The 57,671-nt window shown below is 40.4% G+C and carries 32 protein-coding genes (2 of these 32 only partly in view); all 32 read right to left on the bottom strand.

Features of this window, described 5'->3' with window-relative positions:
• Nucleotides 1–318, bottom strand: partial view of a hypothetical protein gene (locus ACZ449_RS00920; RefSeq protein ID WP_464256628.1) — the 5' portion only. It extends 48 nt beyond the left edge of the window; the window shows 318 of its 366 coding nt (coding positions 1–318); it begins with the start codon at nt 316–318; its stop codon lies beyond the left edge, outside the window.
• A gap of 41 nt (nt 319–359) precedes the next feature.
• Entirely contained in the window at nt 360–1,337 is a 978-nt protein-coding gene (locus ACZ449_RS00915; RefSeq protein ID WP_464256627.1) for a hypothetical protein, read from the bottom strand.
• The gene (locus ACZ449_RS00910) at nt 1,337–1,561 is read right to left on the bottom strand and encodes a hypothetical protein (protein ID WP_464256626.1); all 225 of its coding nucleotides are present in this window, start codon (nt 1,559–1,561) and stop codon (nt 1,337–1,339) included. Before ACZ449_RS00910 ends, ACZ449_RS00915 begins: the two co-directional genes overlap by 1 nt.
• A 139-nt stretch (nt 1,562–1,700) precedes the next feature.
• Nucleotides 1,701–3,302 (bottom strand): CBM96 family carbohydrate-binding protein, encoded by a 1,602-nt coding sequence (locus ACZ449_RS00905; RefSeq protein ID WP_464256625.1) that lies wholly within the window; start codon nt 3,300–3,302, stop codon nt 1,701–1,703.
• Nucleotides 3,303–3,430: 128 nt separating this feature from the next.
• Complete coding sequence (locus ACZ449_RS00900; protein ID WP_464256624.1) at nt 3,431–4,900, bottom strand: hypothetical protein; 1,470 nt, start codon at nt 4,898–4,900, stop codon at nt 3,431–3,433.
• A gap of 378 nt (nt 4,901–5,278) precedes the next feature.
• The gene (locus ACZ449_RS00895; RefSeq protein WP_464256623.1) at nt 5,279–6,454 is read right to left on the bottom strand and encodes a hypothetical protein; all 1,176 of its coding nucleotides are present in this window, start codon (nt 6,452–6,454) and stop codon (nt 5,279–5,281) included.
• Between the two features lie 129 nt (nt 6,455–6,583).
• Entirely contained in the window at nt 6,584–8,512 is a 1,929-nt protein-coding gene (locus ACZ449_RS00890; RefSeq protein WP_464256622.1) for a hypothetical protein, read from the bottom strand.
• 1 nt (nt 8,513) lies between these two features.
• Entirely contained in the window at nt 8,514–10,019 is a 1,506-nt protein-coding gene (locus tag ACZ449_RS00885; protein WP_464256621.1) for a hypothetical protein, read from the bottom strand.
• 18 nt (nt 10,020–10,037) lie between these two features.
• Nucleotides 10,038–11,039 carry a hypothetical protein gene (locus ACZ449_RS00880; RefSeq protein ID WP_464256620.1) on the bottom strand — a complete coding sequence of 334 codons (1,002 nt, stop codon included), beginning with the start codon at nt 11,037–11,039 and terminating at the stop codon, nt 10,038–10,040.
• A 12-nt stretch (nt 11,040–11,051) separates the two neighbouring features.
• On the bottom strand, nt 11,052–11,648 hold the full coding sequence (locus tag ACZ449_RS00875; protein WP_464256619.1) for a hypothetical protein: 597 nt from the start codon (nt 11,646–11,648) through the stop codon (nt 11,052–11,054).
• Nucleotides 11,649–11,845: 197 nt separating this feature from the next.
• Nucleotides 11,846–15,100 (bottom strand): discoidin domain-containing protein, encoded by a 3,255-nt coding sequence (locus tag ACZ449_RS00870; protein WP_464256618.1) that lies wholly within the window; start codon nt 15,098–15,100, stop codon nt 11,846–11,848.
• 35 nt (nt 15,101–15,135) lie between these two features.
• Nucleotides 15,136–16,002 (bottom strand): hypothetical protein, encoded by an 867-nt coding sequence (locus ACZ449_RS00865; protein WP_464256617.1) that lies wholly within the window; start codon nt 16,000–16,002, stop codon nt 15,136–15,138.
• Nucleotides 16,003–16,085: 83 nt separating this feature from the next.
• Nucleotides 16,086–16,577, bottom strand: coding sequence for a hypothetical protein (locus ACZ449_RS00860; protein WP_464256616.1), 492 nt, complete (start codon nt 16,575–16,577; stop codon nt 16,086–16,088).
• 88 nt (nt 16,578–16,665) lie between these two features.
• A complete protein-coding gene (locus ACZ449_RS00855) occupies nt 16,666–17,085 on the bottom strand; it encodes a hypothetical protein (RefSeq protein WP_464256615.1) in 420 nt (139 codons plus the stop codon).
• 288 nt (nt 17,086–17,373) lie between these two features.
• Nucleotides 17,374–18,000 (bottom strand): hypothetical protein, encoded by a 627-nt coding sequence (locus tag ACZ449_RS00850; protein WP_464256614.1) that lies wholly within the window; start codon nt 17,998–18,000, stop codon nt 17,374–17,376.
• A gap of 20 nt (nt 18,001–18,020) precedes the next feature.
• The gene (locus ACZ449_RS00845; protein WP_464256613.1) at nt 18,021–20,240 is read right to left on the bottom strand and encodes an Ig-like domain-containing protein; all 2,220 of its coding nucleotides are present in this window, start codon (nt 20,238–20,240) and stop codon (nt 18,021–18,023) included.
• 59 nt (nt 20,241–20,299) lie between these two features.
• Entirely contained in the window at nt 20,300–20,950 is a 651-nt protein-coding gene (locus ACZ449_RS00840; protein WP_464256612.1) for a hypothetical protein, read from the bottom strand.
• A 55-nt stretch (nt 20,951–21,005) separates the two neighbouring features.
• Nucleotides 21,006–21,425 (bottom strand): hypothetical protein, encoded by a 420-nt coding sequence (locus tag ACZ449_RS00835; protein ID WP_464256611.1) that lies wholly within the window; start codon nt 21,423–21,425, stop codon nt 21,006–21,008.
• 14 nt (nt 21,426–21,439) lie between these two features.
• Nucleotides 21,440–21,988, bottom strand: coding sequence for a hypothetical protein (locus ACZ449_RS00830; RefSeq protein WP_464256610.1), 549 nt, complete (start codon nt 21,986–21,988; stop codon nt 21,440–21,442).
• An 18-nt stretch (nt 21,989–22,006) separates the two neighbouring features.
• A complete protein-coding gene (locus ACZ449_RS00825) occupies nt 22,007–22,456 on the bottom strand; it encodes a hypothetical protein (RefSeq protein WP_464256609.1) in 450 nt (149 codons plus the stop codon).
• A 12-nt stretch (nt 22,457–22,468) separates the two neighbouring features.
• Nucleotides 22,469–24,436, bottom strand: a complete 1,968-nt coding sequence (locus tag ACZ449_RS00820) for a hypothetical protein (protein ID WP_464256608.1) — start codon at nt 24,434–24,436, stop codon at nt 22,469–22,471.
• Nucleotides 24,437–24,447: 11 nt separating this feature from the next.
• A complete protein-coding gene (locus ACZ449_RS00815; RefSeq protein ID WP_464256607.1) occupies nt 24,448–26,364 on the bottom strand; it encodes a hypothetical protein in 1,917 nt (638 codons plus the stop codon).
• Nucleotides 26,361–28,496 (bottom strand): hypothetical protein, encoded by a 2,136-nt coding sequence (locus ACZ449_RS00810; protein ID WP_464256606.1) that lies wholly within the window; start codon nt 28,494–28,496, stop codon nt 26,361–26,363. Before ACZ449_RS00810 ends, ACZ449_RS00815 begins: the two co-directional genes overlap by 4 nt.
• On the bottom strand, nt 28,496–33,541 hold the full coding sequence (locus ACZ449_RS00805) for a hypothetical protein (protein WP_464256605.1): 5,046 nt from the start codon (nt 33,539–33,541) through the stop codon (nt 28,496–28,498). Before ACZ449_RS00805 ends, ACZ449_RS00810 begins: the two co-directional genes overlap by 1 nt.
• Nucleotides 33,541–34,338, bottom strand: coding sequence for a hypothetical protein (locus ACZ449_RS00800; RefSeq protein WP_464256604.1), 798 nt, complete (start codon nt 34,336–34,338; stop codon nt 33,541–33,543). Before ACZ449_RS00800 ends, ACZ449_RS00805 begins: the two co-directional genes overlap by 1 nt.
• A gap of 13 nt (nt 34,339–34,351) precedes the next feature.
• On the bottom strand, nt 34,352–34,864 hold the full coding sequence (locus ACZ449_RS00795; RefSeq protein WP_464256603.1) for a hypothetical protein: 513 nt from the start codon (nt 34,862–34,864) through the stop codon (nt 34,352–34,354).
• Nucleotides 34,865–34,879: 15 nt separating this feature from the next.
• Nucleotides 34,880–35,803: a hypothetical protein gene (locus ACZ449_RS00790; RefSeq protein WP_464256602.1), complete on the bottom strand. Its 924-nt coding sequence runs from the start codon at nt 35,801–35,803 to the stop codon at nt 34,880–34,882.
• A 1-nt stretch (nt 35,804) separates the two neighbouring features.
• The gene (locus ACZ449_RS00785) at nt 35,805–36,899 is read right to left on the bottom strand and encodes a hypothetical protein (RefSeq protein ID WP_464256601.1); all 1,095 of its coding nucleotides are present in this window, start codon (nt 36,897–36,899) and stop codon (nt 35,805–35,807) included.
• Between the two features lie 18 nt (nt 36,900–36,917).
• Nucleotides 36,918–37,286: a hypothetical protein gene (locus tag ACZ449_RS00780; protein ID WP_464256600.1), complete on the bottom strand. Its 369-nt coding sequence runs from the start codon at nt 37,284–37,286 to the stop codon at nt 36,918–36,920.
• Nucleotides 37,283–45,376: a hypothetical protein gene (locus ACZ449_RS00775; protein ID WP_464256891.1), complete on the bottom strand. Its 8,094-nt coding sequence runs from the start codon at nt 45,374–45,376 to the stop codon at nt 37,283–37,285. Before ACZ449_RS00775 ends, ACZ449_RS00780 begins: the two co-directional genes overlap by 4 nt.
• A 165-nt stretch (nt 45,377–45,541) precedes the next feature.
• Nucleotides 45,542–53,749 carry a hypothetical protein gene (locus ACZ449_RS00770; protein WP_464256890.1) on the bottom strand — a complete coding sequence of 2,736 codons (8,208 nt, stop codon included), beginning with the start codon at nt 53,747–53,749 and terminating at the stop codon, nt 45,542–45,544.
• 85 nt (nt 53,750–53,834) lie between these two features.
• Nucleotides 53,835–57,671: the 3' portion of a hypothetical protein gene (locus ACZ449_RS00765; RefSeq protein ID WP_464256889.1), read on the bottom strand. The gene runs 2,352 nt beyond the window's last position; 3,837 of the gene's 6,189 nt are visible here — the last part of the coding sequence; the start codon falls outside the window, past its right edge; its stop codon occupies nt 53,835–53,837.

Genomic DNA, 57,671 nt, shown 5'->3' with positions numbered 1-57,671 from the left:
GAACGCTTTTATAGTTTTAAGTAGTTTAAACAGCCCTTCAAACGAGTTAATTTGCGTGATGATACTGTAGCTCATGAGCCCTAAAAGGAAGTTTATCCCCATATATACCTTACTGCTTACATGGGTTAGAGCGATATCTGAAGCAGCCCAAGTGAGTATCGCCATGCCGAGAGCGGACACCAGTACTTTGCAATACCGGATCTTGCTGTTTTTTTTGTTAAGTATCGTCAAGAAATCTTGCGTATAACTCCCGAAGAAGGAGAATACAAATAAGACTAAGAATTCAATTATAGCTTGGGTTGTCAGCATTAGCTCCAATCCTTTCACCTCCCATTGGTTCCGCCCTCCGATTTATCTTGTCACTTATCATTTTGAAGGTGTTGGATTCTAGCGATGGACAAGAAAGCACTAAGCATAAGTATGATAGAAATGATTATCTTTTGCTGTTTATCTTGAATACTTCTGTTGTATTCTTTAACCAGATCTTCTTTCATAGCTTGGAACTGCGTCGGCCGTTTAGAATGTTTCGCATTGATAATATCAACGACGTTAAAACCTTGTACTATAATTAGTTTGTAGGTTTCTTGCTTAACGCCAATATTGGAAATATCTTTAGTACCAAGGATGTCTCCTTTGTCTGTAATATACACCGGCTGCAAGAATTCATATCCTTCGATTCCTCGATATCCTTCATGTAAAAATACTTTTTTAATTTCATTTAATTCCATGGTAGTAACAACTTTATGGCTTTGCGATGCCGGCTCTAAAAATTCCCAGAATGCATATTTGCCATTTTGACTCACTATACTTTTAATAGCTTTGCTGCCTAGCTCTTTGTTCCAGTGCAATTCGATCTCTTGTTCCCAACTGCGCTGAGCGGTTTCGTAGGAACAGTTGTGAGAAAAGTCGCCAAGTACGCCTGTCTTCGAAGCTACGAATGGATCGTTGTTATCGTTCTCGATTCCGTTTAGATACTTCTTGTTAACTTCATTGGCAACAATTTTAGAAAAATCACTTTCAGGATTTAAGTAGCTAATGTCGTAGGCCAACTTATCATACTTGTTGTTGTAAGCAGTTGATAGATTATGTGTGATATTACTGACGATACCGCCTCCTACGAGTTTGGCTTTGTCGTAGTTTTCGTAAATCAAATCCTCTACGAAAAACCATTCAGCTTCTTTTAATTTAGAGAGCTGATCTTCGTAGTTCTCTTTTGTGTTTTTGATGTCGTAGTAATCCATAGCTATGTTTCCTGTTAGTGTCAACATCACTAGTAGGGCAATTATGCAGGTGGCTATATTTTGATTGTGCTCGATGTTTTTGATAAGATCACGCATTACTCATCCGTCCTTTCTGGTTGTTTTGAGGCACCTGGAACATCGAGAGCGGTACTCCGACCGAAGTAGAAGCCTATAACCATCGAGAAGATAGATGTGAATTCAGTTGATGATAGCAGTCCACTGATTGCTAAGTAGCAAAAAGTAAATGTTATAAGCATCGCAATCGATTTGCGTACGCTCAAAAAGTTTTCTAAGATTTTGACCAATTCTTTTTTAGACATCAACAAAACCTCCTTTTCTTATGTCACTGGATATATTACTTGTATATTTTATTGTATAAACAACTGAATAACGGTCTACAATTGGAAAAGCGGCGTCAACCCTAAGGTTCAGGGCAGTGCCGCTTTTAAAAACTTTTTGTTACATGATGAAGGCATATGGTGCGCTAGGCGCAACAATAATTGAGCCTTCAATATCTTCGCCCCACTTAGGCCTGGAGCTCAGTGTACCAATAATATCTTTGCTTGAGTGCTGCTTAACAGTTAAACTACCGTCGATATTTTCAACGACATTTTGTTTTACGGTGAGACCACCTACAATATCGAGAACGCTTTCCATAGTTTTGATTGCTATTGAGCCATTGATAACAGCTTCGTTTGTTTGCTTAACCGTGAGGCCGCCAGTAATATCTTTTGTAGCATCGACAGCTTTCAGTGTTAATGAACCGCTAATAACAGCTACGCTTACTGATCTTACCGAGATCGATCCCGCTAATTCATCTTGTTTTTCGATACCTACCAGTGTTAATGAGCCATTGATAACAGCCTTATCTTTCTGTTTCACTGTGATAGTACCAGGCAGGTTTGTTTCTTTGACGATAGACACGATTGTCATAGAGCCATCAAGAACAGGTTCGTTTTTCTGTTTTACTGTCATCGAACCATTAAGATCAACACCAGCATTGACCGCTACATAGTTAAAAGAACCTTGCAAATCCGTTTCGAATTTCTGTTTGACAGTAACAGAGCCAGGTAGACTTGCTTCTTTGACGATAGGTACAATTGTCATGGAACCATCAAGAACAGCTTCGTCTTCCTGTTTTACGATTAACGAACCAAAAATTTCTTGATTAGCCGATTTGTTTGATATTGTCACAGAACCATTTAGGATAGCTTCATCTTTCTGCTTTACTACGATAGAGCCATCGGTATATGCATTTTTTTCTTTTGTAACGATGTCTAATGAACCAGGTATCTCAAGCAAATTCTTTCTACGGACTGTAAGGCCGCCAATGATGTCTTTAGTTATCGCCTTTTTGGGAATTGTCATAGAGCCTTCGATATCGTTTTGGTACAATCCGTTGACTATCGTTAAACTACCAGCGAGTTCAGCTTCTTTCTTAACTCGTACTGTGAGGCCGCCATAAATATCTAATAGTCCCGCGCTAGGAGGATAGTAGTTCCAGGCATATTCTAAAACGGGTGAACTACTGGTCTCTCTAGAACCAAATGTAGTGGGCACTGTTAGCAAAGTGCCGGACGTATCGCGTACAACAAAGCTGTAAGTCTGGCTTATAGTAGCGTTTTGTTTGAAGAAGTTAGCAAGATTAAATTCGACGTATTTAGCGCCGACTACGACACTGGCGGTTGCCACCATCTTGGATAGAGCAGGTTGATTTGCCCAGTTGACACCGGTTTCCGACCAATCCGTTTTATTTGAAGTATAAAGAACTAAATTAGCAACCGCGTTTACTGGCCGAATCGTAGTGAGTCTTAACTTAGCATACTTCAAATTTGCAAGATCGGTCACGCCCATTGCATCAACATTAAAAGCAATAATTGAACGATAATCTTCTGTATCAGATACTTTACCTACAACCAATTCACTGCCTTGACCAAATTGAAGATACGGAGCATTCGATGCTAACGTAGCATCTTTGATTGGCGCGAGCTGAACCTTCTTACAAGGAGCTTCAATTACGTTAACTGTGCCAACCATTTTATTTGTTACTATTTCTGACATTTTTCTACACCTCAGTTCTCATTGTATTGAGAAGTTTTGTATTTAATTGTCGAGACGGATGGCATCACCTCAAATAAAATAAGGATATAGCATTGCTGCATATATCCTTATTACCTACAGGAGTAGTCTTATTTAACTTCTATCTTGTCGGAGAATTTATCTAGCTGAGCAACAAAGTTGTTTTCGATGTTAACGATCGCAACTTGTTTTTTAGAACGAACTTTTACTTCCCCGTCAAAATCAGTATTATTCTTCAAGAAACCGCCATCGTAATTTTTAAAAGTCCTCATTGATTCTACTCTATGCGGTACTTCTCCAAATACAATAATGGATTTAGAAATTCGTGTCGTGGCTTCTTTAAGTATTATAGTGTTATTTCCGTGTGAGAATTTGTCTATAGGGATAGCTCTGGCAGGGTTTATGCTTGCTTCAAATACTTCTATACCATTAACAAGAATGCTATAAGGTAATGGAGTTGCTGCATCTTCATTGCTATAAATTACTCCTGATACAGTAACGGAACTGATCGCATCTTCGTAAAAATGGGTTGGTGCTATGTTAACAGAGAATATTAATATTATGGGTGTTATTTGCATTGCAGTAATTGATCCCTTACCTCCATTGCCGCCCCTGTAGCTACTTGCCCAATGAGTAGTACCGCTTATTCCTCCGTTGGCAGTTATTGACCCAGTGTTAGTATAGGTCCTTATATAGAACAGATTGATCGAACCGCCGCCGGAGCCACCACCACTAGCAGCACATGTTGTCGACTCCTGATAAGCATTACCGCCATTGCTTCCGTTAGAAGCTATAACTCCATTATTAACAATGTCATTTGCAAAGATTACTAATAAGCCGCCTGTGCCATTATCACCTGCATGTCCATTGTTTCCTGCCTTAGCTCCGCCGTTATTGCCAGCTCCACCGCCAGACGCAAAAGCAGAATTAGTGGACATCGCATTACCTCCTGGGCCACCATTTTCACCGCCTGGATTGCCTAATAGACTATCTCCTGACGATGCACGACCGCCGCCAGCTGAACCGCCAGAATAAGATGTTCCTGCCGCTCCCAAGCCACCATATGAATAACAACCGCCGCCGGTGGCTCCGCCACCTGTTTGCCGATTAGCACCATTACTTCCGCTGGGGGAAAAAGAAGGCTTTGTAACTGTGTCTTTTATGCCACCAGCAGCACCAGCTGCTGGGATACATTCGAATGTATTGTCGTCATTTTGATATAGATAGACATTTTGACCAGCAGCTTTTGCGCCTCTTGCTGTCATGACTATTGTGCCATTATTTATTAAACTACCTGTAACGTAAATAACCACACCTTTTTTCCGAACTTTTGGAGTTATAATAACGCCCGCATTGATCGTAAGATTACCATTATAAATTAATATAAGCATTTTTGTGTCTGCAATAGCGTCTCCTAGTGTAGGCGTTGCTGTATATGTTACATCTTCTAAAAAGTTATAAACTTCGACATCGATATTTACATTTTCATTATTTGCAGCCAAGACGAGCGTGCTGTCTCCATCAGGAAGCCCGCCCGCCACATAATCATAAATTGTATTTTTGCCACTAAGTATTTCCATTATCAATCACCCCCAAGAATCTGACGTTATTTAACCTCTAACAGGTTAGTATATCTGTCTAATACGATAGTAGCTATATTACCGCTCTTTTTTATTGATCCGAAGTATTTACCTTTGGCTTTAGCCAGTCCGTATATTATCGTACCAATCATATATGCCATTACTAGAAGTGAGAACGGGCGAGACAGCGAGTACTTGTAAAGTAAAGGAGTTAATAATTACTATTTTGCCTAGACCTGTACTTCCATTAGTTTTAATTCTGACTCGTGTTACATATTGGCAAAGTTGCTTTAGTAAATACAGTATAGGTTGGTCCCGCTATGGGCGCTACTACAGTATTTATATCCCAATAATTATTATACATATTTAGAAGTCATGTTAGTTCACCACCAATTTGTTAGTATATTTATCGATAGATATACTGTATTCATTGGTATTTGAGTTAGTCGTTTTGCCTGTAAAGCTATTCCTGAATTTAGCTACGTTAGTACTTAAATCAATATTGTTTTTTATAAAACCGCCATCAATAGATGTAAGCGTACGTTGAGCTGTTAACCTATGCGGACTTTCTTTTGTGATATTAAAACTAATAGACGCGCTTCCTATAGATGATATTACTGTTAAAGAGTTAACTCCATAATCTAAACTATCAACAGGAATTAATTTAGGGCTTACTGAATCAAAGTCTGTTATACAACCTTTACTAGTGTGCTCTATTTTAAAAGCAAGATCGTTACCGCCGTAATCTTTGCACTCTATATAGACTAATGCTCCTTTGTGTTGCCCTTCATAGACATGACTCGCATCGAGCATTTTGATTATCGTCTGTGGGTTTTCCGATGTGATGTTTATAGTCTTTTCATAAATCGTATTTGTCGAATCTTTTACGAGTAATTTAATGGTATGTACTCCAAGCAAGTTCGCGAATGCCTTTCCGGGGATAATTACATCGACGTTTCCAACTATCTCGGCATAATCTTTATATACTGCAGAGTCTATTTGAATTTGATAACTATATGGAGAATTACTTACATAGATTATATCGGCATGCAAATCGATTGTATCATAAATTGAGTTAACAACATTTTTTGATATTTGTAACGAATCGATGCTAAGACCAGCAGATAGCTCCAAATACCATTCGGAGTCAAGTCTTGTTCCTTTACTAACAAAGTAATATTCACCAGGAGGTAAATTTGATAAAGTCTTTTCCCATTGGTTAGAAGCCAAGTACGTAACAACTTGAGAAAGTGAATTAGTTATATCTACCCAAAACTCATTATCTTTTCTATATACTACAAGAGCCGCATAATAATTTTCGTAACCCTGGCCTGGCGATCTCCATATATTTACAGGCTTATCAATTGTTAAAAATAATGGATAGCTTGCTCCTATCCATTCATACATATAACTATAGCCGCTATTTACAGCCTTTATAGTACTACTATTAAATAGAGCTGCTGCAAGTGTACCGTATGGCCCTATACCGCTATATGAGACAGGTATCACTTCTGGTCCAAGATTAGCTATATTAGGTTTACAAGTTCCCGCCATCTATGCCACCTCGATTTTATCAGTAAATCTGTTTAGAGCAACGATTGATTCGTTCTCCTACATATAAAGAAGTTGTACTTAACAAAACCTTGTACGACTTCTTCATTACCTATTCTGGTATATTATTTACTACGCGGGGTTTGCCGTTGCGTTAATATTAAAATCGCCGCCGCCAAAACTATCCTTTACTGAGATAATTCTTACAAAGAATGATTTTTTAGCATTTTGAGCTAACGCTCCCAGTCGTAATTCGGTTACCGGAACAAATGGAGCATCGGTTTCGCACATCTCTACAAATACTTTTGTAGGCAATTCAGGAGTAGTGTTGATAACTAAGTTGTTAACGTCAAAACCGAACTTGTTAATCGTTTGTACTTCTTTAGCAAGAGAACATTGACTTGCTATCAAAGTGCCAAAGTCGAGCTTCTTAATGAGGGTCCCAAGATCAGTAGAGAAGTAATTTCCGGTTGGATCAACAAACATGATGCCATAGTATGAGCCAACAAACTCTTCTTCACAGAAACTTTCCGCACCAAACTCGTCTTTGATTTCAAGCCGTATTGTATTAGCTTTATTGAAGATGATTTCGCCACGATCGACTTCGTAAAGAAGAGTAACTGGAGAAGCGCTTAATTCGTTCCACGTCGACTTTTCAACACCGTTAATTAGAATCCGATATTGCACTTTATCATTGTCATCATCACCGATTGTAGCATGATATTGATTGCCTGAAAGTACACTTGTGATTTTAGGTGCGGTATTGACCCTGGTGATGTAGATCGCGCTCTCTGTCATAACATCTCGCGCATCGGTAGCTTCGATTTTAATAGCTGTCGTACCCACCGGGAATAAAGTATCAGGAAATACTACATTAACTTTGCCGTCCGTCGGAACTGCCGCTGGCTTCGTATACTCTTCGCCATTGAATAAAGCGCGATAGGTTATACTGTCTTTTTCTAAATCATAGATATTACAAGATACAGTAATAGTCTCTCTGTGCATTGTATCAGGAGTAGCTGTTAAGTTAGCAATAATAGGGCCTGCATTCGGCGGCAGGGCCACAACGAATGATGTCATACTGTCGGTGCCTTCAAGATAAGCTAAAATGTCGAGCTGGGTGCTTTGAAAGATCGGAGCAAAATCTCCGGATTGTAGAGTCTCTAACGTTGTTTGGGTCATTCCTTTTGTTGGCAGTTCTGAAGGTTGAATGGTTTGCCACGCGTAGTCTATAGTAGCTGGTTTAAAGAGTTTTATCTCGTCTATATTGGCGGCGAGCATAGCTCCTACAGCTGTTATTTTTATTTTGTATTGTTCGTAGGCTTTGGTTGGTACTATATCAAATGTTGCAGTTTCAGCAGTGTCACCTATTATAGTGTTGTCGGTAAGCAGTAGTTCCCAACTACCATTGTTACCGCCATAAAATTCAAACCCTTTAAGTTCATAGTAAAGTGAACTGCCGGTTATTGCTAAGCCATTTACTAACTCAGCAGTTGGACACGTAATAACTATCTCAGGGTTTGAACTTAATGAGTACATTGTGGCGGCAACGCCTTCGTTAAACATCTCAACTACACTGTTTTGCATAGGTGTCGTTCCACCTATTGTATAACCATTTGCAGTGGTTGAAGCCATACGAGGCAACAACGAAGTCTTTCCACTATACCCAGACATAACCCTACTCTTCCAGCTACTCCCGCCATCAAAACTGACAGCGTACTTTCCGCCAGTACCTTCCACCGTGATGCTATTTATTCCTGAATAACCATGAAGATCAATAGAGGTAATTGGCGTAGTCTGGACAGTGCCGTGATTAACCGGCGTGATATCAACTGTCGGAGTCGTACCTGCGTCAGCCTGGATTAAGAGCTGCACAGTGTTTTGATCGAGAACTCCAAATAAAGGAGCATAATCACCATTGTCTAAGAGAGCTAGTTGTGTGTTATCAAAGCCTTTTGTAAAATCTTGTGCCGAGCCGATTGATGTTAAGACACCGGCCGCCGCCGTATAATAAGTCGTTACTCCAGAAGCTACCTGAGAAATCAAATATGTATTCGCCATATTACTCAACTCCTATTTTGTTAATAAATTTATCAAGAACCAGTTTAAATACATTGTTGCTTTCTGAAGTTATATCACCAGTTTGCTTCACACTATTGGGTTTAGCGGCGCTATTAAAATCGATATTGGTTTTAGCAAAACCGCCGTCAATTGCTTTAAAAGTGCGTTCCGCCAAAACTCTGTGTGAAATTTCTTTTGTTATTTGGGCCGAAACAGACGATGTTTCATTGTTTACTGTTTGGATCTCTAGAGCTACTATATTAACACCATCAATAAAATCAGAAGAGTTTACAACAGTATTGATTGATGTTAAGTTAGATGCTATGCCGTAAGGGATTTTCTCTTTATTGTTAATAAGCAGTTTCCATGAGGTGTTAGAAGGTATCATACCTTGTGGAAATACTACGTCGGCCTTAATTTCTACTTGAGAATGATTGATGTATATATGAGTAGGATTAATTTCTACTATTTTTACATTAACAACTTCAGGATCTACTAATAACACAGGTCTAAATCCTATATTGCTGCCGCCACTACCAGAACTCCCATAAGAATGAATACTTACAGAAGAGTATCCTCTAACTATTCTAGAAGAATTACTGGTTAGTGATACTGTTGATACCCACGAATACGTATTGCCCCAATGCCAAATATTATTATCGCCAGCAGTTATCTTGTCTCCTAACGTAGATTCAACAATGATCTTATCCCACTCATTATCTTTATCAGTAGATGCTATGCCACCAGTCATTAATCTAATAGTGTATTTATCTTTACTATTTATAGATAAAGGTAAGCCACTTCCTGAAGCAATACCTGATGTATTTAGAGTATCCCATGATATGGAATGTTGAAGGTTGCGATCAGGTATAAATTTCTTACGTCCAAAAGCATCATAACCTGCAAGAACAAAGTAGAATAACCCATTTGGTGTAGCTGAATTTGCAACTGGTATTTCATCAGCAATACACGGTCCTAATTCAGATAGATTACCCACAGCCCCAGAAGTGATAGAAGTATATCTGCAAGGTATGCAATCTCCAATAACTTTTGCGTTATATACACTATCAACTTGATTTAATATTGGGTGAAGTAAATAACCTGTATCATCAATGTCTATGGAATCAATTGAAACCCATTTACCATCAGTACAAGTAATAACAGCTGTGTGAATACCGTAAGTAAGTCCCAATATTTCAGCATTTAATGCTTGGAAAACAGCGGAGCCACCAAATTGTGTAAATGTTGCCATTTGAGTTCCATCAATAGTAATAATACCATTTGAAGTTTGTAATGTATCATTAATAACTACACAATTTAAACGAAATTTGCTTCCTTTGAATTTAATAGTTGTTACCATAGAAACTGCTTGAGTAATTGCTCCATTCCAATAATTAGCACCAGACATTTTACTAGCACTGCTAGAATATTTTATTCTACTATCTGTGTCGTCATATCTACGCCAACCTGGTTCAGGTGATGTTAAAGCCTGTCCTATTGTTGCCATAATTCAATCACTCCTTTCTTAATACCAAAGTGTAATAGCTTTAGCATTTGGTTCTAAATATTCTAATACTGGGCGGAAACCTCCATTAGCGTTTGCAAAATTACTTGTTATTGTGTCAAAACGCCTGACTCCTTTACCATCCCCGCTGTATCCCCTTAAAGTTTTATAGTTTGAACTAGCAGTAACACTACCGACCAAATTCCATACTCCATTCGCAGGTGTATCTTGCGCCCAGCACCACCCATTTAGGTGCCAAACACTATCATCTCCAGGGGTTATTTTTCCTTTAAGAGATGATTTTACTATATATTTGTCCCATTCATTATTAATAGGATAAGCCCCTAATCCTTGATCGGTTAAGCTAGCTTTACCATCACTACCTAAATACGCGTTACCGCCTGTGAGGGAACGAATAACCTTATCAAATTGTTTTGCATATAAATGTAATGTATTTGGGCTTGACCAATTCTCTTCTGGATTAGCCACTTTTACTTCTACTTTCGATATTATCTTTGGATAATTAAATACGTATTCTGAGCCAATCAGTTTATATTCAGTTTCAGGTATAAAAATATTGTTTTCATCATAGAGCAAGAGCTTAGACACATAAGCTCTATAAGCATAAAGTGATGCTGAACAATAAAAGGAGTTATATTTATTAATATTATTTGTAGTCCCCTTATAAGTTAATGCCGGATTGGCATTACCCAAACTTATATTAATAATATTTTCCCAGGGCAATTTTCCTTCTATATATCCAGCATTATTTAATGTATTCCATGATATAGAATGTTGTACTACTCTATCTGCTATAAGTAAACCTTTATCTGCTTTAATAAAATAAGCTAAGCCATCTGGCGTAGCGCTACCTATTACTGGTATTTCTGCTGCTGTACAACTACCTAATTTACTAATAGTACCAGCAGTCTCACTAGTAGCTGTATATCTAAATGGTATACAATCTCCTATTATCATATCTTCTATATTAGATTTTATTGTTAGTCCTGTTGGTGCTGCCATATATTTCACTCCTTAGCATATGAATAGCCATTCTAATTCTTGTGCCTCGTCACCTGTTAAGTTAACATCTAGCTCTTTAACAGCTGCACCATCTACGAAGACTATCAATTTACCTATAATGCTTTTGTCTGTTACTAGCCGGACGCCGAAACGCATCGTATCTTCCATTGGGAGAGCAAAGACAATCTTTGAGTGGATGCTCATGCCATTAACAGCGAAACTGTGCTTATAGCCAAAGAAGTACCCATCGATAATATTTTCTGATTGCTGAGTTGCAGGATCGTAATCTAAGTAAGCTGATTTGAATGTGATAACATCATTGTATTGCCTGGGTGATCCATTTAAACAGATAGCTGAACCATCTTCGCATTCGAGCATAAACTCTACCTTTTTACCGGTTATATCAAATACACCAGTAGCTACGCTGTAACTTAATTTGGCGCCACGGCCAAGCATACCAAACTCAGCAAGCCGTGATTTATCTATGTCTTTAAATTCATTCTCCTTGCCGCTATCTTCGAACTCGGTTAGCATTTCGTTATTGTTGTACTTAGCAAACCAGACAAAGGGTTGACTATAGCCTTTAGGTGAAAACATTTTATCTATCATAATTTCAAAACCTCCTTGCTGTACTGTTTTAATATTACCTTTGATATGTCGTTAATTAAGCCAATATAATAAAAACACCCTCGTAAAAACGAGGGTGCGAAAGATAAGTTTTCTATTCATTAACTACTGTTAGACGCTATCAGTGTTATTAATTATGATCGTGGCTATTTCAAATCTTTTTTATATTTATTATTCTCTTATCGTTTTGCTGTAACACTCAGTTTTAGAATATTATTTCCTACAGATTTTTCTTTGTCGGACGATGCTCTTACATAGATCGTGTAAGTATCGTTATATCCTAGAGACACAGGTAAGACTATTGAATCGATGTTAGCGAAACTTTCTTTAGTAAGACTCAATTTTAAATCAGCTGCTTCTTCAGAAATATTATTGACCGACACAGTTACTTCTTGTAAAGAATCGCCACCAATAGTATTTTTAATAATCACTGGTTTTATTTCTGAGGCTCCTTTAATTAAGAAGTTGCCAAAATCAAGCATTTTTAGTGTCTCACCTTTATCGTCTGAATAATAGTCTCCCGCTTCGTCCGTGAACATCAATCCACAGTATTGTCCAACAAAATCAAAAACACAACTTCCGGCACCACCCAGATTATCTTGAACCTCTATCGTAACGTTATTCTGTGCATTTAAGATTATGTCTTGGGTCGGTATTCTGTAAGACACAGTCGTGGGAGGACTAATTAATTCTGACCAATCCTGTTTTACTATGCCATTAACTAATATTCGATATTTTACACTGTCATTATCTGTGTCTCCTATAGTGGCAGTCAAATAATCTCCGGTTAATATGCCAGTTATTGTTGGAATTTCATCAGTGCGTGTTACATATAAAATACATGATGTACCATGCATGTCCCCATCATAGGTTTCAATATTGATAGAACTTGTTCCTATTGGTAATAAAGAACTAGGAATAGTTTTAGATATTGAATATGAAGTACCATTACTTGTATAATCGGCTAAAGGCACACCATTTAAAACTATATGGTAGTAGGCATCATCGCCCTCAGCGTCGGATATATCGGCAGTTAATACTACGTCATCATTGTGCGTAGTATCTGGCGTTAAGACAATGTTTGTTACTGTTGGTGGTGTATTTGGTGGTAATGCTACAGTAATTGAGTTTAGGTATGCTGTCTTAGGTGCGCCATATATATCTACAGTAGCATATGGTCCACTACCGCCAGATGGAGGGTAGCCTTTAAAATAAATAGGTTTACCTTCTTGTAAGTCGGTAAAGTCTAGTACGCCTACTTTAGGCTCTTCATTAACATTGGTAGATACAAGAGCAACCTCTGCACCGTAGCGTGAATATGTCCCTACTAACCGTGAACCACCACCTACGTTATAGTACACCTGTGTCACTGCCATGCCATCGGGAATTGTATACTCTGAAAGGCCACCAGTTATTCTTAGTGTAGCTAATAAAGTCTCACTTTTTACGTCTGCGTAACTTGTTAGCTTATTATCTAAGTAAACAGCAAAATCTAAGTTACTAGGTGTAAACTCCGCGTCCCAAATATCTTGCGTCATGGAGTTAACGTGCTCAGGGGTCATACCCAGTAGACTTATATCATTAATTGAAACACTCTGCCAACTGTACACTGTTGGAATAGCCTCAAGGAACTCAGCTTCCAATATTATTATACGAACTCCACCATTATTCGCGGAGATATTTAGCCTATAATAACTATAAGGTGTTATATTGGCAAAAGTATAAGTTACCATAACACCAGCTGTCCATGTGGACTGGTCTACCTGCGTATCTAGTACTGACCATGCTATACCATCGTTGCTGCCCTCAAATGTCCAATTTTTTGGCATGTATGTATAGCTTACACGCATTGATAATGCATATGAATTGACAACCTTATGTTCAGCGTACGCAACTTGTAGCCACCCTGATGTTGCGCTGGAAGTACACCAACCATAGTCAGATTTATAGTCATTAAAAGCATTCCATGCTGCGTACTCTGTGCCGGCTAACTCTTCGGACGCACTAATAACCACTGACGAATCAGAATAGCCTAGCATCTTTGGTACACTATCTACCGTACCTGGTATGTAGCTTATAGGCATATAAGATTTCCATGTTTGCCTATTATCGAAGCTAACTAAGGTACGCGCCCCAGAAGCATCTATGTTTGTACTTATAATATTAGCATACCCTGCTAGTGGTATATGCGTATCCACAGTTGAGTAGATAACTGTTGAGTCGTACCTTTTGGGTACTAAGAAAGCACCATCTTTACTTAGGCTACTTGGTGCTGGGTTCATCCTACCCCCATCGTAGCCGCCATCATAGTCTTTAAAGGTACGAATGGCTAAGCTACGCTTAGACGCCTCTTTAAAAACCTCGAAGTCTAGGTACTGAGTTGTTCCACTAGCTAAAAAGTAAGTTAGTCTACATTTATTTACCCCGGCTGCAAGGTCAGTAGGCTGCATGGAGAATGCGACAGTGCTAACATCTTCGTCTGCAGATGTATTATCTATGAATGTAATGTCTCCGATTGTTACATTGTACTTCCCAATTAAAGTGGCTGTACCTTTGTACGTAGATGTAGCTCTTACAATTTGGTCTTTGTACTGATGTGTAGGTGTAACAGCAAGGTCAAATAAGTATGCATCGTTTGAGTCTGCAGTAAATGTTCTAATGTACTCCCCTTGATAATGTGGTGTACTACGTTCTCCAGATGCTATAATTGGTAAGTACGTGCCTTCAGATGTTCTTAGGCTACGTTCTCCGAGGCTAGCACCTGACACATGTATACCACTTACTACACGCGTAGAAGCGTTACCACTAGCTAATTCAGGTAGGCGCTCGCCGCTTATTGCCTTGCTTCTAATACCACTTTGTACCCCGGTAACTAGCTCACCGTTTAATGTAGCTGTTTGCAGAGACCCCATTGTGAACATGGTACTAGCAGTGGTAGTTGACGGTATATCTACAGTACCTATTAAGATAAGACCTGCATTACTACGAGCCGTTAAGTTATCAGCTACTGTAAATGAGTCACAGTAGTACGCAGTTATCTGTCTTGGTAGTCTATATGCGGTGGTACCTACCCAAATATTAACTGTTCCTGGGTTGCGCTGTATTTTAAGGGCTGTTCTGTTAAAGTAACTGGTGTCTAAGTTATCGTTAGACGTTAGAAAACTTGTAAAACTAGGGGCATACATAAAGTCTATGTCATCGTCAGCGAGGTTTGACCTACCATAATTTGTAGCATTGTCCCAGTAAGGTCCTACAGTTACATTTCCACCTATGGCGTCTACTGTAGGGTATTCTACTGGAAATGTAGGTGTAACTGTATTACCTACTACTGTCGTAGGCCCTATAGTTACCTCATTAATCTCCACGTATGTACTAGTGGCATGTTCTGTTGTACTAAACCATTTCCCTGCTATATCAAGAACTATATAGGGCACGTTATATCACCTCGTTCGTGTACCGTATACACCTCTTAGCTAATTCTTACTAATATAGCTTGGCTAGGGAACGAGGTATTTCCCTGGGTTGCGCAGCATAGTACATAGTACGTTTGAGCCCCTATTGTAATGTTGTCACCTGTTAAAAGGCTGGTATTCAGTGTGCATAATATACCGTCTAATTTACCGCGTATGCCCTCTGTAGCGTTACCATAGTAAATGTCAGATACAATGTACTTACCACCGTTATTTGGACTTTTGGCGGGCAACAGCGCACTAGTAGCTAAAGCATATGGTAGCGCAACCGTTCCCATTCCATCGGGAGAATCAGCTACCATAATGCTAGCTGCGGTAGCTGTAGTATTTGATGTAGCTACAATTGCACTGGAATTATCAGCTTGAGGCATAAAAGAGGTATCTGGTGCCCCCATGTAAATAAGTATTGGGTTGTAGCCTGTGGCAGCTGGGTACTCAACTGCTATAATTATTTTACTTAGGTCAGCGTATACTTTGTAGTTAACTACAGTATCAGCGGCCAACGTGCCGGTGGTTACAACTGTGGGTGCGATGTCTAACCCTACCCATGCAGTTTGGGCTGGTCTACCGAATGTTCCAGCTACGCCAGCCGTTCCAGGAGTATAAGATGTTTGTAGTCTATACGTCATAGTATTATAGTTTGTTGTCTTAACAGAGTTCGCATTTGATATATTAGTATCGCGGATGTTTAATACTAGGCTCTTATCTCCTGTGTTGCCTGCTGATGTTAGCACGGTGTAGTCAGTTGTTGCTAATGAAGCTACTGACTGCCAGCCAGCGGTAGTTAGCTTACTGACTATTAAATCAAATACCTCGCTCTTAGTACAGGAACCACTAGTGAAAATATAATCTGTCGGTATTGCCATATTATTGTCTCCTTATTAAAAGATGGCACCACAACAATGCGATGCCATCTTTGATTGTTCTTTTGTTTTTTTCGGGCAAAGGATCAGGTGTAGAAATACTGGATACGAATGCGGAAGTCGTGTTTGCCGGCTGGTGCATTCAGCGGTACTCCAACCTTAAACGTAGCCTTTGCGTGGTTGGTTAACGAGCTGGCCATAAGACCATCATTTGCGGTACCTTTGATAAGATTGCCATCAGCAGCGATAAGCCCTTGAGCTCGAACCGGACGAGAATCTACACCACCAATAGCGGTGAATTTCTTGGTTACGCCATCAGTACCAAGGTCGGCAGTGGTATCAATCATTGCTTTCATCCAGCGTTCAACGATCATTTTTGCGGTATCGCCACCAGTGCCATCAAGGCAAGTTACGGAAACATCTTGCATATCGGATACCACTTCTGCGCCACCCTTGTTGTTCCAAACTACAACATTAAGAGTTGGAGATTCTGTATTAGCATCTACCTCGCCAATGTCCCAACGTTCAACTGCTGCAGAACTATCTGCATTGAAAAAACTTACTACTGGCTGCGCCATGAGTAATCACTCCTAATAATAATTTTGGTTTTTGCGAAGTACTACTTAACAAGCAGTACGACTATTCATTACCGTTGATTTTTAGTTATTACACGGCTCCCGAAATAGTTACCGTAACAACCATATTGGATAATCCTTCTTGAAAACTCTGGACATATACTCGGAAAATATTGTTATCTACAGCGAAAGCTGGATTAACAACGGCAGAGGCAGAGATTGAAGCTTCTGGTACTGTAACAGTGCCAACCTTTTTCCATACACCATCTTGGTAGCACTCAACTTCAATAACAAGTGCTTCGGATAAGAGAGTTTCTACCGGGAGGCTTACAAGTATCTTGGATGCATTGCCTTTGTAAGGAAAAGGTATTTCGATTTTCTGCTGTCCGAGAGTAACCCGGGGAATGACAAAAAGTAGATCTTTTTTCGAAGCTCCGGTTACTGCATCAAGAGTTGCAAACGTTTTCTTCATGCTATTGAGATCTAATTGTTCGGCTCTTAATTTGCCCATTTGGTTCACCTCCCCTTATCGTGCGTTGTAGAACAAGACGATGTTATCCGTGTTTAACAACGGGATACTTTTGATTAACAACTCATTAACAACCTTGTCAAAGCATAATCACCGTATACGGTTTTAGACGATTCTGGATTAGCAAGTTCGATGCTTCGTACACTTACTAAGAAGTCTTTTTGAAAATAAAGCATACAACCATCTATGTTGCTAAGTTAAAACCACTTATGTGACTATAATCAATATTACCGATGGCTTATGCTTTATTGTGGGTTAATAAATAATAACTTAAGGATTTGCAGGATCTTCTACGGTGTTTTCAGCAAACAGGAAATCATAAATAAAAGTCACAGCAAAAGTTTCACCGTTTTCGCCAGCTACGATGTCAAAACCGTCATTGGCCGCCGTAGATATCCACGTAACGGTATTGGTGGTTTTATCGTAAGTCCAACCAGATTCATACATAAGTCCATTAACAAAACCTTGAAGCGGACTACATGGTTTATATTTAAGAACGAATTCCGTTACTGGAGTTATTGAGCTAACTGTGAAGGTTTGACTGAAGTCATCATAACGAATTTTTTGCTGCTTAAGATCTTGAATATCAGCATTTAATTTGACTATCGCTGAAATTACATCGACATCGATTAAGTGCAGTTTTTCCAAAACAGTCGCATCGGTGATATTGCCGAGTGCGCTGTTTTGTTGAGTGAGAGAAGCATTTACAGAACCTTGCATAGTTTTAAAACTAGCAAGTATTTCGTTGATACCCTGAATAACATTTTGCTTAGTTGTATTAAGAGCCTTGTTTGCCGAAGGCATTGTGGACTTCGGCAGCAAAGGATTTACGCTCAGATTTTCTATCAGCACATCTGATTGGTGTTGTTGTAATTCCGTTCCAATTAAGTAAGACATACGCTAATCTCCTTTCCTAATTACTTAAGCTTGACTATTTTATAGATTCTCTTTCCTAATGAGGCATTTGCGAAATTGATGATTTCCGTTTCAGGGTCGTAGTCGAGAGCTCCATCAGGAGAAAGTTTTTCTATTCCATTGGCTAACTGAAAGCTAGTAGGTTGGAGAACACCATCTGGATCATAAGTTCTGCCGGTGGTATAACCAATCCAACGGACTTCGACTGTGTGGCCAGTACCATTCCATCCAGAGGCTTCTGTTCCGTAAAAGTCTTCTGTCGTGAATTTGTTAGCGGTATTCCACCCAGGGATTTCACTAAGTTTAATTTCCGGATCGAGCTCGTCCAGTGTAAATTCATATTCCCAAGCATATTTACTAGCGCCTTCTGCACTAACAGTAACGCCGATCGTTGGTTTAGCTTTGCCGGTGTTCGTGATAGCAGACGTTAGTGAAGGTGTACCAGTAAGGGTGTATGCACCTGCAGTAGTGGCAGAATACAAACCTTGTTCCCAGGTAACTGCAACACCCTGAGTAGTGTTATCACTCATAGTAGCTGCTACCGTGGACGGCAATCCAAGTGCGCCAAATGCAGTATTGTAAGCAACTGTAATTGCTGTTAATGCAGGAAAGGATACGATGTTTTTAACTTCACTCGTACCACCTTCGAGTGCTATAATTCTTGCAATTGCATCGGCCAACTGAGTTTCTATTGTCGGTACTTTTTCGATGCTAGCAGTTACGGTTTGGTCCAGGTCGGCAGCAGCAATTTTATCGGAAGCTTTTCTGTAATCAGCTAAAGCTGTTGCATCTGCTTTTTTTGCTAAGTCGATCTGTGCGGTTGTTAAGCTCGTTTGCATGCTGCTAACTTGCGTATTTATTTTTGAAACAGACGAGTCGAGTGTTGATACTTGAAGTTCCGCGGCAGCCGCGTCTACTTTGGCTTGTGCGGCATCCGTTTTGGCTGCAGTCACATCTGTTTGCAAAGAAGTAATAGCAGTAGCGTCAGCCTTTACAGCAATAGCCGTATTCAAAGTTTCAATTTCTGTCTTGTCTGCTTTGGTTTGATGCAAACCAGCAACATCAGTTTTAATTGCAGTGTCGTCATATCCGGTTTCTACTGCGTTCAATTTGCTTTTAACCGCTTCAGATAAGTCAGCTTCTTCAATAGCTTCTGAGATTTTACGATAATTAGCTAGTGCGGTCGAATCTGCCTTGGTGGCCATCTCGGTATTGATTGCTTCAATTGCAGTTTTATCTGCCTTGTTTGTTTGCAATGCTGAGATATCGTTTTTTACGGCGGTATCATCATAGGCAGTGCCACCGGCGCCAGTAGCGTTTATTTTAGCGACCAACTCAGTAGCTAAATCATTTTCCGTAATTTTGTCAGCGGTTTTGCGATAGTTAGCTAAATCAGTTTTATCAGCTTTATTAGATACTGCCGCCGTAAGTTCTACTTTCGAAGCAAGCGAAGTGATCGCACCTGCGTCGACTTTATTAGCCATGGCTGCATTTATTTCTGTCTTTGTGGCGAAATCTACAAGAGCAGTTTTATCAGCTTTGCCAGCAACCGCTGCATCTATTTGCTCTTTCGTGGCAAAGCCTGCGACGGTACTAGCATCAGCCTTTTTGGCCAGCGCAAAGTCTACATCTGTTTTAATAGCAAATGACGATAACGCTGAAGCATTAGCTTTGTTGGCAAGTGCTGACTCCAAAGCCGCAACACGATCTGCTATAACAACATCTGTTGCTGGTCGAGCTAATTGGATATATTGCTTGGTGGCGGCATTGTACCGATACATATAATCTGTATCTTTAGCAATGTAGAGCATTTTCTCTGCACCATCGATAGGGAAACTTTTAGCATTATCAAACTCGTAGATCTTAGACGGGATTATAGAAGTGCCGCCACCACCAGATGTGATAGATATGTATTCTTTGCCATCCCAAAAAAATAGCATACATTCTTTTTTAGTTACATAGAGCTTGTCCGGCACGCCTGCATCGGGAAGAGCTTCTGCGTTATTAACTACAATTACATCAGAAATCTTTTTAACTTCGCTGTTTGCGCCGGTCCCACAATACAACTGAGCATCATCGGTTAAGAATAATACGTTCCGATCTTCTTTCAATGGGAGCGCTTCTTTTGCACAATATTTTAAGCTCGCTGCAATAGCAGCCTGTTGTTTGATTTTAACTGTTTTGTTAGTCTTCTTCTTGGTAGAAAAACTAATAGTGTTCATACTCGTGCCTCCTTTGTTCTTCTTAAACATATTACTGACGCAACGTGTAAATTAACACATCATAAGATGAAATAATAATTTTTTTTGGGAATGTATAGTCGCCGCAATGTGTCGGCCGCGAACACACCCTTACCTTTAAGCAAACGAAAGGCGTCGAAATCATTACTGCAAGTTGCTGACATCGTTCGTAAAGTATCGAGATTAACCGTTCCTAAAATGCCTTTGATTCTATTGGTGTCACTAGCAACGATTAAACCTGAGGCGAAGATAGAACGATCTGTATCAAATCTAATTATGCCGCCTGTCCTAAGAACTCTCATAAGATCAAACAAATCAGTTTGAGATGATGTCGTTATTCGGAGCACAGTAGCAGTATCTTCTCCAGGCTCCTCTGTGTTGCCGGTGCATAATGCCTTAATCCAGAAGTATCCTGGAAAAGTATTAATCGTAATCGTGCTGCTAAATGTTGATGCTAATGCATTAGGATCTTTGGATACCAGCCACTTACCATTAGCTCCTGCAAAAGTAATCAGTGCAGTTGTTACTTCGCTGCTGAGCTTGTCGATATATACTTTTTTAATATCATAAGACGGAGTTAAAACACTCAAATCCATCTTGATAGGAGAGAATCCAGTTCTGTCGTCTGTAATTTGTACATCAAAGACTCCGGCATTTTCCCCTTCGATAAATAACGCGATTTTTGATGCCATGATATGTCTCCTTTCTTACTAGCAAAAAAAAGAAGGAGCCAAGCTCCTTCCTGTCCTAGACTGCTTGGATGCTATAGTCTACTTGGATGTCTACGCTAGTATCGTTTTGAACGATTTCTCCTTCAACCGATTCTGCCCTTATCCAAATGAATACGCCAGCCGAAGTAATCTGAGAAGATAATGTTAATGATCCGCCGGCCGCTGAAAAAGTACCAGGCACGCCATTTACGTCGACAGCTAACTTCCATCTTGCAGCGGTTGCTCCGACAGGCTTAATGAATGTGTTCTCACCAGCGATGGTTTGATACCCTTGCTCTGTTTTTAATAGTACTTTCTTTTGAGCATACTCAGCTTCTGTAGTATTAAGCGGACCGATCTTTATTGGTTCACTACCGCTTCCGTCATTGGAAACACGAACATTGAATACCCCCGGGGTAACAGAATCTACATAGAGGTTCACGTACGGATTAGCCATTTTTCATTTGCCTCCTAAATATCAATTTTAACAACAGATACTACGTTATTAAGATCTTTTTGGACTTCCTTGACGAAGAAGCGAAGAGTCTCGTTGTCGATTGGAATATCGAGAATCACTTCTGCGGAAGTATCGCCAGTGCTTAGTGTGATTTCTTTAACTGGAGTCCATGTTCCAGCTCTTAATATTTGTAGCTCTACAGTAAAGCGTTCGGTGATTGTGCAGCCTGAGGCAGGAATGATTAGGATCTTCTTCATTCTGCCGTAATATGGGAACGGGATTTCTGGATTTGTTACACCAACCTGGAGATCATAAGCAACAAAGATTAAGTCTTTGGTTACGTAGGTATCATTTGTGATTGGGCTAAGAGGAGCTCCCTTACCATTGCCATGATATAGTCTGTGTTTGTCTGTTGTATAAATAGCAACATCCTTTTCCTCTTCACTCGGTAGGTTGTCGTTTGCGCAGTACTTCAGAGTAGCTATAGCGGGCGCCGTTTTGATATCGATTGCTACTTGGTTATTGTTTTGTTTCTGTTTACTAAAACTGATAGTTTCAGGCATCTGCTGAACCTCCCTTCGTTAATTCCATGGGACGATCTCGAAATGCAAAGATTTAAGATCGTTCTCTTTTAGTTGGTAATTCGGAGCGGAAAACGTAAATTTTAAATAAATATAATTGTCTTGGCTATTTGCCGATGTGCCGTCGTTTTGAACTCCGCTTAACACGATAGCTTCAGGAAATGATACAGTAGCTTTTTGACCAGAAATAATAAGTGAAAGCTCGTCCGTACCGCCAAGAGCAACTTTACAGCATTGAAGCAAAGCTGAATCTTCAAGGGTATCGAAGTAGATATTTAGTGAAAAGTTTTCAAGTGGCTCAACATCTTCTGTTCCCCATCGGTTGTTCCAAATTTGGATATCAACATTAATATTTGATTCCTTTGTATATGTGCCGGCGTAGATTTCCGATTGCGCTGCGTAGGTGTCTTCGCCCAACCTGGAGTACCATGTTATGATTGGTTTTTCCATATATCCTCCTCCTTACAAACCAAACTTAATACCAGTGATATATAAGCTTGCACCAGCCGACACTAGATCAGGAAGTAAACTTATACGCACACTACTCTCAACTTTCTGCAATGTGTATTCTGTATCCCTCATGAGAATGCGACTAACTGCTTCACTGACGTAATGAACCAGGATTAAATCTGTAATCTTGGTGTCTTCTAGTAATATATCTCCTGTTGTGGGTTTGATTTCATTGATACCGCTAGCCATTGCGCTGGCCATAATTTCGTCTGGCATATTACCTATTACCAGTTTGTCAGTCTTTTTAACAAACGTATCAAGATTTGCTACCTTTTCTCCAAGATCAACAATCTGGTTGCCGATCGCTGTAAACTGTTCATATACTCCGTTGTTAAGTGTTGTTAACTCAGTTTGGAGATCTGCACATTTAACAAGCGCATCATCCGCTTTGGCTTCGATATCATGAACCATTTGATCTAAATGATCATAGCTCCAAACATGACGAGTTACTTTATGGGTTACGATATCACCAGAAGTAATAGTGAGCAAAACTTTAAATGTCGATGTCATCTTTCCTCTATCGCCGTCAGCAGCTACCGTGGTTTCATTTAGCATTTCTACAAAATCTATTCCACGAGTTAGCCGCTTACCACCGACAAACACTTCGAGCTGTTGCTCTCCAAGTACAAATGGTGCCGCTGTATTGAAGATATTTTCCGTGTTTAATGCATTATAAGGAGTATAGTTTTCTGTAACAAAGATAGCGGTTCTTTGAAAGGTTTCACGAAGTGGAGCATTGCGAACACTATGGTTTACGGTGACTTGCACGAACGTTGCTCTATCGAGCGGATCTTTTAACTTGAATCCAACTCCTAGGCTTAAATATTCCTTATTGCTCGGCATGGTGATTTCTGTGAATTGATCGCTCATCAATGGAGCGTTATCAATAATGATTTCCAGTGCATTCGTATTTGGCATATAACGTAGATTAATTTCTCCATCCTCAAATAAGAACGTCTGAGCATCTGCTGGAAAGGTTTCCAATGTCCAGATCTTTGCTTCTCGAACCGGCACAGAAGAGGAATCATTAACAACCACCCAGCCGTAAACGCCATCCGTTTCTTTCCAAATCATCAGCGTATTTGAAGCGCTATCATACCAGAGATCATTTGGTTGTGGCTCCTCTGGTTCTATGAAATATATTTCCTGGCTTTCTTTGTACAATTTACCGTTTAGATATAAGCGATTCTGCTTGTCTACGTATACTTTGCGATACGACCTATAAGTATCAAAGAACTGAACCGAAATTGTACGATCAATCTGCCAGTAAGCTATTCCTATCGCCAAGTAGTCCGGATAGTCGCCCAGGTCAACATGTGACGGAGATGTAGACATGATCCCTTTTTGATAAAGATAATCGCCATTTTTATGGAGCATGATAGAATCTATACGGTTGCGAGTATATTTATAATCTACCTTTAAGCTGCGACCAGACCAATTAGTAGCATTAACAACTATGTCTTGTCCGATAGCAGATAAGATTGGTACACGCTTAGCAGATAAAATATCGGTAATATAAAGTTCAGCTTTTAATGGATAGTTAGCATCTGTGGGCGGATTATAGAAAATGGACCCATACCGTGAAGGGGAATACGGAACAAATTTTAGTTTAAATGTACCCTCTTCATTAGGAACGATTTCTTCTGTGATATTAATAGACTCAGGTGGCCCTACATAAAACATATGAGCCGGAACATTTATTTCCTCTCCGTCTTCATTGATCTGTACACCTTCACCTACTGTTACAGTGAAATTCTTCAGATCCGCCGTCATATCGAATCCTTCGACTATACCCCAGCCAGCGACACGCAGGCGCTCTCGTTTTAGCCAGTCATGTATTAAATCAAAGTTTGTGTTTATGTCATTCGCCTTAATGCCTGGCGAGAAGTCTAGCTTTATCAACGAATTCGAATTATTCATTATCTCAACTCCTATTCATAAATAACAACTATATAGTCTCCTGATGATGAGTGATTCTCTAAAGTTTGTTTGATTTTTTTATCATGCTCTTTTAACCGGATAGGAAGTCGAACAAGAAGAGTTGAGCCTATTCTGTAAGGGCGCCCACTAATATGGCCAATGTCTAACATGTTATAGTCCGGCTCGCTATCTAAAGGCAATCCACCACCGTCGATACGAATATCAAGCGTCTTAGTGTCGTATTTATTGATTACTTTTATCGTCGCGATCTTGATTCCATCGGCGACAGTGTAGTTTTTTGCGACAACTAAAACGAAGTCATTTTCAATATCGGTAGTTCCTGGCTTACAGCAGAGCGCATATTCAAGCCGGGCATCTTCAATACGCAAGGTTAAATCTTGAGTCGTATTGATACGATACTGCGTACTGTGGCAGGGGTGAATCGTTATGTATAAACCTGTTTCGTTAATCTCTGTGCTAATGCTTAGTCCGGACTCTATTTTTTTAATTACCGCTTGTTTGTAATGAATTACACTATGACGAGATGTATAAACTGAAATATGACCTTCATTTTTTACAGGATCAGGCTGCGAGCTAATCTTATAAAATATCATGTCTTTGTCGGGATTCATATTAATGAACATAACATCTGTAGTGGATGGATTCACTTGTAAAAGAGTGTATTCATTGCCGATATTATAGTTTTCGTTCTTTAACAAGTCGTTAAGATTAACTTTAGCGTGCTGCAAATTATATTTTGATTTTTTGTAGGCAATATAATCTACCGGCTGATCTGTGATCCAGCTGTTAAATTGCTTTGTTCTATAGTATGCCTGCAGAAAAATTTGCATCATAAGCTCGTACAATAGCTTAACATTGTCATTCAGGTTATCAAAGAATGCCGAATGGGTTACGATGATAAAGCCTCCGTTGGCCTTTTCAAGTATTACTGCCGCCCCAGAATCATCAAACGGATAAGAGTAAGTATATGTATTGGTTGGGTATTTATCATGCGGTGCGTTTGCTTTGTTGAAATAATGAGTATAATTCTTGATTGTATAGGCCTTGTTTTTATAAAGAGTTGGATTGCTTAGTGCAAACTGAGTACCTGTTTGAGTTGTTATCATATTGCCAAAGGTATCCACGCAAAGCCACACATTCGTATTGGCGTCAAGAATAGCACCCATGTCTAATTCTTTTATGGTAGTAGTCACGACTGTAGTCGTTCTGGTTTTTTCCTGGCCTACCACCGTAACTACTTTTGTGGTCTTTGTAGTTACATTACCATCGGTGACAGTGTTAGTGGTAGTACCTACGATAGTGGTTTCTGCAACCGGTTCAGAGGTTGTCGCGGTAGTCACTTCTTTATAGTGATAGCCATCAGAGGACTTGATGAATAACATATCGTTATCAGCATAGGAAGTATTGATTAAGGAATCTGGCGTCATCGCCATATTGTTAATACTAATATTAGCCGGGCATATGCCGCGCCGAGGAGCATCGCCAAATATCGCAATTAACAGCTTAGAAAAAGTCAGGTCGGAGTCTTCTTCGTGTACTGCAACTTTGAGATTATAGTTCTTGTCATTTCGATATGTCATATTCTTTTTAACGAGAGCATTGAAAGAAAACTGCAAAGGAGTAAATTCAACTGCGTTTTGCGGTTCGTAAATATAGCGGTTGCCCAGGCGTTTAAGAACCAAATCTTTAATGATTTCGCTATTGCTATTAAACAGATATGCTTCCGGACTATCGAATTCATCATAGGCTCTAACGACGCTTTCGCTTGTATTATTAGCGAAAGCAGGTTCTTTTGCGACGCTAACTACTTGTTCTGTGTTGCTCGTGTCAACATAGGCTAATGGAATATCACGAAGAGCTACTGTTTCTACTTCTTTGAATTCATGAACTGATGGATATATTTTCAATCCAATCCCTCCTGCACTTTCCGCAAAATGATATACTTACTTTTATCTGGTTTGATAGCAGTAATCTTGTAATCCGAAACGGTTCCGTTTTCTCCCATGTCGTATATCATATGTGCGTGGTCCGTATCGATTGAGATATCTACTTCGTACTGGCCATAATCAGGCAAATAGTTGATGCAATAACTATTGCTTTTCAGGTAATCAACTACGAATGCTTTATAGAGCGTTCTGAGCTCGACAGATAATTCTATTTCTGGCCGCTCGTAGTTGATTTTATATTCTAATTCGCTGATAATATCATATTTGCTAGCATACAGATCAATAGAGTTGACCATCGTTTTGCGGGGAACACGATAGATATATTCATCGTGAGTCTCGGTTCCAATCGGAATTCCATATACTCGTACACCACCAGGCATGTCTGAGATATTCTTCTCGGGAATAATAGCTGCTCTAGTATCCTGGAAAACTTCGCGTTCATAATTAGTGAATAAATACGAAAACTTATCGGCTTGCTGATAGCATACGGCAATGTGCTTATAGAGGTTTCGAATATTAGAATTAACAACTACAATATTTTTATCGTAATCAACGCTGTATGTGCTTGCTTTTAGTAATGAGTATTGATCAGAGAATTCTTCGATAGAGTCTCTTCTGTTCATATGGACGGTGGCGCCGGCCGGAATGCCATACACAAAGATGCATTCACCCTCATTGAGAATTCGGTGCTTAAGATCAATCGCGTTATTTTGACTAAAAAGCTCGATATCCCAGACCGGTGTTACTACCTCCCTATAGGAAGAAGATAAGTTGAATGGGCTGTTTTCTTCATCGGTAATTATAATAGGGCCATTGATTGTGCTAGGAACATATTTACGGAAAGTTTTCTGTAGCAGCACGTCAATTTCTTGGCCTTCGTCATCAACGATGATTAGCTCGCGAATAATTGCGGACATATTTTTAAATACGATTAGTTTATTTTCATCTGCTTCCCTTAGATCAACATTAATTGTTTTGTAAAGGTCTCCCTCTCGTTGAATAATCAATTGCTTAGTGGCTACCGTGTAGGTGTATAAGTACTCTTTATTAAGATCGATATTTGCCATATTTTTTGTGAGTCGTTGAGTTTTTGTCACGATGATGCCATACGGGCATTCTTTGGTAAAATCTTTGTACTCAGGCAATGCGCTTATAGTCCCTTTCCAACGAACACTTTTTAATCGCGTCAGATTGACAGTGATATAGCTGCCATCTTGTACGACCTGTTCTAAATCAGTTTCGACATACGCGCTATCCTCAAGATCTTTTATACAAATATCACTAATCTTTCCCGATGTCCCTTTGAACTTGATGTTGATCTTTCCATTTTTTTTGAGCACAAATTTACCATCTTTTAAAATGCTCTTCTTATCATCATCGAAGTGGCCATCAGTGGATGCGAACACAAAGCATTCGATATCGTTTTTACCATTGATTGGCTTCTTCTCAAATCCCACGTAGTAAGTGCCTGCATTAAGAAGGACTTCTTGTTGCTCTATCTCAGCATCATATTCGCATTCTTCGATCATGAAGCCGTTTTTGAAGAATGATATGCGGCCGCCATTGGTGTTTTTGACATTAACTAACCAGTTCTTTGGGATACCAGATGCTACAGTCGCATACTTTAATGTATTGCCAGCATTAGAATAGAATCCGATACGATATTTATCTATGGTTTTTTTAATGGTATAGTGACCTAATTCCATAAGTTCCTGTGCGCCAGTAGTTGCATTGTTTACTGCAAGACTCATTGTTATTAATTGGCCTTTTTTAGAAAAAACTATGTGAGCATTTACGTTGGTGTCAGACGCGGCAAACGCACATGATCCTTCGTCAGGCATCGATTGTTCTGTGTAGTGTCTTTCTATAACACGAAAGTCATTATCTCCAGTTTTAAATAGATATACATGATCTGCTTCGCTAACCGGTTTTCCGTTATCGATAGCTAGCAATATTCCCATCCCGGGATAAAGGTAATCAACCCTGAGGTCAATTACCATATCACCAGAAAATACATAATTAGAACAAAGTACATCTTGTTCGTAAAATCGAATCCCATCTTTTTTTTCTACTCTACTGTTTTCCTGAAACATTACCCTATCACCTCAAGTTTGAAGTTGTCTATTGTAACCTTTGCGAATTCGTCGTCGAGGTAGATCTTAAATTGGAACAACCTGTAGTTTTCAAATATTGTGGCATTACCCGTAGCTTGCAAACTACTGTCCAATTTTACATCTTTCCATCCGGTCCATACTGCATGTTCTGCGTCTTCTCTACAAGCGCGAGCTTGAACGCGGATCTTACCAGGAAGATTTAGTTCTTTGGCATCGAGACCTTTTACTTTAAATGTAGCCGCGTACCCGGTGTCAAACACTTTGGTCGTCATATTGCCGGAACGATTTGTTTTAATATGAAGAGGCATTTCTGTTTCGGCATATTCCGCAAATACTTCTAAGTTATTTATTACGCGGCCTTCAGGCATTTCTACCATAACTTTTACAAAGAGTGACAGCTTATTTCGGAATGCTTGCAGTGTATTGGTTTCTTCCATGGTGTTAGCGGCATAAAAAGTGCCAGTAGGAGAATTTGATGTTAGGATTGTGATTTTAAAATCGGTGAAGTCATCGATCATTATGTCGTTAACTTTTACAATTACGCTTTTAATAGCTTCTTTATTCTTTAAAACAATAACCGGTGTCTCCACAATACCGATATCTCCATCGGTAAGTATCATATCCTTGCTGACCTTCGCATCGGTAAGGATGCACTTTTTCCAGTCGCTGCGAGCATCGTAAATTTTAGTTAATCCCCAATCGACATTAGCACCGGTTTGCAATTTGCCGCCACGATCGAGTTCGAGATTATCAAGTTGGTTACCATTTGCGTCGAATAGAAGTTTATGCAAATAGTTTACTTTTGGTCGTTCTTCGACGCTTAAGTTTATAGAGTCAATGTTTTTTATATGAATCGCCTTGTGAGCTTCCTCTGGCACACAATCTTTGATTACGATATCATCGATTACGCCTGTACCAGTAAGCAATAAGAAGTATTTGTAGTCCTGGTCGTATCCATCTTCGAATACATAATATTGATAAGTATCGCTTTGTTTCATAGTCGCATATGGTTCGGCGAAGAGCGCTTTGTCGTAACTGCTGTTTCGATGTTTAACTTCTTTGGCGATACGTATCGTAATTGGCCCACTAGCTGCAAGCGAGACTACGGTATTGGGTTTAATGAATCTGGAGATATCCATGATAGCGTATGAGTTATCGCTGTCGGCCGTAAATGCTAAGCCTCTACCGTTTACTCCGGTTTTGAAGGATATATCCATATTGAAGTCGATCCAGCTATTGTAACTTTCGCAAGCAGTAAGAGCATCGATTCTGCTTAGTCCCTTGATATGCTGGTTGTTAACAAAGTCGACAATGCAAAGTTCTCCAGTTCGACGAGCGTGCATCAAAGAATCCAGTAAGAAATTGGTGGACTCTTGAATAAACAATAGGGAGTTATCTAATCGCCGTACATTATGCAAATCGATATTGCTCATGCGATCAATTACTTCAATATGTTTATCGTTGAATTGGTAATATTCAACCCCGTCGATGTAGAAGAATCCGGCTTTCACTGCCACTACATTATCGATGTTGATCTTGGTTATCTTGAGTACGTTGCCATTTTCCACTTTTGCTTGAAAGTTCGGGCTGAGACCTCCAATAACTATTTTGTCAGGATACTGCCCGGCCGGTAATCCGAAGTCGACAACTACAACGCTGCCATCTATTAAGTTCTTTAACGTGATTGGTTCAGTATTAATTGCACGATAAGCCTTGAGAGAATATCCTATGAGCGCATAGAGGTGTTCTAAACTTGTATAAGCAAGGTATTTTGGCGATTTATATTGGTAGTAGACTTCGCCGCTCTTGCCGTCATAATTATCGTTTTTCCAGATAATGATTCCCTCTTCATTCATTAGCTCGTAATTTGAAGTAGGAACCACGACACCTTCGACAATGATTTTACTAACGAATCCTATATTTGAGTAATAAAGCTTATTGAAACCATCTTCTTCTATGATGACTTTTTCGCCGTAATCTTTGATCTCGTAAGCTATTTTCATATTATCCGGAGGAACGATAATATATCGGGCCAACTCTATAATCTGTCCTTCTACTTCGTACTCGGCATCCAGATTGATGTTGTTTGATACGATAAATTTTTTATTCATCTTTTTAAGTTCAAGCTCGTAACTGTCACTGTTTCCTTGTTTCATATCGACTTCTATTTTGATTGTCTTCGGACCTAGCGACCAATTCTCAAATGTTAGCAATGTGTCTTTGGTTTTTTCAAATAAAGCTGTCGCCGTTATATTCGAACCAACAATCCCATCGATCGTGTACACAAGGCTGCTGTTCGAGGGAAGCAGTGGCATGAAGGTGTTAACGATGCTAATCCCCTGATAGAGGCCTTTGAGAGCCCTGAGCTTGTTATAAGCGATATATTCTTTTGATTCTGTAGGGAACAAATACAGTTCTTCGAAATTGTGATCAAAAGAAGCGCCGATCGTTTCGACTTTGTTATTTTTATCTGCAATAAAAGAACCAGTAATGCCAAATTGCAAACCCTTGATCTTGAACGTATCAGCAAAACTATTTAGGTTGTTTCGAGATAAATACACAAGAGATTCTTCTAATGAATTGGTATTTTGCAGAATAAATCCCTTAAGGGCTTTACTAACGAAAACACTGTAATCGCCGACATCCGGACAAATCAATTTTTTTAACGATGTTGACTCCAAAAGAACCAGGGCGCTGCCTTCGATTATGATTTTGTCTAGCTCTTGCCCGGGCTGCAAAATTATGAAGTCCACCACCGATCCGGCTTCCGTGGTGCGCTCAATAGTTGGGGTGGATTTTGTGATGGTTAGAAACCCACTTGTATCGATAAGCAGATACGCAGCGCTGGTTGTATCATTGCGATATATTGGTTTTGTAACAAGTCCGTCTACTACTAATGTTTCAGTGACGCCACTTACTTTGTAAAGTCTCACAGTGCAGTTTGATGATATATCAAGAGAGTAACTACCGTCACCAGTCACTATGTCCTTTGTGGTATATACCGCGTTGCCTAAAGAAGCACCAACATGTATGTAGTTAACAACAGGAGCAAATGCACTATAAGATTCAATTTTTACAATCAATAAATTACTTTCGTCTGCAGGTATTGTTGGCAACATTAAACTGAGAGGGGTTTCAATAATTTCCCCGCCCTTCTCGGTTTTGTACGTTACCGTATAACGAGAGGCCATTATGTTTTTGATTGTTGTCGGATTCATGCCTGCTTTTTGAATTACGATTTTAACATGTGACATCTTTGAAAAAGTCTTTTCAGCCTTACGGCCAGATGACCATAGGCCAGATAGTGTCAGATCGATCTTGTCATTTACGCTCATAAGGACTGTGCAGCTGCCTTGTTGAGATGGATTAGCGGCTGTCTCTAATTCCCAGGAGATATGGTTACAATCGAGCTCAATAGTGATATTACTGGTTGAGTCTGTTCCGCTGGCTACAAGCTCGTCTTCGCTATTAAGTGTAAATCCTTTTGCTTTAATGAACTCACTGTTTTTGGTGATATCTACCGGCCGGCAAGAGTGTCCGACTTTTAATAGTTTTCCACCCATACCAGTTATATCAACAGCGAAGCTACCGGTTGTAGCTGTGCTACCAAGAGTAACTCCGTTGCTAACATCTACAATGTCGGTGAATGTTTTAAACTGCCTTGTTGATGTTGCATGCAGGGTAACGTCGGTATTTTGAAATACCCCGTTTACTTTCTTATAAACAATATCTTCTACGAGAAGACTCTCTGTTTTATTTTCCGGCTTAACCAAATTGGCTTTATCGATTATCATACTAGAATATGGATTTTGATTTTTTGGATAAAACTTTAAACGATATTTTGAATTCGGATCTAAAACACCTCTAGGAATTACAGTTGCCCCACGAACAGCCGTTACCAGGTCTGCTATATAATGTTCGCTTTCTCCGATGGATTGTTTATAACAATCAAGGAAGATGTCGTCTACGGCGATTTCCTTAGCTTCTGATGCAGTGATTTTATATTCTACATCTTTTGCTTTGAGGACATTATCATATTTTTTGAGTGTCAAATCTAAATCAGTTTCTATGCGCTGGGTGCGGATGTACTCATCGATCTGAATCTGAGATTTTTGATATCCGGTTATTTGTGCGCTTGTAGAACCCTGTTCTTTTAGCTCACTAGTCAAAATAGCTTGTAATGCATCGCCTTGGCCGACACCATTTTGACAAACGTCAATCTCCGCATCCCATAAATGAGGCAGAAAATCTAAGCTTTTAAAGTTGTGCTCCCAAGTGTCCACATCCCACTTTTTAGTCCGGAATACATCCGTATTAAACTGCGCCAACCGTTCGTAAATTGTTTCAAATTCACTATCAGATAAGGCTAAGTTCTTTTCATTAGGAGTTTCTATTTTGATATCTTCAGCAGCGAGAACTGTATAATTTGAGACAGAGTTAATAATGGCATTTTTTAATCCGCTTTCGGTGCTATTGGTAGGATTTTTAAAAGCCAATAGCGTACGTTTTAGGAGCTCTACATTGGTTTCGTCTTCGTATCGTTCTATACCTGAGAACATAGCAAATTCATCTAACACGTTCCATACGTGAAACTTTTCAGCGATCGCGCTGTATTCAAAACCGTCGATTGAATAACGCACGTTTAAATCATTTGTAGAGAGAAGGCCCATTCTAAACAATAAATAGCCTTCTTGCCATAAGGCAATAGGCTCTGTGCTTTGGTAGAATTCTTTTGCATTTTTAGTAATTGTTGCATTTGGATGAGTAAGGGTAAAAATATCGCCTACATCGCCTACATGAGCTGCATACAGATAATCAATGATGGTATGTTCCCGCCCGATATAATAGAGGATAAAGAAATCCTTTTTGTAATCGATTATGGCCTGTTGTATACTATTTTGTTCTTCGATGATAGATTGAAGGAATTGACCACCGACAGATTTGAATGGACGCTTTCGAATATCCATCCAGCTCGGAAAATGTTTGATTGCTTCTAAAAATGTCGCTCTTGAATCTTTCAACATTAATTCCCTCCTGACCAGATGATTTCATCAAACAGAAATTTGCTATCAATCTCTTGAAGTACTTCTATTTCTGCGGCCTCTTCATTGTCGATAATTAAAGACAAAACACTGAAATAATCAACTTTTGTTTCGTTGACACCTATCTTATTAAGCTCGCCTACTTTGAGATATTCCCCGGGTGGAATAGCGTTGATGTATGCTTTGGCCTTCTTTTCAATATTGCTTTTAATCAACGTATTGTCTCCATTGCTATTGGTCGAAATAAAGATTTGAAGTTTAACAGCTCGTATAGCTGGTATGATATACTCAACAAATAAAGAAGGCGATGCGATTTTTTTAACAACCTTCGCTGCCTCCGCTAGTGCATTAGAAATTGTAGCACTATCATAGTACTTCGGAATCACATAGCAAGTTGCTGTGCCGCTTCCTTTTGTGAAAGGGAGATACTGAATATTAGATGCATATGTCGGATTGAGTAACGAGTCGCTTATTGCCGTTGTGTTGCTAGCCTCATTCTTGAGCATCCAGTTCATTAGACGATACATATAGTTTTCATCATTTTCATTGATTTCCCGTGGACAATTAACCCAGAAACCGGTATCGTCTAAATCCTGGCCATGCAATCCAGTGTAGATATGAGGGTTCTTGGAGTCTTCTATTTCCTGGTACACATCTTCGAGTGTTTCGCCCATGGCGGCATTATACAAATCTATAACAGAACCTGTCTGGACAGGTCTAAGAGTTCTATTTTCAAAACGAGCTGTTATTTCTTTTTGAATAGTATCAGAGGTTTTCATTATTTCACCTTCTCTATATATTAAAATTACAGAGCAGTACACCATCGCTGTAGATATAGATGTTAACGTTCTGACAGTAGAACGATCCTGTAGTTTCTTCTGCTTTTACAATAACCTCTAAATTTGACACAATATTATTAATAGCAGCCACTGTCATAGTTTTAATGCGACTTAGATTAGTGGCGCTATTTAATCGCTCATGCTTCATTAGTTGTAGCTGAGAACCGATTGTTTGGCGTGTCGGAAGCTCTGTAAGTTGCGTACGTAATCGAATCTTTATTTGCTGAATCAGGGCTTCTTTGTCTTTAACAAATGCTGCCCTGTGCTTAGTTACTTTGCTGTGAGCTTCGGTGTCGAAAGTAATTTTCAAATTGTTATCGTGAACGACATATTGATATGGCACTTGAAAAAATTTAACAGTAAACACTGGGTATGCGGCTATCCGAAAATCCATTTTAAACTTAGAGAAGGAGGATTGTTTTTCTAGAATTAAATCTCCTTTTTCAGTTAGGGCAAAATCGATCATTTTTAATCCGCCTTTCTAAAAATCAATTTTGACGCTCTTCTTAATATCATCTATTAACTTTTGATCTTCTGCTTTAAGTTGTGCGGTGACTTGTGCTTTAACAGTATTGATTTGGTCTTTATTTAATTTTTCAGCAGCAGCTTTTAAGTTCTTAACTTCCAGAACTTGTTTCTGACGTAACTCAATTTTCTTTGTTTCAACAGAAAAGGAAGAACCGATATCTTTGGTAATATTTGTTGCTAGTTTTGATTTGAGATTATCTATTTGACTAGTTAGATTTTTGTTTTTTGACACCAGATTAGCAACTGCCGCCGAGTCTTCTTTTTCTAACGTACTACTAACGACATTATTCAAATCTTTGACCACATCGGTACGAACCGATTCAACAAGTTTTGTGTTAACGACTTTACTGAGGTCTGCGCCAGACGTAATTGAACCAAGTGATTTTCCTGAAATATTATCTGCGTTAAGCGTTTCCTTTAGCTTTTTATCAACCAATAAATCCAATTGTTTTTTCGTATCACCAGTGATTGAACTTATTAATTTATCTTGATTAAAGAAAGTATTCTTGTAGCCCCTAACAATGTTTTTAACCTGGTCATTGATTTCAGTCTCTGCCTTAGAGGCACCACCGATTTTAGCCTTGTTAACCGCGTCGTCAATGATCTTATCTAAAGTGTTTTGTACGACTTTTTCTGCCGCTGTCTTTGTGGTAGGTGTAGAGGTAACTATTGTTGCCGCTTTTGCAGAAGTAGTAACCGTTTTGATAGCTGAATTAGCTGTATTGGTTAATGATGCGGTTGTGGGATTTACAGTTTTGGTTGCTGCGTTCACTACAGAAGAAATAGTGTTAGTTTCTTTAACAGTATTTGTTATTGTTTTTTTAGCCTTATCTTCCGCTTTAACAAGAAGTTTGTTTATCTGGTTTTTCACACTCATGTTATTTCACCTGTTTGGCCGCCTTATCAGCAGCAAGTCTGTCAGCAGCTGTCTTTGCTGCTGTCTCAGCCCGACGATACTTATCGTAATAGGCGTCTTTTTCTGCGGAAACGGAATCCCTTACAGTCGTATAAGTAATAATCGAACGCTGAGCTATAGTTCTTTCTTCTGATGTTTGACATTTTAACAGCTTTTCTTGAGCCGTTTCTAAATTCGCTTCGGCTTCATCCAATCTGTCTTGAGCTTTGTCGTAATAGGCTTTTGCGGCGGTCGCTGCCTCCTGAGTTGCTTTGGCTTCAGCTACCAAAGTTGCATCAAGTTTAGCCTCCCCTTTTTCCGGGTCCTCAACTTTAGTAGGAGTTATATTAGGCGTTGCTGTGTTCGTAGTACCTGCTGGCGTAGCAGCTTTGTTTTTTACTTCATCAATTTTTTTTGTGTTGTCAGAAGTTTTTGGAGCAGTTGCGGCGGCGCCTGCATCATTGATTGCTCCATTTACTTGGTAACCACTTGCCATGCTAACTTGTAAATCCGTTGTTTCTTTTAATGGATCTCCTATACCCAACGCTGAAACAATTTCAGCAACGTTTAGCATAGGAGAGAACATCGGCATACGCACTTGTCTGCGAATTAAAACATATCGTTTTAGATTGGGCTCCCAGCTCTTAACAAGGACTGTACCTAACATGCAAAAATTTCCAACAGCGGACTTAGCATCGTCTAGCACTTGTTTGAAAGTTGTTAACTCATAAAGATGAGGATTTAACTTGTGTTCATTAACAACGATTTCGTCGGTCACAAATTTCTTACGATTAGCGATCGTTACGCTTTCTAACGATTCCTCGATAGCTCGCCCGTCTGGATTTAATTTATATTGACTATATTCATTTGAAGCTAAATTAATTTGGCCATTATCCCTGGCGACAATAGATGCGCCAGACTTTTCGTTAATTATGCCTCGCTCATTTGCTCTGCTCAAATTTTCAGCTCGCTCTTGTAGCTTGTTAAGCGACGGCTTGAAAGATTCTGGAATTTCCGTTTCTACCGTTACTGTAGTAGAAGTATTTGTTTTAGTCGCAGTAGTCGTAGTTTCTGCCAATTTATCTCTACTCCCCGTTTAAAATATTTGTCCTCCCACTGAGCCTCCATAACTATCCGAATGTATGTCTTGAGTTAGCCTCAGTTTAGAGCGCACGTCCATATTGTAGTTACCGACATGGCGTGCTACGATTACACAGGTGTCGCCGCCGTCTTCCACGACGACATAGTCATCAACTGCCGGAAACCAGTCCCCACCATTTCCATACAGTCTCACAGTTACATTATCTTTATTACGCTTGAATCCGTCTTTATCTATATATTTCATAGAGCACATATTGTTAATTTCATCTGCTTTTGTGACCTGGCCGACAGTGGTAATGCTCCCGCGGGAATGATCTGCGGGATTCATTACTCGATCTTGAAGAAGTTGTTTTAAGTTACTCATGCTGTTGTCGTCTCCTCTGTGCTATTTCTTGTCGTACTCACATTTGGCAGCAAAACCGTGATTACTACTTCACCATTAGCTGCGGTCTCGCTTTTGAATAATTCTGGAGCCAGCATTGCGTTTCCCTTGTAATCCTCCGCTATCTTGGCCTGTAAATCTTTAATAGCACTAGTCAGTGGATCTACTGCCTTATCGATACCTTGTAATACAAATGAGAACCCGGTACAAGAAAGCGTATCCTTATCCCCTACCCGTAAAGCTGCTTTTAGCATTATAAAACTTTTCTTCGTATCTTCGAAAGCTTGATATTTATCAGAAGCATCAGTGGCCGGCATTTTCTCTTTGGCTCGTTTAACGATTTCGTAGAGGATATTCAGAGCGTCCTTGTTGAGAAGAGCCAAGTCTTTATATTTTGTGCCATCTTTGTTTGTGCCGATCAGCAGCTTTGTAGTGATGGTTTGACCACCAATTGACAGTATAATGCTCTGGGTAGTATCATCATTAACTTTCAATGTTTCTTGTTCGTGAATAATTTTAAAGAAGTTCTCGTCAATATATGGCTTCAGCCGCTGATCCATACTTATGAGCTGATTGCTTTGCAACTTAGGATCAGACTGAATCCGTTCTATGTCTAGCATTGCATAGCGGTCATATGCTTCTTTGACCTGCTTATTATTGTTGACAGCGATACGAGGAAGCAGCTGTGAAGATTGATATCCAGTTGAATTTGTTCCTTGGCCGGCAGCTACTGCTTTTAATGATTTCAGAAACATCCTTTCATCAGCAACCGGATTTCCTGTATCGTCGATGAGTTTTGCATCCCTTTTATACTTGTTGCCGATATTTTTCATTTCATCAGATATCAAGTAGTCTTGAGCGAATCCAAGGATACCATCTGTCCAGTTATTGAAAGAACCAGCGGTAAGGTTAGAGTATAGGCCTTTGAGCAATCCAACATTATTGTAAGTCGGAGAACCATATACCAGTCCTTTATTTCCATCAAGGCCTGCCGTCATAACGAGCCCGTGTTTTTTGAGAGGGAATATTTGAAGCACCTGTAGATTCTTGGCCCATCTGGTTATAGATTCCGCGACATACGCTCCCACTAATACAACGGTACCGATTATAGCTACATTAAGCAGAACAGCTGAGGCGATCGCGGCCGTACTACTAGCTGCAGCTACGCTACCTGCGCCGGCTATTGCTCCTGAGGCCGGAAGCACAGCTCGAACCGCGGCTAATGCTGTTCTCATTTTGCTAACCGCGCCATTTACACCAGCTTTCTCTACGGCGCTTGCCCCTTTTGATAAGAGACTACCACTCTTTGAAGCGATAGATTCAAGCCCTTTGCCTAATGCGGCAGCTGGGCCGCCGAATGCCATTGATGTCGTCCATATAAGAGCGCCGTTCATAAGAGCTTGTGTGGAGAAGATTGCGTTTCCTGCGGACTGAATCGCGAGCTCAAATCGGTCATCTACTACGGCAATGGCATCAGGATAAACGGAAGTGGTATATCCGCTGTTGGCTGAGAAATTATGAACAACTTCTTTTACTAAGCACTGACCGGTGATATTTTCGTAGACATCGTTAATGAACATGCGATCATACGGTTTGACTGTCGGATCGCCAAGTATAATAAGGTCGCCCTGATACATATCTTTAACTGTATTTTTAAGAGCATTTGCAGTCATTCTCCAGGCGATCTTTTCGTGGCTTGTTACACTGCCCTTATCATCAGCAAACCAGTCGGTTAAGCGATTAGTTATTGAGTTTGTATAAAATCCCACTATAGGAATACCTTTACCATAGAGTTGAGTGTCTACAATCATTGTCTTTTGATTTTCTGGATATATTTCTACATCAACCCATAGTGGTCCACATCGATGCTGGCTTTTAAAATTACCGGTCTCTGCCATTTGATACAGACCGACAGCACAAGTTTTTACATCTTTATCGGAAGCGGTAATATTATTCTTTATGATGTCTGTTAGCGAGGAATAAATATGGAACTGTTGAAATGGTTTGCGTTTTTCTATTAGCACTTCATTTTTTTTGATGTAGTCATAAGCGCAATAGTAGCGCGGAGCTCCGTGGAATACAGTGCTGCGGAATGCAAACGGCGCTACAGCTGTTACGAAATCTGGACTGACTGATTGACATATATGCATGATGTCCCACATTGTCTTGCCGAAAACATCAAAGGTGATTTTAGGCGCTTCATCAGTAGCGTACTGATCTGAGACAGTTCCTTTTTCTCCCCATACCGGACGAGACATAGCTTCATAGATGTTTTGGATTGTTTCGCCGCCCCTGAAAATTTCTTTGTTATCTGGATCACCAAAGTGATAAAGGCCGTATGGATTTCTGCCCAATAGATGAGCATACTCTGTATCTTTTAGTATGTTGCGAAGTATTCCGCCACTAGTGGTTAAAAGTGAATTAAGGATTGTCTTTGGAGTGGCACCGTTGGTAAATAAACCTCTTAAGGAATCCTTGTATTGAATTTCATGAGCTTCATCATTCTCCAAGATAGGGTTCATTAATTCAATACCATCGCCTTGAGCTATAAGTTCTACTGCTTCACCTGCTTGCACTTCGGCAATGCAGCCATTAAATACGATCGGTAGGGTAGCGGCATTGGATCCATATCCCATGCGGATGTGGATCCTGGCGCCGGCCCGCAAACGAATGCGTTCCGAAGCAGGATTTTTACTTCTCTTTGCTTCTTCCCTGAGGGCGTATACCCGGGGGCTAAAAATAGAATCTACGACATCATTCCAGTCAGTGTTATAACTTATCTTTGAATCTTCATCGTCAGTCGTATAAGATTTATACATGTTACTCATTACGATCCGTGCCGTGTCGGCTGCAACTTTACGAGACTTAACAACTTGGATTTCGGCGATGGATGATGTGTTGTAGAAATTGTCATGTAGCTTCCAGGCGCCAATTTCACGGCCTTCATCGATAAAGAGTAAATAGAATGCGGGAAATGCTTTAAGCATACGACCACGGACATCGTTAACTACCATATCGTGAAAACTATGCATAATAAATTGAGCAGGATCCTCGGCGGCTTGTAGATACATTTTTTCGTTGATGTCTTGTATGAATTCGGTAGCCGGATTAGTTGGGCTAACACCGATTGCGTTAAAGTTTTTGATACGTCCAATCCCTACTAATGCTAGCATCATCTTTCGCATTGTGAGGCTTGTAGCATCTGAGGGATCGATATTATTAGTAGGCATTGAACATCCTTGTAGGTATCCATTTAATCCTTTGTAATCTCGCTTAGTGATTTTCTCTCTGATCATAGAACTGCCGGCAGTAGATGCCAGGGCGGCAGCCGCAAAGAACTTCCCTGCGTCAAGAGCATGGCTATTTTTCAAGAAGAAGCTTATATGCTTTTCGATAGAGCCGCTGCTGCTATTCGCAACATACGTTTTGATTTTAGAGATGATATCTAACTCATTTTTTGCGGCCTTCCTTAAAATGTCCGTGCTAATCGTAGGAATGGCATTGGAATCAATTAGATGTTTTAGCCAATACAGCATGATCCGGAAGTAAGCTACGGCAGCATACTCCGTATTGCCTATACAGCCTTTTTTATACTCCCTTACTTCCTCTACTGTGGTTATAGCTTTGCGATAATATGGATCTATCAAATAGCGTCTGGTGTTGACACCATCAGCGTAGTCAATCCACATATCAGCAACTTCTTCTCCGGTAATTTTAATGAGCTCATCTTTTGTGTACATTTTGATTCTAAATGGACCAAATTCAACTGCATTTTCTATAGCGTCATCTACGCTGTTCGTTAAATCTTTAATTCCTTTGTCTTGAGCGCCACCTAACCTTACGCCGACAAAACTAGGTTTTGGCTTCCATGCAATATCATTTGTTTTACCCGCAAATTCTTTTGGCGCAGTGGCTGCGCAAGCAGCAGCGTAAACAATTTCAGCGACTATGTCTTGAAAAGTCCCTGTGTTTTCGATGTTAAGCCCGTTCATAATTTCGCAAATCTTATCATCTTGCAGATATTTTTTGATAACAGTTACGACATTTAATCTAGCGTCGTATTGCGGTGTACGATAATACACTTCTGCTTTTTCGGCAATCTTTGTTTCTTCAAGATATTTCTTTATCAGCGCCGACGACTCTAATGCTTTAGCCATACTGTCATAAGCCCATTTGCCTTCAATCGGTTTTGTATTAGTGCTGGCTTTTGCATTTACATCTTTGATAGCTTCTTGGTGTTTAATAAAACTTTTGTACGCATCAAGCTCTAACTGGTATTTCTTTTCAAGGAATATGCACTTAATATCAGCACAGGCGTTCCAGGATTCATGCGCGTCAGCGGCATTCAAAACATTAAGTAAATCGTTATCTTTCGCCTTTGCAGTATTAGATGCGGAATCGGCCATTTGCTTTGCTTGTGCTGCATCTACAGCACGCTTACTTTCTATTTGCTTTTTGGCAACATCATTATAATCATAAGGTGTTATGCCTGTTCCTTCGGCGATTTTTGTTTTTACAGTACCACCAGTTTTATCTACCCATTGAATATCATCAAAGTTGTTTTTAATCGAACCGATAACAGTCTCTCTTGTAAACTGAGAAGTTAATATATGAGGATACACGAAATAGAAATCTGGATCAGGATATACACGGGTATCCTGGAACTTATAGCGGACGAACTGAAAACCATCTGCCATGAGCTCTTTGATTGTTGGAAGTTCAAGGTCTGGATAAAGCTCCGCTTCTGCTAATACGTCTTGTAGTTCAAAATAACTTCGGTTGTTCGTGGATGACCGAGCAGCTATTCCTTGGTAACCTGCATTGTTTGCTTCGATACGTTTTAATGCTTCTCGATTACGCAACGTACGATCGACTGAAATCAGGTGCATGTAGACCGTATAGAGACCGGTTCTACCAGGTATCGTATCAACCGTCACTGATTCAACAAGAGTTTCGTTGATGCCAAAGAAAGCTGTTAATTCACTTTCTAATTTCAATGGCCAACAGGGCAACACTAAGCGATATTCTCTGGCATAATAGGAAGACAGTTTAGGTAATGCATTAAGCATAGCAACAGTCTCCAGGCTAGTAGTTTGGATCTCGATATTGATTTCAGTGTCTTGGCCGCCAACATACTGGGGTGCATAGCCATCCATGCTGGTTACGCCGATTTTGGCAAAGTTATTACCAAAGGATACGTCCATATTTGTTACACGAGCATTTCCGACATCGTAAGGATCGAAAATAATGCTATTAAGTTTTTCATAATCTATCGATTGCTTGCGCGTAATATTTTCGCTGTTAGCATCTTCCTTAGCGGCAGCAAGGTCTGCACAATAACCAAGAAACTTAACATCAGGCGAGTTACTATCAAAGTAGAACTTCTGACCAATAAAGACATCAGCTTTTGGTAGTTGAATACTATCTGCTGTTGCATAGCTTGTTGCTTCTAGATCAATAACAAGCGGAATAAATAACTTCCGATCTACGAAGAATTTATCGACAGATTCTCCTATGTATAAAGAAGCGTCTCGCTTCATGTCTCTGAATTCGGCATCTGTCTTAAAATAATCCAATTGTGTTGTGATCGAGACACCGACGGAAATACGTCCTTTTCTGGCTCCGGTGCGAGTTTTTGGAGAAACTTCTTCTTCTTTGTACGCAAGATCTATATCGCTTATAATTGTTTTTCCGGCTGCCGCATTAATAGTATTCATAGAAGCGCGCATCCGGTGCAGTGTCTCGTTAAGATTTGTCATAAGCAGAGTATTGCTACCAATCGAATATCTGCTACCGTCACTTTTGAGTATAGATAGTTTTGTGTCAGCAAGATCTTTATTTGAAGTCTCGGTGTACGGGTATAATGTTCTCCACATCGAAGAACCGATAGCTTCGTCTGAGCTTACTGTGTTCAGATCCGCCAAGGCGCTAGTGAATGTAGATTCACTAATCATTGCTTTTACTTGATTATAGATATAAGCAATATCCGCGGCTCCTTGCTTTTCAGATTTAGAAAGAACGATTGTGGCGTTTGCTTTACGCATAGCTTCTATTTTAGTTTGTAGCATTTTCTTTAGGTATGTTTCATTCGCAATATAGAATTTAATTTTAGGGTCCGTGAACTTCATAGGAAGAAGTGCAGTTCTATTACCAAGGGTAGCTTCCATGTATTCTTTGGAATTAAAAGCTACCTCTTTGGCGGCCAAGTCTTGTCCGGCCTGAATAGAGCGTTGATAATAGTACCGCATTGTTTCGAAGTTAATGCATCCGGCAAAGTAGTTCCTATACTCAGAGTCCTCTTCTCTTTGAACAGGAACCTCTGGCATATAAACACGGTATATGAATTCTTGTAATGTCAGTGTAGCTTGCAGCAATCTAGGGAATCCAGGGACGGTATTTACTTTCATATCTATAAGAGTAACTGCTTCGATACCAAGCACTGTGTTTATATAGTCACTGTCGATTGGTAAGAATGGCGTAAACTTAAATTGAGCTATTAGCGAACGTAGCCCATTGAGATAATATGTAATAGAATTACCGCTTGGGGTAGTTGTAGAATATTCGTATCCGTTTATTCCCCGTTCATTATTGAAATACAGTGATAGCTGTAAAAGGCGTTCAGACTTCTCGGCCGATTTTGCCATTGAGCCTTTTGCACGGAGCAACGGCATTCTTTCTGCTGTAGACTGGGTAATGCAGCGTATGGACGTGGGCGGGACGTAAAGCATGGTATCACCTATTGCTACCGTCCATTCTTTCAATGATTCAAAGGTATTGCCAAAAAGCTTTTGCTGAATCTCTCTTCTGTCATCGAACTTTTTACTAGTATTCCAGATTGCATCCGCCCACACTTTATCGTTCCATTCATATGAGTCTAAATTGAACGCACTTGAAGACATTCCATTGAGATTATCATAAGTCGGCATATCCCTAAAGCTCTTGTTAATTACGATTTTATCGTAGTCTACGATTAACCGTTTCGCAAGATTAATCCACTGATCATTTATTTTTAAATATACCGTACCAAGGAAACGACGATAGGTATCTTGTCCTAATAGATTGAATCCTGCTGACTTATAATCATTAGGATCTTTAACGCTGTCAGCAAATTGTCTTAACGCGTTTAAAACGCCGCCTTCGTACTTTTTGCTTCCATAAGTTCTCGGGTATTCTGACGCACTGCGGTTGATAGAAGTAGCGTCGAGCATTATATAAATTTCATTGCCAGCATTTTGTATTGTGCTACAAACAGTGTCACGAGCTGCTATTCCCTGCTCGTAGGTTTCCGGTTCAGTTTCGTCTTGTGATAACCAAATAATATCTTTACCGCCACGGCTATTAGCTCGCTCCTTATATTCATACCAACCGCCAGCGTCTCCTATTCTGACAAAGTCTACTTCTTGCTCATCCGATCGATTTTCTCCCTTTACGTATAAGCAATTGGGCATTGATTTAGCCAATCCTAATTTTACTCTTTTAGTTTCGTATAACGATGGATCGGCATTGGCTTCTTTGGACCAGTGAGGGATTTCTGGAGCATCTATGCCGAGAAAGCGTATTCTAAAATAATCACTTGACTGGCTGCTTGACGCTCCGGCAGCTCTTGTCATTGCTTTAATAGATGCATCGATTGATTGGTTAATATGTTCGGTTATGCGTTCGTCTCCTCCATTGTCGACATCACTTGCTGATACTTGAATGGTGTCACCATCGATTATCCCAAATTCAAGATCGTCTGCGGTGATATTGACTCTGGCCTTAAAAAAATAAACGCCCAAGTCAGGATAATAACCCGGGGTTGTTACGGCTGGAGTCTCAGTATAGAATGCTGCTTTTTTTGCGCCGTCTTCTTCGTTGCCAGTAACAGCTTTATTTAAAATGGATAAGTAGGTATCATCGACTTGCCCGATGTAATAATCACCCATGTCAGGAGTTCTAAATTTACTGTCCGCTATAACAAAACGACTTTCATCAAGCTTCTTGGCTGCCTCTGCCACCGTTGTTGCGTCAGTAGCTGACCCCGTTCCTTGCTGTGTTGTTTGTTGCAGAGCTGTTATTATTTCACTAGCCATTTATTGTGCCTCCTTATATGAAAAGCTTTTGATTCCAAAAGCTTATAACCACTGTTTATTTCTATTTGTAATATTACGGCTATAATTAGCGATATTCAGTTGTTCAATAAAACTACTTATGATGCTTTAGATAAAAAATAAGCGCCCCTTAAGAGGGCGCTTATTTTATGCGAATGCCGTTTTTAACATTTCCATTACCTGTGCAGAATTTGCTTCACCAGAATTTTGAACATTCATTGCGACATTGATATTGGTATTGTTGAACCCCTTGGACAATGCTTGGTGGACGGCGTTGGAGGCATGCTGCTGTCCTTGTTTTGTCTGCGCATTGATGTTGATTACATATCCTTGGTTAGGGCCTCCTCTCGTATTATTTAGATTGGTATCAGTCAATTGTGGAATACGGTATTCATCTTCGGCATCATCTTGCGCCTGGGTTTCTGCAGGCTTAGACGGATTGCCGCCGACAAAACCTGCTAACATAACTGCTCCGGCCAAGCCAACTGCGCCGAATGCGAGACTTTTGCCGGTAACATTGACGGAAGCCATTTTTTTCTTCATCTCACCTAGCAAAGTAATCATGCCTTCTGATTCTTCATTATTAAGAGCTTTTGTAGCTGAACTGTAAGCTTTCTGCGTATCAAGAGCTTCTCTTGCTTCGGCGAGATTAGTTTTTACGACAGGAGAGTTGACGCCTGTGCTTCTAAGATAATTATCCGCGATGCCAAGGCTGCGGTCCATTGAATCGTAATTGTTTCCAGTATAATAGACCGCCTTATCTGTGGCTATGCCATTAGTTAAAATGCCTTGAGCGAAATAAGCGCGTTCTATTCCTGAAAGTTTGACTCTGGAGCCAAACAAGGAGAAGATATCCATTGCTTTTTCATCTGTCATATCACCTGGCAGATGCTTCATTTCAGAGCGGCCTCTGATGTTCTTCATCAAGAACTCTTTCATAGCCGTGCCATCAGCTTCACCGTTTAAGCCCATCATACCACTCATTGCGCTCTTGAATTCTTCCAGCATATTTGCGTTGATGTTTGATTCATTCTTAGGTGATAAGAAACCTTCTTGAACTGCTTGAGCTACTTTTTGGATTGCGTCCCGTTCATCCGGTAAGATATCAGATCCAGCCTGGTCGCTAATAATATCAACTAAGCGTCGATGCTGATACAGATAATGATTGACTTCACCTGCTGCTGCTCGTCTTTGTTTGGCAACGCTGTCTACTTTGTTGATTTCTTTGCTGATACCATATTGGAGAGCTTCGAGATAACTTTCTTTTTCAGCTGATTTATTTTGAGCGATAAACTCTGCTCCATCAGTTCGTAGATCGTTGATGTTGCTATATTTTTGGCCATTTGCGCTCAAACCATTAGAAATTTCGTCATACATCAACTGCATTTCTTGTAGTTTTTTTTCGTCGTATTTTTGATCCAGCGGTCGTAAAGTATTGTCGATAGCATATTGTTTGGCAGCGCCAAGATTCATAGAGTTTCTATTTACTTCGTCATCTTTTTCTTTATTTACTCGGTATGCTTTATTATAGTCGGCTGCGTTGTAGTGCATTGCGGCGATTGCATCAGCGAAGATCGCTTTGGTATCGTCCGTAAGTCGGACATTAACGTTTTTCTTTTGCAAGACTTGATAAGCAGCATAATCAATATCTCTTAAAACTTCCTTGCCATTTTTGTCCTGAATATAAGCCTCGCCCTTGAGCACTTTAACGCCCATGGAATCACCGTCATAGTCGCCTTTTTTAGAGTTAAACTGTACAGATGTACTGAGGGCCATATTGCCAGTGACAGCATCAGACAAGTAAAGATTTGATACACTAGAAGATTTCATGTAATCGGCGGGTTCACGAACATTGATAGACAAAGTACCTTTGCTTTTAATATGTTCGACTATTTCATCTTGTGAGATGCCAAGATCATTCAGGTACTTGTCGTTGTATACGTTTTGGATAAATTCCCTACCGACAAACGTGGCATCGTACTCAGCGCCTTCGGTACCTCTAGCGGCTTCTTTTACTAGATTCTTGCCATCAAACTCCAGAGCTTTATAGTAGTCGCTGGTTTCATTGCCAAATAATTGAATGCCATGAGCTTTAAACAATCCCGCATCATCAAGCCGAGTTTCCGCTAGCGCTGCCAACCCTTGTTTTTTGGCAGTAACGGAAGTGGAAACAGCTTCTTTAATGCCTGTTACTGCATTTCTCATATTACTGAGGAGTTTGGCTTGTTCTTCTTCAGTAACCCCGCCATCTTTGCTGGTAATATATTGTTTGGCCATATTCTGTAGCGTAGATACTTTCTGCTGGAATGGAGTCTTTGCTTCTTGCGTGCGCTGTTTGTCGATCCATGCTTTTGGCTCATACGGCAAAGCAACATATCGATCTTGCTCATTTGAATACAGCTGGTTCTTTCCTAGCTCGTCCATATGCAGGTCCAGCATTATCTTCTTGCCATAAATCGAATCTGCAACATCTTTATTTCCGCCCGGGGTTGACACTAATCGTCCAAGGGTTTTTACTTCGAATCCAGATTCCTCTGTCATAGCTGCTAAATCATTATGCCCACGTCCGGTGTTCCAATCTCTAGCCAACAATCCCGTTGCAACAGAATAGTGATCTTCTAAGGCTTTGGCGCTAACGTTGGCGATGCCTTCTTTTCCTATGCTTTTCAGCATTCCAGCTACGTCTACTCCATCGTTTTCAAGATGTTTCTTAACAACGTTGTCAACATGCCCATTAGTCGTTAATAACTTATCTCCTGGAGACGCGTACATGGCTCGTCTGATCTGGTCACCAATGCTAGCTGTGAGAGCTCTACCTTTATAATCCTTTTTAATAGATCCATCTGATTCTAATACATGGCCAAAAGCTCGATCGAATGTTGCTTTATCAAGAGCGCTTCTAACGCGGTCTAGGCCAGCTTCTCCGTATCGTTCCCACTCAAGCATCTGTAAGTTACGATCGGTGAACTTGAGCCCTTTGCCGTACCTATCTCCCTTAACTAGGTAGTTTCCTCGATCATGGTCATCCATGGCTACAATGGTAGTATTAGCGACATCTGCCTTGATACCATTAGTACCGGTACGAGAAACCTTTTCGTTTAACTTTTCGTTAGCGATTACTCTTTGTAGTTCTGTTATATCTATGTTGCCGTTAGGAGCTATTAACTCCCCATTTTCCACTCTCAATCCCTTGATGGAATCGTTCAATGCTGCGTGTACTTTATTGGCATCGCCTTCGTATTCGTACATTAATTGATCTACTACACGCCGAATGGTCGCCGAAGGGTCTTTGTGCTTCTCTTCAGCCATAAAGTTATCACTAACAAAATGGATGGATTCATCTTTATTGGCTAAACCATTGTCAGTCAGGATTTTCCGCAGCGCTTGCATAGGCGCATTGCGCTCTTCGTATAACGCTTTCTGGAATCCTTCGACAGTGCCGTAATTTTTTTGAATAACACCGGTGATTTCGTCATGGGTTGCAGATTGACCCTGCTTCGATATTAAAGAACCTAGTGCAGTGTTACTAATATTATTGCTGGACAAAGCATCAATATATTCTTTTCTCGGGACTTGATATAGCATACTGCCCAGACCAAGAGCTTTTAGTGTTTTTGCTACTTTAGGATCGGCCGATGTTCCTAACCCGCCTGCGAGGAAGTGAGTCATGTTCTTTTCTACGCCAGCCTCTGCCATCTTTCGATGAGGGTTAGCATCAAAAGATTCGACATAATATCCGAGGTCATATTTTTGATTTAGTATGCGTAGCACTTCCTGAATTGGATCAACAGATTCACCTATCTTGGCTAGATTCTGTTTGCTGTTAAGTATGTCCTGGATACTCTCTTGCGTAGCAAGCAGGCCTTCTGTTTTGGAAAATACACCAAAGCGGAGCATGCCGCTTTCTTTTGCTAATGTCTCGCTGGTAGATCCTTTGTACCCATTGATACTAAGTAGATCTTCTCCTCTGTAAACAAAGACACCGTTAGAATACTCAAATGTAATTTTGCCATCAGCATTGATTACAAGCTTCGGAGCCGTATTGCGTTTTGTTTTAAGTTCTTCGATAACGCTGTTATTGTGTTCAACAATTTTTTGAAGCATGATTTTTTGAGTAGATGACCGGGTAGAAAATACTTCATCCAATAGTTCAGGAGAAGCTACAGCAGAACCTTCGTCAAGATGAATTCCGCTTAGCATGTCTTCGACGTATTTCGTGGTTTGCCCGTGAGCAGCCACCACTAAACTACGGAGATCTTTTGTACGCATCGCCATACGAGTTACACGAACAGCACTGTCGGTAGCATAAGATAAGCCGTCTAGTCTTCTTTTGGCCCCTATTAACTCTGTGGACGTGTGTAGGCTTCGCCCGATGGCTATTCCTTTAAGTGCTTTATCGTCAATCGCTTGTTTGACCTTATCTGCATTAAAACGTTTAGCGCGAGATACCTGTTGGATATGACCACGCTTGCTAGCCCCATATACATCGCCGAAATTCGCTTTGTTATCAACAGTGCCGACAAAGTTAGTAGGATTCTTGTTGTCCCAAGAAAACTTCTCAGCAAAATGTTCAAAGAAACCGTCGCCGCTTTGTTTCGCTATTGCATTCAGTATCGTTTTTGCATTAATCGTTATTAAAGTTCTTGGTTTATACGACAAATGCTCCAGGTTAAGCTGACGACTATTCTTGAGCATTGAGATGAACTCGTCATGCTCTTCGAAATTAATACCGTTAAAGACTCCTTTTTTGTATAGGTTTTGTAGTTCAGGTATTACATCTCCCATTGAGAAGTAGCCATTTGCGCGGGAATCTTGCATATCGCCCTTCATGACAGAAGAGCTTTTCCTCAGTACCTTTGCGAAAGCGCCAACGATATTGTTCGCCTGGCCAGCCACATCGTTTTCATCGACGCCTCTTTGAAAAGCGGAGTTCATCCAGTATATGCTGTCATGAGCTTTTCCTATAAGTGATTTGAACTCCAGTTTGTTAGTGCCACGATTAGAGGAATATGCGCCTATTGGAGCGACTACTTTCATATTGCCGATCTGAGTATAAAAGCGGCCGTCCTGGTATATATCACGAGGCAAGTTATTTAGTTGTGTCTGAATTCCATTTGAGAACAGATGAATATTACGATTCTCTTCGTCATATAAGAGATGCGCATCAGTATTTGACAACCCTTGCATAAAGTCGCTCATGAATTTTTTCGTATCGTTCATGCGAATGCTGCGCATTTTCATAAGATCATCAGCTTGGTTTTGTGAGTACCCAGCTTTTAATAGGTCGTCTGCAGATACCTTATCGAATAAAACATTCTCAACGATACGATTGGCTTCTTCAGAGATAGTATTCTTGTCCATTACATGAACTCTAGGCATTGTTTTGTTTATCTTATCGATAACATTTTTAACTTCGTTTGGTGAGAATCCAAAGTTTTCGGCGGTTGATGCGATCGTTACGTTCTGAAATTTAGAATCCAGTATACGGCCGGCTTTTTTATTAGTGTTTCTTACTTTCCGTAAACCAGATAGCATATGTTGAGTAGCTGTTTCCAGTGTCTCTTTCTCTACATCGATCGAACCGTGTTTTTTCGAAATGATTCCGTTGCTAATCAGATGGTCAGTAAAATTCTTGATCTCTTTTATTTGGTCTGCTTCACTGGCGGTTCCGGTAAATCCCCTTTTCTTTAATAGCCGATCAGCTAAACCACCGTTTGCTGTGTCGAGGTTTAACGTCAATATATGACTAGTATCTTCAAAATTACTTGGGGTACGTACTTCGTCTCTATTAACATAATCTAAGAGATCAATATCAAACTTATGCCGATCGGCCTCTCTTACACGTAGAGGTTGTGTATTAGTTACGGCATCGATACCTTTGCTTTGAGCGGCGTATGCTTGTAGGCCTGTGTAGTATTGTTTAAAATAGAAGTCTTGCAGGGTCTCGTCTTTGCCTCCACGGGTTTTAGCGGCATCAACAATAAGCTTCATCGACTCACGAACACTTTGTGAGTAGTTTTCTGAGTTAAGGGCTGCATCTACGGTTTCGCGATAGACTCTCCATTTTTTACTGTTCTTATCCTGCCAACCAAAATACTCATGGTAGGACTTGACCATGTCTGATCCGGCTTCGTTTAGGCTGTTGTCGGTAACACCGCGAGCGACATTTAATGATTTTTGGCGAGCTATTTCATGAAACCGTTTGCGAGCCGCTTCTACGTCTTGAGCGGTAGCAGTAGCGCTGGCATTGTTGGCTACATAGGCATCCATATCCTCAAAGAAAGTAAGAAGACCAGTTTCTTTCTTAATGCTCATTTCACGTCTTGCTCTGGCAGCTGCTTCATTTTCGGTACGTAAAGTACTTTCTTCTAATTGGCGTTCGATAGTGAATGGGATATTTTTCTGTTTTCCGGTTGCGGGATCATATTCGACTTCACTCATAAGACGCCGAACATCTTTGTCGTCTGTGACTTGCCATTGACCATCTTGTTTTTGACCGGTTAGTAATAAATGCTGGTCAATCTTTTGTTGTACTTCTTCTCTCGTGCCGACAATGGTAACAGGAGAATTACTTTTAAAACTATCCGAATCGGTAACCGGATTGAACGTAGCCGTTACGATTCTGTTATTATCAAGAGCGGGGTGCGTACCACGGATCACGTTACCCCATTCGTCAGTCATCTCATGTTCGTAGATATCAGATAAAGTATATGATACGCCTCTTTGGAAACCGTACTGCCCAAACAACTCTTTTTCAGCTATTCCATCTGCTCCGATTTTCATACCGCTAAAAGTACGTGTCTCTCCGGTCATTGCGTCTGCTACAAAGCTTAATGAACCGCCGCGATCATAATCCATACCCATGCTCTCTTGAGCATAGAACAACATACTATCTCCGCCTGTAAGTGCTTGAGGTGCATGTTTGCCGCCAGCGAGCAAGTAGTTGGGTTCTCCATCACGGAATAATCCAGACTTAACAAGCATAGAAGCATTAGCCCCAATGTCAGTCTTACCTACATGAGCTACTTTGTCCTCGTAATAACTAGGATCGTATTTTCTAGTTAAAGACTCTAATTGGAAGTGAGTAAGCCCACGCTCTTTCATCATCTCTCGATCGTCGTCGTTAAACATATCGATCCAATTGTTACCCCGCCCACTACGTAATGCGGCTAATGTATCGTAATGCCGGTTCGCTAAATCAATAGATTGCAAACCCATTTCTGCAAGAGCGCTTTGAGCTCCTTTGGACAAACGGCCGCTTCGTAAAAATCTATTTAATAGCGGCAAGTCAAAAGAACCGCTATTGTGGCCAACAGCTGTTAAGTCTTTGTTCTTTATGGTCCCCAGGCCTTTTAATAATTGTTGCTCCCAGGCGTACATCTTCTGATTATTGTATTCGACTGTGCTGCCTTGTTGCCGACGATAAATATCAAGCAGGCTATCTACACCAGCTCTCATATCTTTCGTGCTCATTGCTTTAACATCAACGTCACTTGCAAAAGAAGTATACTCGAATAAACCTTGCTTACCTGTAATAGGAGCATAGTTAGTTTTGCTGTTGCCGGTCTTAGCCAGGCGCTTCATAATAACCTGGTCTCGGTTGCTCATTTCAGCTCCAGATTCGTAGCGGTGGATTATATTAGTGAATTCTCTATGTTGTTCTGGAGTAATACCGATAATAGAACCGTAGTACTTGCCGACTTTCCCGGTAGTCGTACCTGCTTCACCGAAAGAGAATTCTGTAATAGCATCCAGTACTTGTTGTCCCGTATGATCAACCCCGCCAAGTGTCTCTAAATCATACGCCATGAAGCTTCCCTTGTTCCAGATATTATCACCAGCCTCCACGAGCTGGTTAAAAGGAATAGAGACGCCCTTTTGCGTATATTGGTACAGCATTGATCCGTTGAGGTTAATCGTATTTTTAATTAAATCCGTTCCTGTTTGATTTTTAACAAGACCATTTTTTGCTACATCTCTGACATAATCATAGAAATCATGACCAAGACGATTATATGTTTCGACTGCATTTTTAGGTGCTTGATATTTACTCTTGGTCTCTATTTTGTTGTGATTAAGAAGGAAGACACTATTTTGAGAATTCGTAACTACATCATCTATTTTATTAAAACGAGCGACAGCAATTGAATTAACATGATATGAAACACGGCTAGGCAAGACATCTGGATTGTTTTTAAGCCATTCATCTAGCTGCTTTGCTTTAGTGAACCCCTGCTCGATCATGAGTTGTTGTCGTTCGTACTTTTCAACATAATCTCTATGGGCTATGTTTTCCTTTATATTGCTTGCTTCCTGTGAAGCCTGGTTAAAATGTACTCTTGTTTTAGATGCCATTCACTATCACCTCTTTAAATTTAATACTACTTTTAGATGCTCATATAATAAAACACCCAGCACTTTTTGTACTGGATGTTGATTACTATAACAATCTAAATATATCGTTAACTGTGCTTTCTACTTTATTCTCTACGATTGACGCTACATTAGCTATTACTTCGATACTACCCATGGGGGCGGGTTGCACACTTACATCGACACCGGTAAGTCCTAGACCCTTAAGCGTGGCTAGTAAATTCGCTTGCAACGTTAATGGATCTTGACCTCCGCGGGGATTTAGATTTGGCGCATTGATCACATCAGGATTTCTAAGTTCCGAATCATAGAGCCCAAAGTCACCGAGTAACATACCTTCGTTAGCGATCGTTTTAACTTGTACATCTTTTAAATCTACGTCCGGCCTCCAACCGGACCATGAGAAAGAAGGAAGATTGTGATTCATAAAGTAACTTTCGTTACTTTCCATATCATCCTGTTCTTCTCCCCATGTCCGTTTAAGAGCTCTCGCTAAAAGTGGCGACGCTGTTTTAAGTATTTTTGCACGCTCATCTGGATCACGTTCTTTTACGAACTCCAGGAAGTATTCTCTTTCATTTTTTGGTAGCGCACGAATAATTTGTGCATACGTGCCGCCTTCCTTGATCCCGTACGATGTTGATTCAGCAGCTTCTTTATAAAGGAGAGCCGCCTGAGTCCATCGGCCGGCCCGTAGAATAACCTGAGATTCTTGAGCCGATGCTAACTTCTTGTTGATCATTTCTTCAAGATGTCTACGAGTATCGCCCTGAGGCAATAATGCTATTTTTGATTTAGCATTTGTCAGTTCCTCTTTGAGCTTTTCCTTTTTCTCGGCGTCTATCTCCTGCTTTCTCACTAGCTTTTCTACATCGATATCTTCTTCGTCTAATGCCTTGCTAGCTGCTTTGCTGTACAGTCCCATGTATTTGATGTAGTTTAATCTATCAAAGTATTCTTGCATCTCCCATTTTTTCTTAGTGCGATCCGGTATCCATTCTTTCCCGGCGTTTTCAGAAAATACATTAGTATTGGCTCCATAGAGCGCAAGTCCGGCAGCCATGCCGACCATTATACTTTTCACGCGAGGTGTTTTTGTAACTTCTGCAATTTCGTAAGCTAAATGCCCAAAACCTAAAGCCGATTCAAGAGGATCGTTTAACCCGTTGTATAAATGACCTATTGTCATTGCTGCCGAGCCAATTCTTGCTCCTGCCCGCATCATCTTGCCGCTATCTGGTTTTATTAAGTATCCCAAAGTTCCACCGATAAAAGCACCACGGTTAGCGAGCATAAGGGCTCCAGTGATCATCTTTCGCTTAGTTCGACCGAGACCTTCAATATTCTGTGATATACGCTGGCTATAAGCAGCGATTTCACCTACGGTTACTGCTACATTGTCAGATATAGCTCTTTCCATAGCAGGTAGTAGAAATGTTCCTATAGGGTCAGCCCAGGTCTGATATGGCGTGCCGTAGACCTGCTCGGCTTTGTACGATTCAAGAGGTGAGCGTACACGTAACCACTGGTCGTTGATAAGCGGCAAATCAAGATGAGCTATTGTTTCTGCGACATAACCTCTGAATTGTTGAAAGCCAGTATATCGTCCTATAGAAGCGGCCGCGCTCGTATCACCTTTCCTAACTTCCCCTATTCCGCTTTCAACTAACTGTCGACTTAGATTTTCGCCGTCAATATATACCGCAGCGCTTATAGAACGGTCTTTGTCTGTATTCTTTTGGTAATGCTCATTTTCGTCCACTGCAATCGTAACTTCTTGCCCTGCATGCAGATGTTGTGCTAGGATCTCTTGAGTACCTTTGCCATCTTTTGTAGCCTTAAGCTTGAGTCCGGCAAGTTTATAGACCTCATCGGAACCGTAAATTTTAAACTTACCCCGGTCTAATACTTGTGTTACGGTAACGTTTTGGTAATCAACGCCTCGGCCAACAAATTGATAATTATAAAAGTCATGAGGATTGTTTTGCTGTGACACCCGTGACTTTATCTTTTTCATTTCTTCTTTAAGCTCAGGGTCCATAACAGTTTTTTGAGCGATCTTCTTCCAAACCTTATATTCAGCGCTATACGGGGCGATGTCGGCCAACACCTTGAATCTATCAAAAGCCCCATAGTCACCGAACTGATCCGGATGCAGTTCATTTAAAGATTCGTAGCCTTCTCCTGGCATACGCATTTCACCTTTGGGTACTGCCGTAAACGGATCACCAAAGCGGAATCGTTCAGGTAACCAATCTTGCATCGTATTCATGAGCGGATTAACGCGAGTGTTTCTCTTGAACTCAGGCATGAAACGACGGGCGATTTCCATTACCCCGCCGCCTGCGCCGCCGAAGCCGGAGTCCCAGAAAGCACGAAATGGATTATCCATATCCGCGGACGTAGCAATTCGTTTCTGGGTGTTGTCGCCAAGTCCTACGAGCTTATTGGCGCCATAGCCGTAGATACCAGAGATGAGTTTGATTGATAGCGCCGACTCTTTGATCATATCGTTGCCGGTAGATAAACTCATTAATTCATCGACGGTTTCTGCGTCATTTAATAGCGAAGCTCCGTATGACGCACGTAAATTTACTATTTTCTCAGGAGTCATTACTCCTAGTGCTGGTTGCATTTGTGCTTTCATGGCAATTGCGCGGTTGATGTTTCTAATACCATCGGTCGGATTAATATGCTTAACGAAACCGCCTGCTAATTGCGATAAGCTATTACCTGTCGCTGCATCTAATTCGAACTGCTCTTTAATTGATAACTCATCTGCATTTGTTGGTTCAGCAGCCCCTTGAAGCTCCATCGGCATTCCGCCATTACCACTGTTACGCATATACTCTTCAGGGGTAACGCCGCCGCTATAAACACCATAGTCAGCAGCCGTTGATCCGGCTAGCCGATTGCCCTCGTAATTCATCGAATATACGCGCTCGTCTCTTGTTGGCGCATTGTAAGCAGTGAATTCCACGGGCTCCATCGTACCACCCTTAAGTACGACTAGATTTTGATTGCTATTATTAAGCGCTTTCGCCTGAACTTCTTTGTTCATTTGGAAGATAAGCGCCTTGACATCCACACCGTCCTCTAACCGGTTGGTATTTAACTTTCTCTGAGGCTTTATCGCTTCGCCGACGGTTGGATTTAAAACCGCACCCCAAGGAGTGCCTTCAGAGAACAGTGTACCTGAAACCGGATAAGGACGGTCTTCTTTATGTTTATTCTCAAGCCAGTATGGATCTAAGAGAGCCATAACTGGTGACACTGGATTAGTAGGTGTGGGTAGCCACGAATGTGACCATTTGTCCCAGTAACCATCGTAAAGAGATTTATCTTGATAATCGCTATTGATTCGTCTTACGAAGTTAGGCTCCCAATAGGCGATTTGACCACCGCGAAATTCATTGACGCCGCCAAATGTCCAGTATCTACCCTTGCGAACTGGGTCGTATCCATTCTCATAGTAATCTTTGCGTTCATCATAATCTTGATACGGATCTTTGCCAAACCAATATTGTAGAATCGGATTCATAGCTTTTTCGTCTTTGAGTACATCGGTAATTCCAGTAGCATCACTTATGCGACGGTAAGCCAAGTCTGTATTGGCTAAACCATTTGCAAATGCTCCTGTCATCGAGGTGCCGGTCAGCTCTTGAGTAGTGTCATCCATCCAGTCGAAGTAAGTAAGTCCAATGCCAACAGGAAGGATTCGTTTGAGCGCAATGTTTTTTGCCATTTGCCCAACACTACCCATCGATTCTCTAGAAAGGCCAATGCCAAACCCATTCATTTCGTCAGATAAACGAGCTAAAAAGAAATAAGGATACATTGTAGCTGCCGTAATATTACGAGGGTCTTTGCGGCCGGCGAAGAATTGTTTAACAAATTTCTTTCC

The organism is Desulfosporomusa polytropa, from assembly GCF_055380075.1.
The sequence above is the reverse complement of the archived record's forward strand: the minus strand, read 5'-3'. Positions and strand labels throughout refer to the sequence as shown.

Excerpts from the sequence above, each read along its gene's own strand:
- ACZ449_RS00910 (WP_464256626.1), bottom strand. The coding sequence starts at position 1,561 with ATGTCTAAAAAAGAATTGGTCAAAATCTTAGAAAACTTTTTGAGCGTA.
- ACZ449_RS00875 (WP_464256619.1), bottom strand. The coding sequence starts at position 11,648 with ATGATAGATAAAATGTTTTCACCTAAAGGCTATAGTCAACCCTTTGTC.
- ACZ449_RS00800 (WP_464256604.1), bottom strand. The coding sequence starts at position 34,338 with ATGAAAACCTCTGATACTATTCAAAAAGAAATAACAGCTCGTTTTGAA.
- ACZ449_RS00830 (WP_464256610.1), bottom strand. The coding sequence starts at position 21,988 with ATGCCTGAAACTATCAGTTTTAGTAAACAGAAACAAAACAATAACCAA.
- ACZ449_RS00850 (WP_464256614.1), bottom strand. The coding sequence starts at position 18,000 with ATGTCTTACTTAATTGGAACGGAATTACAACAACACCAATCAGATGTG.
- ACZ449_RS00790 (WP_464256602.1), bottom strand. The coding sequence starts at position 35,803 with ATGAGTGTGAAAAACCAGATAAACAAACTTCTTGTTAAAGCGGAAGAT.
- ACZ449_RS00915 (WP_464256627.1), bottom strand. The coding sequence starts at position 1,337 with ATGCGTGATCTTATCAAAAACATCGAGCACAATCAAAATATAGCCACC.
- ACZ449_RS00900 (WP_464256624.1), bottom strand. The coding sequence starts at position 4,900 with ATGGAAATACTTAGTGGCAAAAATACAATTTATGATTATGTGGCGGGC.
- ACZ449_RS00865 (WP_464256617.1), bottom strand. The coding sequence starts at position 16,002 with ATGGCAATACCGACAGATTATATTTTCACTAGTGGTTCCTGTACTAAG.
- ACZ449_RS00885 (WP_464256621.1), bottom strand. The coding sequence starts at position 10,019 with ATGGCAACAATAGGACAGGCTTTAACATCACCTGAACCAGGTTGGCGT.
- ACZ449_RS00795 (WP_464256603.1), bottom strand. The coding sequence starts at position 34,864 with ATGATCGATTTTGCCCTAACTGAAAAAGGAGATTTAATTCTAGAAAAA.
- ACZ449_RS00810 (WP_464256606.1), bottom strand. The coding sequence starts at position 28,496 with ATGTTTCAGGAAAACAGTAGAGTAGAAAAAAAAGATGGGATTCGATTT.
- ACZ449_RS00890 (WP_464256622.1), bottom strand. The coding sequence starts at position 8,512 with ATGGCGAATACATATTTGATTTCTCAGGTAGCTTCTGGAGTAACGACT.
- ACZ449_RS00855 (WP_464256615.1), bottom strand. The coding sequence starts at position 17,085 with ATGGGCAAATTAAGAGCCGAACAATTAGATCTCAATAGCATGAAGAAA.
- ACZ449_RS00825 (WP_464256609.1), bottom strand. The coding sequence starts at position 22,456 with ATGGAAAAACCAATCATAACATGGTACTCCAGGTTGGGCGAAGACACC.
- ACZ449_RS00860 (WP_464256616.1), bottom strand. The coding sequence starts at position 16,577 with ATGGCGCAGCCAGTAGTAAGTTTTTTCAATGCAGATAGTTCTGCAGCA.
- ACZ449_RS00905 (WP_464256625.1), bottom strand. The coding sequence starts at position 3,302 with ATGTCAGAAATAGTAACAAATAAAATGGTTGGCACAGTTAACGTAATT.
- ACZ449_RS00775 (WP_464256891.1), bottom strand. The coding sequence starts at position 45,376 with ATGGCTAGTGAAATAATAACAGCTCTGCAACAAACAACACAGCAAGGA.
- ACZ449_RS00805 (WP_464256605.1), bottom strand. The coding sequence starts at position 33,541 with ATGTTGAAAGATTCAAGAGCGACATTTTTAGAAGCAATCAAACATTTT.
- ACZ449_RS00780 (WP_464256600.1), bottom strand. The coding sequence starts at position 37,286 with ATGAGTAACTTAAAACAACTTCTTCAAGATCGAGTAATGAATCCCGCA.
- ACZ449_RS00845 (WP_464256613.1), bottom strand. The coding sequence starts at position 20,240 with ATGAACACTATTAGTTTTTCTACCAAGAAGAAGACTAACAAAACAGTT.
- ACZ449_RS00880 (WP_464256620.1), bottom strand. The coding sequence starts at position 11,039 with ATGGCAGCACCAACAGGACTAACAATAAAATCTAATATAGAAGATATG.
- ACZ449_RS00840 (WP_464256612.1), bottom strand. The coding sequence starts at position 20,950 with ATGGCATCAAAAATCGCGTTATTTATCGAAGGGGAAAATGCCGGAGTC.
- ACZ449_RS00770 (WP_464256890.1), bottom strand. The coding sequence starts at position 53,749 with ATGGCATCTAAAACAAGAGTACATTTTAACCAGGCTTCACAGGAAGCA.
- ACZ449_RS00820 (WP_464256608.1), bottom strand. The coding sequence starts at position 24,436 with ATGAATAATTCGAATTCGTTGATAAAGCTAGACTTCTCGCCAGGCATT.
- ACZ449_RS00835 (WP_464256611.1), bottom strand. The coding sequence starts at position 21,425 with ATGGCTAATCCGTACGTGAACCTCTATGTAGATTCTGTTACCCCGGGG.
- ACZ449_RS00895 (WP_464256623.1), bottom strand. The coding sequence starts at position 6,454 with ATGGCGGGAACTTGTAAACCTAATATAGCTAATCTTGGACCAGAAGTG.